The 48,943-nt window shown below is 57.6% G+C and carries 55 protein-coding genes, 5 tRNA genes and 1 rRNA gene; 9 read left to right on the top strand and 52 right to left on the bottom strand.

All coding sequences use genetic code 11. The annotated features are described in order from the left end of the window. Positions 1-488: 488 nt before the first annotated feature. Genes BUC04_RS23110 through BUC04_RS23095 form a run of 4 tightly spaced genes read right to left on the bottom strand, consistent with a single transcriptional unit; the run spans position 489 to position 4,049 of the window. Positions 489-1,037: a TlpA family protein disulfide reductase gene (locus BUC04_RS23110; RefSeq protein ID WP_067665696.1), complete on the bottom strand. Its 549-nt coding sequence runs from the start codon at positions 1,035-1,037 to the stop codon at positions 489-491. Continuing rightward, a complete protein-coding gene (locus tag BUC04_RS23105; RefSeq protein WP_067665699.1) occupies positions 1,037-1,510 on the bottom strand; it encodes a cytochrome c-type biogenesis protein in 474 nt (157 codons plus the stop codon). The genes BUC04_RS23110 and BUC04_RS23105 overlap by 1 nt, the downstream gene beginning before the upstream one ends. Continuing rightward, a complete protein-coding gene (locus tag BUC04_RS23100) occupies positions 1,510-2,064 on the bottom strand; it encodes a DsbE family thiol:disulfide interchange protein (protein ID WP_067665702.1) in 555 nt (184 codons plus the stop codon). Before BUC04_RS23100 ends, BUC04_RS23105 begins: the two co-directional genes overlap by 1 nt. Before the next feature lie 14 nt (positions 2,065-2,078). After that, a complete protein-coding gene (locus BUC04_RS23095; RefSeq protein WP_067665705.1) occupies positions 2,079-4,049 on the bottom strand; it encodes a heme lyase CcmF/NrfE family subunit in 1,971 nt (656 codons plus the stop codon). Positions 4,050-4,475: 426 nt separating this feature from the next. Here BUC04_RS23095 and ccmI point away from each other — a divergent pair, with 426 nt between their 5' ends. Then, positions 4,476-5,735, top strand: coding sequence for a c-type cytochrome biogenesis protein CcmI (ccmI, locus tag BUC04_RS23090; protein WP_073326191.1), 1,260 nt, complete (start codon positions 4,476-4,478; stop codon positions 5,733-5,735). 67 nt (positions 5,736-5,802) lie between these two features. Here the strand turns inward: ccmI and BUC04_RS23085 are convergent, their stop codons facing one another. Beyond that, complete coding sequence (locus BUC04_RS23085; protein WP_067665713.1) at positions 5,803-6,099, bottom strand: c-type cytochrome; 297 nt, start codon at positions 6,097-6,099, stop codon at positions 5,803-5,805. Between the two features lie 331 nt (positions 6,100-6,430). Here BUC04_RS23085 and ccmA point away from each other — a divergent pair, with 331 nt between their 5' ends. Genes ccmA through ccmE form a run of 5 tightly spaced genes read left to right on the top strand, consistent with a single transcriptional unit; the run spans position 6,431 to position 9,209 of the window. Beyond that, positions 6,431-7,087 (top strand): cytochrome c biogenesis heme-transporting ATPase CcmA, encoded by a 657-nt coding sequence (gene ccmA / locus BUC04_RS23080; RefSeq protein WP_373277989.1) that lies wholly within the window; start codon positions 6,431-6,433, stop codon positions 7,085-7,087. A gap of 2 nt (positions 7,088-7,089) precedes the next feature. Continuing rightward, positions 7,090-7,773 (top strand): heme exporter protein CcmB, encoded by a 684-nt coding sequence (gene ccmB / locus BUC04_RS23075; RefSeq protein WP_373277988.1) that lies wholly within the window; start codon positions 7,090-7,092, stop codon positions 7,771-7,773. Between the two features lies 1 nt (position 7,774). After that, complete coding sequence (locus BUC04_RS23070) at positions 7,775-8,524, top strand: heme ABC transporter permease (protein ID WP_067665719.1); 750 nt, start codon at positions 7,775-7,777, stop codon at positions 8,522-8,524. After that, the gene (gene ccmD / locus BUC04_RS23065) at positions 8,521-8,733 is read left to right on the top strand and encodes a heme exporter protein CcmD (protein ID WP_067665722.1); all 213 of its coding nucleotides are present in this window, start codon (positions 8,521-8,523) and stop codon (positions 8,731-8,733) included. Before BUC04_RS23070 ends, ccmD begins: the two co-directional genes overlap by 4 nt. Then, entirely contained in the window at positions 8,730-9,209 is a 480-nt protein-coding gene (gene ccmE, locus BUC04_RS23060) for a cytochrome c maturation protein CcmE (protein ID WP_067665725.1), read from the top strand. Before ccmD ends, ccmE begins: the two co-directional genes overlap by 4 nt. A gap of 802 nt (positions 9,210-10,011) precedes the next feature. Here the strand turns inward: ccmE and rplQ are convergent. The 36 genes from rplQ to BUC04_RS22880 form a co-directional block, all read right to left on the bottom strand. Further along, positions 10,012-10,404 (bottom strand): 50S ribosomal protein L17, encoded by a 393-nt coding sequence (gene rplQ / locus BUC04_RS23055; protein WP_067665728.1) that lies wholly within the window; start codon positions 10,402-10,404, stop codon positions 10,012-10,014. 38 nt (positions 10,405-10,442) lie between these two features. After that, on the bottom strand, positions 10,443-11,435 hold the full coding sequence (locus tag BUC04_RS23050; RefSeq protein ID WP_067665731.1) for a DNA-directed RNA polymerase subunit alpha: 993 nt from the start codon (positions 11,433-11,435) through the stop codon (positions 10,443-10,445). A 25-nt stretch (positions 11,436-11,460) separates the two neighbouring features. Continuing rightward, positions 11,461-12,081 carry a 30S ribosomal protein S4 gene (gene rpsD / locus BUC04_RS23045; protein WP_067665734.1) on the bottom strand — a complete coding sequence of 207 codons (621 nt, stop codon included), beginning with the start codon at positions 12,079-12,081 and terminating at the stop codon, positions 11,461-11,463. A 24-nt stretch (positions 12,082-12,105) separates the two neighbouring features. Beyond that, a complete protein-coding gene (gene rpsK / locus BUC04_RS23040; RefSeq protein WP_067665737.1) occupies positions 12,106-12,495 on the bottom strand; it encodes a 30S ribosomal protein S11 in 390 nt (129 codons plus the stop codon). Positions 12,496-12,508: 13 nt separating this feature from the next. Then, positions 12,509-12,865, bottom strand: a complete 357-nt coding sequence (gene rpsM / locus BUC04_RS23035) for a 30S ribosomal protein S13 (RefSeq protein WP_067665740.1) — start codon at positions 12,863-12,865, stop codon at positions 12,509-12,511. Positions 12,866-13,002: 137 nt separating this feature from the next. Beyond that, positions 13,003-13,116, bottom strand: a complete 114-nt coding sequence (gene rpmJ / locus BUC04_RS23030; RefSeq protein ID WP_073326189.1) for a 50S ribosomal protein L36 — start codon at positions 13,114-13,116, stop codon at positions 13,003-13,005. Between the two features lie 24 nt (positions 13,117-13,140). After that, positions 13,141-14,460 (bottom strand): preprotein translocase subunit SecY, encoded by a 1,320-nt coding sequence (gene secY / locus BUC04_RS23025; protein WP_067665743.1) that lies wholly within the window; start codon positions 14,458-14,460, stop codon positions 13,141-13,143. A gap of 14 nt (positions 14,461-14,474) precedes the next feature. Then, on the bottom strand, positions 14,475-14,909 hold the full coding sequence (gene rplO, locus BUC04_RS23020) for a 50S ribosomal protein L15 (RefSeq protein WP_067665746.1): 435 nt from the start codon (positions 14,907-14,909) through the stop codon (positions 14,475-14,477). 3 nt (positions 14,910-14,912) lie between these two features. Further along, positions 14,913-15,092, bottom strand: a complete 180-nt coding sequence (gene rpmD / locus BUC04_RS23015) for a 50S ribosomal protein L30 (protein WP_067665749.1) — start codon at positions 15,090-15,092, stop codon at positions 14,913-14,915. A gap of 6 nt (positions 15,093-15,098) precedes the next feature. Further along, positions 15,099-15,599, bottom strand: coding sequence for a 30S ribosomal protein S5 (gene rpsE / locus BUC04_RS23010; protein WP_067665752.1), 501 nt, complete (start codon positions 15,597-15,599; stop codon positions 15,099-15,101). A 14-nt stretch (positions 15,600-15,613) separates the two neighbouring features. Continuing rightward, complete coding sequence (gene rplR, locus BUC04_RS23005; RefSeq protein WP_067665755.1) at positions 15,614-15,964, bottom strand: 50S ribosomal protein L18; 351 nt, start codon at positions 15,962-15,964, stop codon at positions 15,614-15,616. Positions 15,965-15,973: 9 nt separating this feature from the next. Next, positions 15,974-16,507, bottom strand: coding sequence for a 50S ribosomal protein L6 (rplF, locus tag BUC04_RS23000; protein ID WP_067665758.1), 534 nt, complete (start codon positions 16,505-16,507; stop codon positions 15,974-15,976). Between the two features lie 12 nt (positions 16,508-16,519). Next, positions 16,520-16,912: a 30S ribosomal protein S8 gene (rpsH, locus tag BUC04_RS22995; protein ID WP_067665760.1), complete on the bottom strand. Its 393-nt coding sequence runs from the start codon at positions 16,910-16,912 to the stop codon at positions 16,520-16,522. 20 nt (positions 16,913-16,932) lie between these two features. After that, positions 16,933-17,238 (bottom strand): 30S ribosomal protein S14, encoded by a 306-nt coding sequence (rpsN, locus tag BUC04_RS22990; RefSeq protein WP_067665763.1) that lies wholly within the window; start codon positions 17,236-17,238, stop codon positions 16,933-16,935. Positions 17,239-17,249: 11 nt separating this feature from the next. Then, positions 17,250-17,789 (bottom strand): 50S ribosomal protein L5, encoded by a 540-nt coding sequence (gene rplE / locus BUC04_RS22985; RefSeq protein WP_067665766.1) that lies wholly within the window; start codon positions 17,787-17,789, stop codon positions 17,250-17,252. A gap of 12 nt (positions 17,790-17,801) precedes the next feature. After that, entirely contained in the window at positions 17,802-18,116 is a 315-nt protein-coding gene (rplX, locus tag BUC04_RS22980; RefSeq protein ID WP_067665769.1) for a 50S ribosomal protein L24, read from the bottom strand. Between the two features lie 10 nt (positions 18,117-18,126). Next, a complete protein-coding gene (rplN, locus tag BUC04_RS22975; protein ID WP_067665772.1) occupies positions 18,127-18,495 on the bottom strand; it encodes a 50S ribosomal protein L14 in 369 nt (122 codons plus the stop codon). A 165-nt stretch (positions 18,496-18,660) separates the two neighbouring features. Beyond that, positions 18,661-18,909, bottom strand: a complete 249-nt coding sequence (gene rpsQ / locus BUC04_RS22970; protein WP_067665775.1) for a 30S ribosomal protein S17 — start codon at positions 18,907-18,909, stop codon at positions 18,661-18,663. Further along, positions 18,909-19,100 (bottom strand): 50S ribosomal protein L29, encoded by a 192-nt coding sequence (rpmC, locus tag BUC04_RS22965; RefSeq protein ID WP_067665778.1) that lies wholly within the window; start codon positions 19,098-19,100, stop codon positions 18,909-18,911. The genes rpsQ and rpmC overlap by 1 nt, the downstream gene beginning before the upstream one ends. After that, positions 19,100-19,513 (bottom strand): 50S ribosomal protein L16, encoded by a 414-nt coding sequence (gene rplP / locus BUC04_RS22960; RefSeq protein ID WP_067665781.1) that lies wholly within the window; start codon positions 19,511-19,513, stop codon positions 19,100-19,102. The genes rpmC and rplP overlap by 1 nt, the downstream gene beginning before the upstream one ends. 11 nt (positions 19,514-19,524) lie before the next feature. Then, entirely contained in the window at positions 19,525-20,214 is a 690-nt protein-coding gene (gene rpsC / locus BUC04_RS22955) for a 30S ribosomal protein S3 (protein ID WP_067665784.1), read from the bottom strand. Positions 20,215-20,225: 11 nt separating this feature from the next. Then, positions 20,226-20,558, bottom strand: coding sequence for a 50S ribosomal protein L22 (rplV, locus tag BUC04_RS22950; RefSeq protein WP_067665787.1), 333 nt, complete (start codon positions 20,556-20,558; stop codon positions 20,226-20,228). Positions 20,559-20,568: 10 nt separating this feature from the next. After that, on the bottom strand, positions 20,569-20,847 hold the full coding sequence (gene rpsS / locus BUC04_RS22945; RefSeq protein ID WP_013343793.1) for a 30S ribosomal protein S19: 279 nt from the start codon (positions 20,845-20,847) through the stop codon (positions 20,569-20,571). A 15-nt stretch (positions 20,848-20,862) separates the two neighbouring features. Next, positions 20,863-21,687, bottom strand: a complete 825-nt coding sequence (gene rplB, locus BUC04_RS22940) for a 50S ribosomal protein L2 (protein WP_067665790.1) — start codon at positions 21,685-21,687, stop codon at positions 20,863-20,865. Positions 21,688-21,705: 18 nt separating this feature from the next. After that, entirely contained in the window at positions 21,706-22,008 is a 303-nt protein-coding gene (gene rplW, locus BUC04_RS22935) for a 50S ribosomal protein L23 (protein ID WP_067665793.1), read from the bottom strand. Beyond that, positions 22,005-22,610, bottom strand: coding sequence for a 50S ribosomal protein L4 (gene rplD / locus BUC04_RS22930; RefSeq protein ID WP_067665796.1), 606 nt, complete (start codon positions 22,608-22,610; stop codon positions 22,005-22,007). The genes rplW and rplD overlap by 4 nt, the downstream gene beginning before the upstream one ends. Positions 22,611-22,627: 17 nt before the next feature. Beyond that, complete coding sequence (gene rplC, locus BUC04_RS22925; protein WP_067665799.1) at positions 22,628-23,266, bottom strand: 50S ribosomal protein L3; 639 nt, start codon at positions 23,264-23,266, stop codon at positions 22,628-22,630. A gap of 29 nt (positions 23,267-23,295) precedes the next feature. After that, positions 23,296-23,607 carry a 30S ribosomal protein S10 gene (gene rpsJ, locus BUC04_RS22920; RefSeq protein ID WP_013343788.1) on the bottom strand — a complete coding sequence of 104 codons (312 nt, stop codon included), beginning with the start codon at positions 23,605-23,607 and terminating at the stop codon, positions 23,296-23,298. Positions 23,608-23,893: 286 nt separating this feature from the next. Further along, complete coding sequence (locus tag BUC04_RS22915) at positions 23,894-26,083, bottom strand: GumC family protein (RefSeq protein ID WP_073326193.1); 2,190 nt, start codon at positions 26,081-26,083, stop codon at positions 23,894-23,896. A gap of 62 nt (positions 26,084-26,145) precedes the next feature. Next, entirely contained in the window at positions 26,146-26,676 is a 531-nt protein-coding gene (locus tag BUC04_RS22910) for a polysaccharide biosynthesis/export family protein (RefSeq protein WP_082766815.1), read from the bottom strand. A gap of 9 nt (positions 26,677-26,685) precedes the next feature. Further along, positions 26,686-27,795 (bottom strand): outer membrane beta-barrel protein, encoded by a 1,110-nt coding sequence (locus tag BUC04_RS22905; protein WP_067665804.1) that lies wholly within the window; start codon positions 27,793-27,795, stop codon positions 26,686-26,688. Positions 27,796-27,887: 92 nt separating this feature from the next. Then, a complete protein-coding gene (locus tag BUC04_RS22900; RefSeq protein WP_067665807.1) occupies positions 27,888-29,291 on the bottom strand; it encodes an undecaprenyl-phosphate glucose phosphotransferase in 1,404 nt (467 codons plus the stop codon). Positions 29,292-29,392: 101 nt separating this feature from the next. Continuing rightward, a complete protein-coding gene (locus BUC04_RS22895) occupies positions 29,393-33,973 on the bottom strand; it encodes a Kelch repeat-containing protein (protein WP_067665810.1) in 4,581 nt (1,526 codons plus the stop codon). Positions 33,974-34,169: 196 nt separating this feature from the next. Next, positions 34,170-35,594 carry a lipopolysaccharide biosynthesis protein gene (locus BUC04_RS22890; RefSeq protein WP_073326185.1) on the bottom strand — a complete coding sequence of 475 codons (1,425 nt, stop codon included), beginning with the start codon at positions 35,592-35,594 and terminating at the stop codon, positions 34,170-34,172. A gap of 12 nt (positions 35,595-35,606) precedes the next feature. Beyond that, positions 35,607-36,734, bottom strand: a complete 1,128-nt coding sequence (locus BUC04_RS22885) for a glycosyltransferase family 4 protein (RefSeq protein ID WP_159437717.1) — start codon at positions 36,732-36,734, stop codon at positions 35,607-35,609. Between the two features lie 10 nt (positions 36,735-36,744). Continuing rightward, a complete protein-coding gene (locus BUC04_RS22880) occupies positions 36,745-37,896 on the bottom strand; it encodes a glycosyltransferase family 4 protein (protein ID WP_067665817.1) in 1,152 nt (383 codons plus the stop codon). 191 nt (positions 37,897-38,087) lie between these two features. On the opposite strand from BUC04_RS22880, the gene BUC04_RS22875 reads away from it, so the two are divergent. Both BUC04_RS22875 and BUC04_RS22870 read left to right on the top strand, forming a co-directional pair. Then, on the top strand, positions 38,088-39,425 hold the full coding sequence (locus BUC04_RS22875; protein WP_067665818.1) for an O-antigen ligase family protein: 1,338 nt from the start codon (positions 38,088-38,090) through the stop codon (positions 39,423-39,425). After that, positions 39,422-40,495, top strand: a complete 1,074-nt coding sequence (locus BUC04_RS22870; RefSeq protein WP_067665823.1) for a glycosyltransferase — start codon at positions 39,422-39,424, stop codon at positions 40,493-40,495. The genes BUC04_RS22875 and BUC04_RS22870 overlap by 4 nt, the downstream gene beginning before the upstream one ends. Here the strand turns inward: BUC04_RS22870 and BUC04_RS22865 are convergent. From BUC04_RS22865 to BUC04_RS22835, 7 genes are all read right to left on the bottom strand, one after another. Beyond that, a complete protein-coding gene (locus tag BUC04_RS22865; RefSeq protein WP_067665826.1) occupies positions 40,492-41,916 on the bottom strand; it encodes an oligosaccharide flippase family protein in 1,425 nt (474 codons plus the stop codon). The two genes, BUC04_RS22870 and BUC04_RS22865, sit on opposite strands and share 4 nt — an antisense overlap. A gap of 8 nt (positions 41,917-41,924) precedes the next feature. Then, positions 41,925-42,836, bottom strand: a complete 912-nt coding sequence (locus BUC04_RS22860) for a glycosyltransferase family 2 protein (RefSeq protein ID WP_067665829.1) — start codon at positions 42,834-42,836, stop codon at positions 41,925-41,927. A 159-nt stretch (positions 42,837-42,995) separates the two neighbouring features. Further along, the gene (gene tuf / locus BUC04_RS22855) at positions 42,996-44,180 is read right to left on the bottom strand and encodes an elongation factor Tu (RefSeq protein WP_073326183.1); all 1,185 of its coding nucleotides are present in this window, start codon (positions 44,178-44,180) and stop codon (positions 42,996-42,998) included. Positions 44,181-44,281: 101 nt separating this feature from the next. Beyond that, positions 44,282-44,357 (bottom strand) — tRNA-Thr (locus BUC04_RS22850). Between the two features lie 9 nt (positions 44,358-44,366). After that, positions 44,367-44,441: transfer RNA gene (locus tag BUC04_RS22845), tRNA-Gly, on the bottom strand. A 31-nt stretch (positions 44,442-44,472) separates the two neighbouring features. Next, positions 44,473-44,557, bottom strand: a tRNA-Tyr gene (locus BUC04_RS22840). A 6-nt stretch (positions 44,558-44,563) separates the two neighbouring features. Beyond that, positions 44,564-44,639 (bottom strand) — tRNA-Thr (locus tag BUC04_RS22835). A 236-nt stretch (positions 44,640-44,875) separates the two neighbouring features. Between BUC04_RS22835 and coaA the strand changes: the two genes are divergently transcribed. After that, positions 44,876-45,817, top strand: a complete 942-nt coding sequence (gene coaA / locus BUC04_RS22830; RefSeq protein WP_082766826.1) for a type I pantothenate kinase — start codon at positions 44,876-44,878, stop codon at positions 45,815-45,817. Here coaA and birA read toward each other — a convergent pair. From birA to rrf, 4 genes are all read right to left on the bottom strand, one after another. Continuing rightward, entirely contained in the window at positions 45,814-46,770 is a 957-nt protein-coding gene (birA, locus tag BUC04_RS22825; RefSeq protein ID WP_067666202.1) for a bifunctional biotin--[acetyl-CoA-carboxylase] ligase/biotin operon repressor BirA, read from the bottom strand. The two genes, coaA and birA, sit on opposite strands and share 4 nt — an antisense overlap. Further along, positions 46,770-47,804, bottom strand: coding sequence for a UDP-N-acetylmuramate dehydrogenase (murB, locus tag BUC04_RS22820; RefSeq protein ID WP_067666199.1), 1,035 nt, complete (start codon positions 47,802-47,804; stop codon positions 46,770-46,772). Before murB ends, birA begins: the two co-directional genes overlap by 1 nt. Positions 47,805-48,697: 893 nt before the next feature. Beyond that, positions 48,698-48,774 (bottom strand) — tRNA-Asp (locus BUC04_RS22815). Between the two features lie 46 nt (positions 48,775-48,820). Continuing rightward, positions 48,821-48,935 (bottom strand): 5S ribosomal RNA (gene rrf, locus BUC04_RS22810). Between the last annotated feature and the right edge of the window lie 8 nt (positions 48,936-48,943).

The following is a 48,943-nucleotide window of genomic DNA, read 5'->3' as shown; positions in this document are numbered from 1 at the left end:
AATTTAGTCCGAAGACCAAATTACTCTGCATGTTGTGCAGTCACTCAGTAGCATCGAGAAAATGATGATTTCTCAATCCTGCGTGAGTGCCCACACAGATTGTCTGACAAATTGTTAAAGAGCGTTGCTTCGTTGCCGAAGCAGGATGCGTATCTTACGCTTCCCGTTGCTGAAGTCAAGCAGAAAATCGCGTTTTCTTTTTGACCTCAAACTTCGTGTTTTGAGCCGTTGGCTCTTCATCTCGAAGTGGAGCGCCATTTTATTCAGTTAACTTAGTGAGTCAAGGACTTTTTTACCGAGTTACCTGAGTGGCTGACGCCATGTTGACCGGTCGCTTCAGCGCGCTGCGCCGTTGTCCCTGCCAACGAGGAGCGCATTATAGGGCGGCTTTTAGAAGGTGCAAGGGCCAAAATGAAAAAAGCGATCCAATTGACCAGTTATTGGTCGGATCGCTTTTCAATGCAGAGCTTAGGCTATTGCCAGTGTGTCTACTGGGCCGCTGCCTCGGGCAGGTACTGCTCCATGGTGGCGCGCACCGCGGGGCTGTCCCAATCGATAAAGCTGCGAACAAAACCCACCAGGTTGCCTTCGGCGTCCAGGATAAAGGAGGCCGGGATCAGATCCGTTGGCAGGATCTTACCGATCTGGTTGCTGGTGTCGTACCAGGTTTCCAGATCTGCAATGCCCAGCTCCTCCAGAAACGGCTTTACCACGGTGATGTCGCGATCAATGGAGACCGGCGCCACCTGAAGGCCACGGGGCTCAAAGTCCTGACGGAAGCGCTCCAGTGAGGGCAGCTCGCGGATACAGGGCGGACACCAGGTCGCCCACAGATTGATCATCACCGGCTGACCCTTGAACTGGGACAGATCGAACGGCGCACCGTCCGGCGCAATGATCTGAACACTCTCCAGACTCTGGGGGCGAGACAGATGAATGAATCGCTCCAGGGCAGGATCGGTTTCGTTACTGCTTGCCCCCGGGTAGGCCATTGCCGACCCGGAGACCAGTGCCAGCACCAGTAGCCACAACTTCATCACTTTGCGCTTTCGTCCTGGTTGAGCAGCTTAGCCAGCTTCTCTTTATCCACTGCGGTCACTTCGACCTCACCGGCGCTTTGGGCACGCTGACGACGAACAAACATCACCGCGATCGCACCACCCATCAGCAGGAAGGCCACCGGGCCGAGCCACAGCACGTAGGTGCGCGGATCGAACGCCGGCTTATAGCGAACAAAATCACCATAGCGGTCAGTGAAGTAGGTGACGATCTCTTCGTTGGTCTTGCCCTCTTCCACCATCTCGTAGACCTGCAGGCGCATGTCCAGGGCGATGGGGGAGTTGGAGTCGTGCAGGTTCTGGTTCTGACACTGCGGACAACGCAGCTCGGCAGCCAGGGCCACACCACGCTGGCGCGACGCATCGTCTTTGAACTCGTAAGTGTCAATCGGCGCGGCCTGCACCAGGCCAGCCATCAGCAGGCCGGTCAGCGCAACAAACAACTTCTTCATTAGGAGTTACCCTCTGCAGCGGCTTCAGCACGGATCTGTTGGATCAGCGGCATAAAGTCCTTAGCCCAAACCTGCGGCTCGAGAACACCGGCGAAGCGATGACGAACGATGCCATTGTGGTCAACCACGTAGGTTTCCGGAGCACCGTAAACCCCCATATCGAACGCCAGAGACCCTTCCGGATCGAAGATGTTCTTGGTGTACGGGTCGCCGGTCTGCTTCAGGTAGCGGATCGCTGCCGGGCGTTCATCCCGGTAGTTGATGCCGTAGATCTTGATCTCGCCACGACGCTTCAGCTGGTTGAGGAAGGGGTGCTCATACTTGCAGGACGGACACCAGGTCGCCCAGATGTTGATGAGATAGACATCCCCTTTGAGGTCTTCCTGGGTCCAGCTCTTGTTTTCGTCTTCCAGGGACTCCAGCACGAAGGCCGGGACCGGTTTCCCTACCAGCACCGATTCCAGTTTAGAGGGGTCGAGGAACAACCCCTTAAACAGGAAAATGCTGAGCAGGGCGAAGATCGCGAGCGGAATAAACAGTACTGCGCGCTTCATTTCTGCTCCTTAGATTAGGCGTTAGCCAACTTCGCGGTGTCGGTGGCTTTGGCCTTCTTACGTGCCTTAGCACGCTTGTCAGAGGCCGCCACACCGGCGCCGAACATCATGAAGATGGAACCGATCCAGATCCAGCGAACGCCCGGCTTGTAGTTCAGACGCACGGCGTAGTGAGTGTCGTCCAGCGGATCACCCATGGTGACGTACAGGTCACGGATGAAGCCCCAGTCGATGCCCGCTTCGGTCATGTCCATGGTGCGAACGTTGTACTGACGGCGGTCCGGGTACAGGGTAGTGACGTACTTGCCTTCTTTGGCCACGGTCACAACGCCTTGCTCAGCGGTGTAGTTCGGACCCTGCACCATCTGAGTACGCTCGTAGGTGAAGGTGTAGCCAGCCAGGTCGTGGCTGATGCCCGGGCCCATGCGTACGGAGCGCTCATCATCGTAGTTGGACACCACGGTGGCACCGATGATGGACATGACGATACCGGCGTGGGCCAGCTGCATACCCAGGTAGCTGCGGGTCAGGCGGCGACCGGTGAAGGAGCCATCGGTATCACGGGTCTGGCGCAGCAGGTCGATGATCAGGCAGCCACCCACCCAGAAAGCGGTGAACAGGCCGAAGAACACCCAGGCGTTGTAGCGAGCGGAGTCACCCAGCAGCAGCGGCAGAGCAATGGCAGCAATCAGGGCCACCACGGCAGACGGCAGCAGCTTCTTCAGTTCCCCATCCTTCGCCTTCTTCCAGCGAATGAACGGCCCTATCCCCATAAATATGAACATCACAAGGACAATGGGGTTGAACACCATATTGAAGTACGGAGGTCCAACAGAAATCTGACCCAGGCCCAGGGCATCACCCAGCAGCGGGTACAGGGTGCCCAGCAGTACTGAACCGGTGGCAACCACCAGCAGCACGTTACAGGCCATCAGCATGGTCTCTTTCGACAGCAGGTCGAAGCGCGCCGGTGAGGTCAGCTCCGTCGCCCGCAAGGCGAACAGGGTGAGCGAGCCACCAATCGTTAGACCAAGCAATATCAAGATGAACAGACCACGGGACGGGTCCGCCGCGAAGGAGTGCACGGAGGTCAGTACCCCGGAACGCACCAGGAAGGTACCCAGCAGGCTCAAGGAGAAGGTGAAGATCGCCAGCAGGATGGTCCAGTTACGGAAGGTACCGCGCTTCTCGGTCACGATCAGCGAGTGCAGCAGCGCCGTGCCAACCAGCCAAGGCATGAAGGAGGCGTTCTCTACCGGATCCCAGAACCACCAGCCGCCCCAGCCCAGCTCGTAGTAAGCCCACCAGGAGCCCAGTGCGATACCGGCAGTCAGGAAGGCCCAAGCGGCCAGAGTCCAGGGGCGAGACCAGCGCGCCCAGGCAGAATCCAGGCGACCACTCATCAGCGCCGCAATAGCGAAGGCGAAGGAGACGGAGAAGCCCACGTAGCCGAGGTACAGCAGCGGCGGGTGGAAGATCAGACCGATGTCTTGCAGCATCGGGTTCAGATCGCGGCCTTCCGCCGGCATCGGGAAGATGCGCTCGAACGGGCTCGAGGTAAACAGCATGAACAGGGCAAAGCCCACGATCACCATACCCAGTACCGCCAGAACTCGGGCGGTGAAGGCTTCTTCCAGACCGCGGCTGAAGAACGCCACGGCGGCAGCCCACACAGAGATGGAGAAGGTCCAGAACAGCAGCGAGCCCTCATGACCACCCCAGATCGCGGCGATCTTAAAGTAGATGGGGAGCAGACTGTTTGAGTTGTTTGCTACATAAGCGACGGAGAAGTCGTCCGTGGCAAAAGCGTACCCCAGGCAGACTACGGCGATGGCCATAAACAGGCACATGCCATAGGCAAGGGGGCGAGCGAAGCTCACCAGGTAGGCGTCTTTGCGCGCCACGCCGAGCAGGGGTACTACGGCGATCAGGGCTGCGAAGGCCAGACCGATGATGAGCGAGTAATGTCCTAGTTCCGGAACCATTGCTTACCTCGAAGGAATTGATGTTCACCGACTCCATATCATATGTTGCCGCGGTGTGAACGGGTGTCATTGCCGCCATTTTAGGCTTTGCTGCGGCTATTGTCTGCCGTCTTGTGAGCGTTTTTCCAATACAGATCTCAGCATCGGGTCAGCGGTCACAAAAGCGACGTCCCACGCCAGGGCTGGGACGTACCTCGCCGGTTGGATTACAGCTTGCCGCAAAAGTTTCCATAGAAAGTGGCAAGAAACAGCGAACTGTGACTTTTCCCGCAAACCTCCCCTTAGCCGGCATGAACCGGTTTGTTAACACTGTTCATGCCTTGCGCTTGCCGTATAATCCTTCTCCAACTGGAACAATCCGCGTTGCACAAGCTGGCGTAAAAGGTCAGTAAGTGTCGCACCGCGACCCACCATCACGAGACTGCTATGACAATTTTCTGGATCGGTATCGCCCTATTGACTGCGCTTGCACTGGCGATGATTTGGTTGCCCTTTTGGCGCCGCAACCGCGTTGCCCGTGCCGCCAGTGACGCTCAACTGCGTAAGGAAACTAACCTCAACCTGTTCAACGAACGTATTCAGGAACTGGATACCGAACTGGCCGAGCAACGGATCAACGAGGAAGAGTACGAGGCACTCAAGCAGGAGCTGCAGGTCAACCTGCTGCAGAACGTTGAGCAGGAAGAGGACGTACTGGCCGCCCGCACCCCGAGCCTGGCGTGGCCGGTGGTAATGAGTGCCATCCTGGTGGTGGTCTCTGGCTACACCTACTGGGACCTGGGTCGTCACGCTGACTGGAACGCCCCGCACGCCGCGGCTCAGCAGGCGGATCCCCACTCCGGCATGAACCCGGAGCAGCTGCAGCGCATGCGTCTGATGCAGATGGAACAGCATGTTGAGGCCAACCCCACCGACAGCCAGGCCTGGTTCTCTCTGGGTCACGCCTACATCTCTGCCAGCGAGTACCAAAAAGCGGTCACCGCCTTTGATCAGGTGATGGCGCTGGTGGGCGAGCACGCCGAGCTGCTGGGTCCGAAAGCCACTGCCATGTACTACCTGGCAGACCAGAACATCACCCCGCAGATCCAGGCCATCGTAGATAAAGCCCTGGCCGACGACGAAAAGGATCCTTCCACTCGCCTGCTGCTGGGTATGGACGCTTTCTTTAACGCCAACTTCGAAGACGCCATTGGTCACTGGGAGATGATCCTGACCAGCCCGCGTACCGACGTTGACCGTCAGGCTATCCAGAACGCCATCTCCCAGGCTCGCGGTATGCTGGAGAGCGGCAGCGCCATGCCGCAAGACTCTGTGCATCAGCAGGTTCAGCCGGGCCCAAGCAGCGATGCCGGTGTCGTGGTACGCGTCGAGCTGGCCGGTCAACTGGCCCAGCACGCTCAGCCCAATGACACCGTGTTCATCTACGCCCGCCCGGTGGCTGGCCCGTCCATGCCGCTGGCTGTTGCCCGCGTTCAGGTTGGTGACTTGCCGGCCACCATCGTGCTGGATGACAGCAAGGCGATGTCACCTGAGATGGTGATCAGCTCCCAGCAACAGGTGATGCTGATTGCCACCGTTAACCAGGACAACAGCCCGGCCCCCACCGCTGGCGACCTGGTTGGCCAGATCGACAGCGTTAACCTGGGCAGCAACGTGACCCTGGAGATCGACACCTTGGTGAAGTAAGCCGGGATGCGACACAAAAAAAGCCTGGCAGATGCCAGGCTTTTTTTATGCTCACTTGTCAGCGGGCTTACTTGCCAGCCATGAACTCGATGGCGGCCTTCAGGTCTTCATCGGTGCAATCCATGCACATGCCACCCGGGGGCATGGCGTTCATGCCGTTCTTCACGCTGGCAACCAGGGCGTCCAGGCCTTTACCCAGGCGCGGTTCCCATGCCGCGGCATCCAGATGCTTGGGTGCACCGGCGATGCCCATCTCGTGACAGGTCTTGCACGCCTTCTGGTAAACCGCTTCACCATCTTGCGCCATAACGTTTGAAGCCAGGGTCAGGCTGGCTACCGCAGCCAAAGTTACAAATTTTTTCATTTTCTCATTCCAATCCATAGAGATACATACGCTGGGAACGGAATATATCGCTACGCCAGCAGCCCGTGAACTCTACCACACGCATCACAATTTTACACCTTTAAGGCCTCGCATCACATTTTTCGCGATTCCGCCAAACCTATCGGCACCACGGTGGTCAGATTCGGTGTCATGAGAGCATACGTGCACCATTGTTACATTGCTCACATACTGAGAACTTTTCTTTCCTGCCCCATTACCAAAGGGTGGAAATGGGAGGTACTGCGATGACCCGTTACATCGCTGTGTTAATATCCGCCCTATCCAGAACGAAGATGTGCGTCAAGAGGACTTGGTGACTGAACAACGCCCCCAGCCATTGCTGGCCGCCGAAGCACTGACTTGCATCCGCGAAGAGCGGATCCTGTTTGATGAATTGAGCTTTGAGGTGCGCCCCGGCGACATTTTGCAGATCGAAGGCCCCAACGGTGCGGGTAAGACCAGCCTGTTGCGGATCCTGGCGGGTCTGTCACGTCCCTACAGCGGTCGCGTCTGCTTCGCCGGTAAGCCGATCGAAGCGGTGCGCGATGAGTTTCACCAGGCCCTGCTCTATATGGGCCACCTGCCTGGGGTGAAGTCCGAACTGACCGCCGAAGAGAATCTTAACTTCAGCATGCGGGTAACCGGCTTTAACGACGCACCGATCCACGACATCCTCAAGAAGGTCAACCTGGCCGGTTTTGAAGACCACCCGGCTGGCCACCTGTCCGCCGGACAGCATCGTCGTATCGCCCTGGCCCGCCTGTGGCACACCGACGCCAAGATCTGGATCGTGGACGAGCCGCTGACCGCCATCGATAAGCGCGGTGTGGCCGAGCTGGAACAACTGTTCCTTGACCATGCCGATCGCGGTGGCTGCGTGATCCTGACCACCCACCAAGACCTCCAGCTGGTGGGCGATCGCCTGCAAAAGCTGAAGCTGCAATACCATTTCCACGAGGAGCTTTGAACGTGCGGGAAGTCAGCTACTCTCAAGCCTTTAAAACCGTTCTGCGCCGGGACCTGCAGATCGCGTTTCGCCACCGCGGGGACATCTTTAACCCGCTAATGTTCTTCGTCATGGTGGTGACCCTGTTCCCTCTGGGTATCGGCCCCGAGCCAAACACCCTGACTCGCATCGCCCCTGGCATCATCTGGGTGGCCGCCCTGCTCTCTGCCATGCTGTCACTAGAGCGACTGTTCAAGTCTGACTACGCGGACGGCACCCTGGAGCAGATGATGCTGAGCCCGCAGCCGCTGGCGCTGATGGCGTTGGCCAAGGTGCTGGCCCACTGGCTGGTGACCGGCGTACCCCTGATCCTGATCGCCCCTCTACTGGCCGTCATGCTGCACCTGGACGAAAGTGCCTACGGTGCGCTAATGGCGACCCTGGTGGTTGGCACCCCGACCCTGTCGCTGATCGGCGCCATCGGTGTGGCACTGACCGTGGGGCTGCCCAAGGGCGGCGTTCTGCTCAGCTTGCTGATCCTGCCGCTCTACATCCCGGTACTGATCTTTGCCACCGGAGCCATTGACGCTGCTTCAATGGGACTGGAATATGGGGGTCAGATGGCTATTCTGGCCGCAATCTTAATCGGCGCCCTGGTCGTTGCCCCGGTCGCCATCAGCGCATCCTTACGAGTGAGTACTAACTAAAATGTGGAAGTGGTTACACCCTTACGCTCAGCCTGAGCGGGCATACAATCTGGCCGGCAGCCTGTTCCCATGGTTTGCCGTGCTGGCCACCGTCCTGATCACTGTCGGCACCGTGTGGGGCCTGGGCTTTGCCCCGGTCGACTACCAGCAGGGCCATTCCTACCGGATCATCTTCCTGCACGTACCGGCTGCCTCCATGTCCATGTCCGCCTACATGGCGATGGCCATCTGTGCCTTCATCGGCCTGGTATGGCAGATTAAGCTGGCCGACATGGCTGCTGCCGCCATCGCTCCCATCGGTGCGGTGCTGACCGCCATCGCGCTGATCACCGGCGCTGCCTGGGGTAAGCCTATGTGGGGCACCTGGTGGGTTTGGGATGCGCGCCTGACCTCCGAGCTGGTGCTGCTGTTCCTCTACCTGGGTGTGATTGCCCTGTACGCCTCGTTCGAAGACAAGGTGATGGCGGCCAAGGCTGCCGGGATCCTGGCCATCGTTGGCGTTATCAACCTGCCGATCATCAAGTATTCCGTTGACTGGTGGAACACCCTGCACCAGCCCAACGCCATTACCGTGGGCAAGAGCAACAACATGCCACCGGAGATGCTGATCCCGCTGCTGTGTAACATCTTCGGCTTTGCCATGATGATTGCCGCACTGAGCATCCTGCGCTTCCGCGCTGAGGTTCTGGCCCGCAACAGCATGCGCCCCTGGGTTCGTGCCATGGTTAATGCACAGGAGTCCAAAGCATGAACCTGAGTTTCCAATTTGCGTCCCTAGCTGAGTTCCTGGACATGGGCGGTTACGCCTTCTACGTCTGGCTTTCTTACGGCAGTGCTGCTGTCGCACTGGGACTTTTGATATACAATTCCGCTTGTAAGCGTAAATCCGTTCTGGCCGAGATCGCCAAGAAACAAGCGCGTGAAACGCGCCTGCGTCAACATAGGAGTCAAACGCAATGAACCCTCGTCGTAAAAAACGCCTGCTTTTTGCATCCGTCTTGATCGGTGGTGTCGCCGCGATTGCCTCGCTGTTGCTGTATGCCCTGAACTCGAACCTGGACCTGTTCTTCACCCCCACCGAGGTGGTGCACGGCCGTGATGACACCGGCCTGATGCCGGAAGTTGGCCAGCGTATCCGTGTTGGCGGCATGGTCGTGGAAGGCACCGTAGAACGTGATTCCAACAGCCTGAAGATCGCCTTCGACATCGCCGATAACGGCCCGGCCATCACCGTACTGTACGACGGCATGCTGCCGGACCTGTTCCGTGAAGGCCAAGGCATCGTTGCCCAGGGTACCCTGGTTGAGCCAACCGTTCTGGAAGCCTCCGAGGTTCTGGCCAAGCACGATGAAAACTACATGCCGCCGGAAGTGGCGGAAGCCATGGGTCAGTCTCACTCCGCCCTGGAGTACAGCGAAACCCAATCTGGCTACTAAGCCAGCCGGTTTAGAAAAAGCCCCCGACAGGGGGCTTTTTTGTGCCTGCACGCCAGTGCATTCTACCTCCCACCACCAACTCTCGGTGGCTATATTGCGTGGACTTCTCTGTTGTGGCCAGTCAGGCCCATGGCACAGACTAGAGAGCTGTCAGCCATGGCAAAGACAACGCCACTACGTTTCTGTGCTCGGTCCCTGTACTCAGCCCCTCTACTCAATCTCTACACTCAAACCCTATACACAGACCCATGCCCCTCCTCTGCTGCTATTGAGGCAACAAGGCAAACCTCACGACGTGGAGGTCAGCGATACACTCTCCCTTGGGCCAGAACAGTGGCTTCGCCCATCAGTACCTCTAAGGGGCTGATCGAGCTCGCACCCAGTCACCACGAAGCGCCACAAGGAACACAACAAAGAGCGCCAGACAAACGAGCTGACCCTTCGTACTAACGAACCCATGGCCCTCGGGTGCTGCCAAAGCTCGGAACGTTCCCATGCCGAAGGGGGCTATTTACCCAAGGCTTTTTATGTTCGCTTACGAGCTGTACCTGGTTAGCGAGTAGCGCAAAGCGAAAGCAGAGGGGCTCCTGACCGTGCGAGGCAGGTTTTGCAATGGGAGGGCGGTAGAGAGCCCGAAAAAGCATATGAGGCGTTTAAGAAAGCCTCAGGGCATAGGCTGACGATGAGGAGAAGCCAGCAGCAACCTCGAGCGCTAGGGGCTTGGCATTGCAAGGCTTAAGAAAGGGGTACAACAGGTACAAAAAAGGCCCCCCGAAGGGAGCCTTTTTCAATGACGAATCAATTACTCAGCAGCAGCTTCAGCAACTTCTTCGCCGGCCGGACGACCAACCAGCTCGATGAAAGCCATCGGCGCGTTGTCACCAGCACGGAAACCACATTTCAGGATGCGGGTGTAACCACCCGGGCGCTCCTGGTAACGCGGACCCAGTTCATTAAACAGTTTGCCCACAACCTCTTGGTCGCGAGTACGGGCGAATGCCAGACGGCGGTTCGCTACGCTGTCAGTTTTAGCCAGCGTGATCAGCGGCTCTACTACACGGCGCAGTTCTTTGGCCTTAGGCAGGGTCGTCTTGATAACTTCGTGGCGAACCAGGGAGCCAGCCATGTTACGGAACATGGCCTGACGGTGGCTGCTGTTACGGTTAAGTTGACGACCACTCTTACGATGGCGCATGACCTTATCCTTCTAACCTAAATCTCAAACAGATCTGGTTACATGTTGTCGACTAGGGAGGCCGGCGGCCAGTTCTCAAGGCGCATGCCCAGAGACAGACCACGGGAGGCCAGAACGTCTTTAATCTCAGTCAGAGATTTCTTACCCAGGTTCGGAGTCTTCAACAGCTCCACCTCGGTACGCTGAACCAGGTCACCAATGTAGTGAATGGCTTCAGCTTTCAGACAGTTAGCCGAACGAACAGTAAGTTCCAGATCGTCGACAGGACGCAGCAGAATCGGATCGAATTCCGGCTTCTCTTCTTTCTCTTCCGGCTCACTAACGTCACGCAGATCGACGAAGGCTTCCAGTTGCTCAGCCAGGATAGTGGCGGAGCGACGGATGGCTTCTTCAGGATCCAGAGTGCCGTCGGTGTGCATATCGATGATCAGCTTGTCCAGGTCGGTACGCTGTTCAACACGGGCGGCTTCAACATTGTAAGCAATGCGAACCACCGGGCTGAAAGACGCATCAACCAGCAGGCGGCCGATAGGACGCTCGTCATCTTCAACTTGCGCGCGAGCAGATGCCGGGATGTAACCACGGCCCAGCTCGACCTTGATGCGCATGCTGATGTCGGCGTCGGCACCGGTCAGAGTGCAGATCAGGTGATCGGGGTTAACGATCTCCACATCACCATCATGGGTGATGTCTGCTGCAGTGACAGGGCCCGCACCGGACTTGCTTAGAGTCAGAGTCGCTTCATCTTTGCCTTCCAGCTTGACCGCCAAACCCTTGAGGTTCAGCAAGATCTCGAGGACGTCCTCTTGAACGCCTTCTTTGCTGCTGTACTCGTGCAGTACACCGTCGATTTCAACTTCGGTGACAGCACAACCCGGCATGGAAGAGAGCAGGATGCGACGAAGAGCGTTACCCAGAGTGTGGCCGAAACCACGCTCAAGAGGCTCAAGAGTCACCTTAGCTCGGTTAGAGCTAATCTGATCAATATCAACAAGTCGTGGCTTTAGAAATTCGGTAACAGAACCCTGCATTGTGTCCTCTCTTAACGGTTAAGCTTTACTTGGAGTAAAGCTCTACGATCAGCTGTTCGTTGATGTCAGCAGACAGATCGCTACGCTCAGGCAGGCGCTTGAAAGTGCCTTCCATCTTAGTAGCATCTACTTCCATCCAAGTCGGCTTCTCGCGCTGCTCAGCAACTTCCAGCGCGCCCTTGATACGGGCTTGCTTCTGAGACTTCTCACGAACGGCGATAACGTCGTCCGGAGTTACGCGGAAAGACGGGATGTTAACAACACGACCGTTAACCTTGATGGCCTTGTGGCTCACCAGCTGACGTGCTTCGGCGCGGGTCGCACCAAAGCCCATGCGGTAAACCACGTTGTCCAGACGGCTCTCCAGCAACTGCAGCAGGTTCTCACCAGTGTTGCCTTTGATGCGAGCAGCGTCTTTGTAGTAGTTACGGAACTGCTTTTCCAGTACGCCGTAGATACGACGAACCTTCTGCTTTTCACGCAGCTGAACACCGTAGTCGGACAGACGAGCGCGACGGGCGCCGTGCTGACCAGGTACGGTATCAATCTTACATTTAGAATCGATCGCTCGAACGCCGCTTTTCAGGAACAGGTCAGTCCCTTCGCGACGGCTCAGTTTGAGCTTCGGACCCAAATATCTTGCCATGTTTCTTCTCCAACTAACCTAGGGTTATACGCGACGCTTTTTCGGCGGGCGACAACCGTTGTGCGGGATCGGAGTCACATCGGTGATGTTGGTGATGCGGAAGCCCGCAGCATTCAACGCACGGATGGAAGATTCACGACCCGGACCAGGACCTTTCACTTCAACTTCCAGGTTCTTCAGGCCGTACTCTTTTGCGACTTCAGCGCAACGCTCAGCAGCCACCTGGGCAGCGAACGGAGTAGACTTACGAGAACCACGGAAACCGGAACCACCTGCGGTGGCCCAAGCCAGGGCGTTACCCTGACGATCGGTGATGGTCACAATGGTGTTGTTGAAGGAAGCATGAACGTGTGCAATACCGTCTGCGACCTGCTTGCGTACCTTTTTACGAGTACGAGAAGGAGCTTTAGCCATTGGTTAATTCCCCTTACTTCTTGATCGGCTTACGCGGGCCCTTACGGGTACGCGCATTGGTTTTGGTGCGTTGACCGCGAACCGGCAGGTTACGACGGTGACGCAGACCACGGAAACAACCAAGGTCCATCAGACGTTTGATGTTCATGGAGACCTCACGGCGCAGATCACCTTCTACGGTGAACTCAGCAACAGCCTCACGCACCTTATCGATGGTGGACTCGTCGAGATCCTTAAATTTTACATCTTCAGCAATGCCAGCGTTCACGCAAATAGCTTTTGCGCGAGTTTGGCCGATGCCGAAAATGGCGGTCAGAGCAACTACCGCATGTTTATGCTCGGGAATGTTAATGCCAGCGATACGGGCCACTATAGCACTCCTCAATTTCCGAAGGTTTACTGGGAAAAGCCCGGTAGGATACTCAACAGCAAACCAGATTGCAACAACACATGGGCTGACCTGAGGGCCAGCCCTGTGCACTTAGTCGGATTTATCGACTTAGTCGATTAACCCTGACGCTGCTTGTGCTTCGGCTCGGAGCAGATAACACGAACAACGCCATTACGTTTAATCACCTTACAGTTGCGGCACATGGCCTTAACTGATGCACGAACTTTCATTTTGATACTCCGTGAATGGCGCCCTTAACGGCCATAGCCCTTAAGGTTGGCCTTCTTCAGGACAGAGTCATATTGAGAAGACATCATATGAGTCTGTACCTGGGCCATAAAGTCCATAATAACCACTACCATAATGAGCAGAGAGGTCCCACCGAAGTAGAACGGCACATTGGTAGTGAGCATCATAAACTCAGGAACCAGACAGATAAAGGTGATGTAAGCCGCGCCAGCCAGAGTCAGGCGGGTCATCACTTTATCAATGTAACGGGCAGTTTGCTCGCCCGGACGAATTCCGGGAATGAACGCGCCACTCTTCTTAAGATTGTCTGCTGTTTCCCGCGGGTTAAACACCAACGCAGTATAGAAGAAACAGAAGAAAACAATCGCTACAGCGTAGATCATCACGTACAGCGGCTGACCCGGAGACAGTGCCAGAGAAATGTCTGACAAAATGCCGCCCTTGCTCTGGTCGAACCATTGAGCCAGGGTACCCGGGAACAGAATGATGCTTGACGCGAAGATCGGCGGAATTACGCCGGCCATGTTTACTTTCAGAGGCAAATGAGTGCTTTGGGCAGCAAACACCTTACGGCCTTGTTGGCGTTTGGCGTAGTTTACCACAATGCGGCGTTGGCCGCGCTCCATAAATACCACGAAAGCTGTAATCAGACCGACAATCACCACCAGACCGAGCAGCAAGAGCAGGTGCAATTCACCTTGACGCGCTTGTTCTGCCGTTTGGCCGATCGCGGAAGGCAGGCCAGCTACAATCCCGGTAAAGATCAGGATTGAGATGCCGTTGCCAATACCACGCTCGGTGATCTGCTCACCCAGCCACATCAGGAACATGGTGCCAGTTACCAGGGACACGACCGCTACAAAGTAGAAGCCCATGCCCGGGTTCACCACCAGGCCCGGGATCATGCTGGGCAGGCCAGTCGCGATCCCGATGGATTGGAAGAACGCCAGCACCAGGGTGCCGTAACGGGTCCACTGGTTGATCTTACGACGACCAGATTCCCCTTCCTTCTTCCACTCCGCCAGAGTGGGGTGCACCACGGTCAGCAGCTGCATGATGATCGACGCCGAGATGTACGGCATGATCCCCAACGCAAATACTGACGCGCGTTCCAAGGCACCACCGGAGAACATGTTGAACATTTCAACGATGGTACCTTGTTGCTGTTTGAACAGTTCGGCAAGTACAGCGGCGTCAATACCAGGAATCGGTACGAAAGAACCCGCCCGGAACACAATAATGGCTCCGAGAACAAACAACAGGCGAGCTTTCAGTTCTGAAAGGCCCCCTTTCGCACTTTTCAATTCAAGTCCTGGCTTAGCCATTGCGTACTTTCCCGTTACTCTTCGATTTTGCCGCCCGCGGCCTCGATGGCTTCACGAGCACCCTTGGTCACTTTCAGACCAGAGATGGTGACTGGGCGCTCGATTTTACCTGAAAGGACCACTTTCGCAAACTGAATGTTTGCAGAAATCAGGCCAGCATCTTTCAGGGTAGCCAGGCTTACCACGTCGCCTTCAACCTTGGCCACTTCGTGCAGACGCACTTCAGCGGAAACCAGGGCCTTGCGAGAGGTAAAACCAAACTTAGGCAGACGTTGCTTCAGAGGCATTTGACCGCCTTCGAAGCCCGGACGTACGGAACCGCCGGAACGGGACTTCTGACCCTTGTGGCCACGGCCACCGGTCTTACCCAGACCAGAACCGATACCACGACCTACACGCTTAGCGGCAGTTTTGGAGCCAGCAGCCGGAGACAAAGTATTCAGACGCATAGCTTAGTCCTCCACCTTAACCATGTAGTAGACCTTGTTGATCATACCGCGTACCGCCGGAGTGTCTTCCAGCTCAACGGTGTGACCAATCTTGCGCAGGCCCAGGCCAGTCAGAGTGGCACGGTGCTTCGGCAGACGGCCGATTGCGCTTTTGGTCTGAGTAACCTTAATAGTTTTAGCCATGTCAGATTACCCCCGGATCTCTTCTACAGCCAGACCACGCTTAGCAGCGATTTGCTCCGGAGACTTCATGGAAGTCAGCGCGTCGACGGTAGAACGAACAACGTTGATCGGGTTGGTAGAGCCGTAGGCCTTACACAGTACGTTGTGTACGCCAGCAACTTCCAATACGGCGCGCATTGCACCGCCCGCGATAATACCGGTACCTTCAGAGGCCGGCTGCATGTACACCTTGGAGCCGGAGTGACGGCCCTTAACCGGGTGATGCAGGGTGCCGTTCTTCAGGTTAACGGTTTGCATGTTGCGACGAGCCTTTTCCATCGCTTTCTGGATAGCGGCAGGCACTTCGCGGGCCTTGCCGTAACCGAAACCGATGCGGCCGTTACCGTCACCAACAACAGTCAGTGCGGTGAAGCTAAAGATGCGACCACCTTTAACCACTTTAGAAACACGGTTTACTGCAATCAGCTTTTCTTGCAGGTCACCGGCTTGATTCTCATGATTCGCCATGATCCACTCCCAACTTAGAACTGGAGGCCAGCTTCACGAGCAGCGTCTGCCAGGGCAGCAACGCGACCGTGATACTTAAAGCCACTGCGATCGAAGGCCAAAGACTTAACGCCTTTTTCCAGAGCGCGCTCAGCAACCGCTTTACCAACAGCCTTGGCGGCGTCGATGTTACCGGTGCCTTTTACTTGCTCGGCAATTGCCTTCTCAACGGTAGAGGCAGCAGCCACTACGATAGCGTCGGCAGTGATAACCTGGGCGTAGATGTGGCGCGGAGTACGGTGCACGACCAGACGAGTCGCGCCCATTTCCTGAATGTTCTTGCGTGCGCGAGTAGCGCGACGCGTACGAGCTGCTTTCTTGTCCATCGTATTACCTTACTTCTTCTTGGCCTCTTTACGACGCACGTGCTCATCAGCGTAACGTACACCTTTGCCCTTGTAGGGCTCCGGAGCACGGTAAGCGCGGATGTTCGCGGCCGCCTGACCAACAGACTGCTTGTCTGCGCCAGTGAGGACGATTTCAGTTTGGCTGGGGCACTCGGCCTTCACACCTTCCGGCAGGGTGTATTCTACCGGGTGAGAGAAGCCCAGGGTCAGGTTCACAACGCTACCTTTAACAGCGGCACGGTAACCAACACCGTTCAGCTGCAGCTTCTTAGTGAAGCCATCGGTCACGCCAACAACCATGTTGTTAACCAGAGCGCGAGCAGTACCGGCTTGAGCCCAAGCGTTGGCAGCGCCATCGCGAGGACCAAAGGTCACTTTGTCGTCTTCTTTGGCTACAACTACGGCGTTGTTCAGAACGCGAGTCAGAGTACCCTTACCACCTTTAACGGTGACTTCCTGGCCGTTGATGGAAACTTCAACGCCGGCCGGGATAGCAACAGGAGCCTTAGCTACACGAGACATAGTTAATACTCCTTATGCTACGTAGCAGATGATCTCACCACCCATACCCTGAGAACGGGCTGCGCGGTCAGTCATCACACCTTTAGAGGTGGATACGATAGCAATGCCCAGACCACCCATAACTTTCGGCAGCTCATCTTTCTTTTTGTAGATGCGCAGACCAGGGCGGCTGGCACGCTCGATGGATTCAACCACCGGCTTACCTTGGAAGTACTTCAGAGTCACTTCCAGAGTCGGTTTAACGTCACCGGAGACGGCGAAATCGGCGATGTAACCTTCTGATTTCAGAACGTTAGCAATTGCCACTTTCAGCTTAGAGGACGGCATGGTCACTGCAACTTTGCTAGCAGCCTGGCCGTTGCGGATGCGCGTCAGCATATCCGCGATCGGATCTTGCATGCTCATATTCGCTTACTCCCGAATGCTTACCAAGAGGCCTTTTTCAGGCCAGGAACTTCACCGCGCATGGTGGCTTCACGCAGCTTGATACGGCTCAGGCCGAACTTGCGCAGGTAGCCGTGCGGGCGACCAGTGATCGCACAGCGGTTACGCTGACGAGAGGCACTGGAATCACGCGGAAGTTGTTGCAGTTTCAGAACAGCAGCCCAACGATCTTCTTCAGAAACGTTGGTGTCCTTGATGATAGCTTTCAGCTCAGCGCGCTTTTCAGCGTACTTGGCAACCAGCTTGGCACGCTTTGCGTCACGCGCCTTCATGGATTGTTTAGCCATTACCCTACACCTTACTTGCGGAACGGGAAGTTGAAGGCAGCCAGCAGAGCACGACCTTCTTCATCGGAGTTCGCAGTAGTGGTAATGGTGATATCCATACCGCGAATCTTATCGATCTTGTCGTAATCGATTTCCGGGAAGATGATTTGCTCACGAACGCCCATGGAGTAGTTACCACGGCCATCGAACGCTTTCGGGTTCAGGCCACGGAAGTCACGGATACGAGGAACCGCGATAGATACCAGACGTTCGAAGAACTCCCACATACGCTCGCCGCGCAGGGTGACTTTACAACCAATCGGGTAACCTTCACGGATCTTAAAGCCAGCAACAGACTTGCGAGCTTTAGTGATCAGGGGTTTTTGACCGGAAACAGCTGCCATATCAGCTACGGCATGTTCCAGCACCTTTTTGTCCGCTACGGCTTCACCGACACCCATGTTCAGGGTGATCTTTTCAATCCGAGGGACTTGCATGATGCTGGTGTAGCCGAACTGTTTCATCAGTTCTTTTACTACAGCTTCTTTGTAGTAATCATGCAGTTTCGCCATCGTAAACTCCAATTACTTAACAATTTCGTCGTTGGACTTGAAGAAACGGACTTTCTTGCCGTCTTCAATGCGGAAACCCACACGGTCAGCCTTGCCAGTGGCAGGGTTGAACAGTGCCACGTTGGAGGCGTGGATCGGGGCTTCTTTCTCAACGATGCCACCTTGAACACCCAGCTGGGGGTTCGGCTTCTGGTGCTTCTTCACCAGGTTGACGCCTTCGACGATAACCTTACCAGTGGTCAGAACTTGGGAAACCTTACCGCGCTTACCCTTGTCTTTACCTGCCAGTACGATTACTTCGTCATTGCGACGGATTTTTGCTGCCATGGTTCGCTCCTTACAGTACTTCCGGCGCCAGGGACACAATCTTCATGAACTGGTCATTACGCAGTTCACGGGTCACCGGGCCAAAGATACGAGTGCCGATCGGCTGGTTGCTGGCGTTCAGCAATACTGCAGCGTTACGATCGAAGCGAATGACAGAACCGTCGGGACGACGTACGCCCTTCTTGGTGCGAACTACCACCGCGTTGAATACATCACCTTTCTTCGCTTTACCGCGAGGAATGGCTTCCTTAACGGAAACCTTGATGATGTCGCCGATGCCGGCGTAACGACGGTGGGAGCCACCCAAGACCTTAATACACTGCACGCTACGTGCGCCGGAATTATCGGCAACGTCCAGCACAGATTGCATTTGGATCATTTCAGTGCTCCGCTTTTTTACTTCAAATGCCCTTACGGGCTAGTTGGCTGCCTCAAAAAGGCGCGCAATTATAACCCACCCTTTTTGCAAAAGGGAAGACAAAAAATAACCGGCCCGGGCAAGCCCGAGCCGGTTACTCTTAATCGTAGTCGAACTGCCTAGTGATTAGGCTTTTTCAACTACGTTAACCAGGGTCCAAGACTTGGTCTTGGACAGTGGACGACACTCGCGGATCTCAACGAGATCGCCAATGCCACACTGGTTAGTTTCGTCATGAACGTGCAGCTTGGTAGTGCGCTTCATGAACTTACCGTAGATCGGGTGCTTAACTTTGCGCTCGATGGCTACGGTGATGGACTTGTCCATCTTGTCGCTGATAACACGACCCTGAAGAGTACGGATTTTATCAGACATTACGCACCTGCCTTCTCAGTCAGAACGGTCTTAACGCGCGCGATGTTGCGGCGTACCTTCTTCATTTCGTGAGTCGCTTTCAGCTGACCGGTTGCGTTCTGCATACGCAGGTTGAACTGTTCGCGCAGCAGGTTCAGCAGCTCGGCGTTCAGTTCTTCAACGCTTTTTTCACGCAGATCTTGTGCTTTCATCACATCACCTTACGAGTTACAAAGGTGGTCTGAACAGGCAGCTTGGCGGCGGCCAGAGAGAAAGCTTCGCGAGCCAGCTCTTCCGGAACACCTTCCATTTCGTACAGGACACGACCCGGTTGGATCTGTGCTACCCAGTACTCAACGTTACCCTTACCTTTACCCTGACGAACCTCAAGCGGCTTGGCAGTGATCGGCTTGTCCGGGAAAACACGGATCCAGATCTTGCCCTGACGCTTAATGTGACGGGTCATGGCACGACGAGCAGCTTCGATCTGACGAGCAGTCATGCGGCCACGAGTAGTAGCTTTCAGACCGAAAGAACCGAAGGAAACCTTATCACCGGTGGTGGCGACACCACGGTTACGGCCCTTCATCATCTTACGGAACTTCATACGTTTAGGTTGCAGCATCTCGGTTCCCCTTACTTACCACGACCTTTGCGCTTCGGCTGCTGCTTCGGCTGCTCTTCAACAACCGGCATGCCGCCCAGAACTTCACCTTTGAAGATCCAAACTTTAATGCCGATTACACCGTAGGTGGTGTGAGCTTCGGAAGTAGCGTAGTCGATGTCAGCGCGCAGAGTGTGCAGCGGCACGCGACCTTCACGGTACCATTCGGTACGTGCGATCTCAGCGCCACCCAGACGACCAGAAACCTCGATCTTGATGCCCTTGGCACCCAGACGCATGGCGTTTTGTACGGCACGCTTCATAGCGCGACGGAACATAACGCGACGCTCCAGCTGAGAGGCAACGGAGTCACCTACCAGTTGAGCATCCAGTTCAGGCTTGCGAACTTCGGAGATGTTGATCTGAGCAGGAACGCCAGCCAGCTTGGCTACCTTCTTGCGCAGCTTCTCGACATCTTCACCCTTCTTACCAATCACGACGCCAGGACGAGCAGTGTGAATAGTCACACGGATGCTCTTGGCCGGACGCTCGATGGTGATCCGGGATACGGAAGCGTTGGCCAGTTCCTTTTTCAGGAATTGACGTACTTCGTGGTCGCTGAAAATGTTGTCAGCGTAGTCTTTCTTCTCCGCGTACCAGGTCGAGGACCAGGGCTTGGTGATACCAAGGCGGATACCATTCGGATGTACTTTCTGTCCCATTGCAGCTCCCCTTACTTATCGGCCACAACCACAGTGATGTGGCTGGAGCGCTTCAGGATGCGGTCAGCACGGCCTTTGGCACGCGGCATGATGCGCTTCATGGTCGGACCTTCATCAACGAAGACCTTGGCAACCTTCAGGTTGTCGATGTCCAGACCTTCATTGTGTTCCGCGTTTGCAATGGCAGACTCCAGAACTTTTTTAACCAGGCTAGCAGCTTTCTTCGGGCTGAAGGCCAGGATGTCCAGAGCGCGATCTACCGGCAGACCACGGATTTGATCGGCAACCAGGCGAGCCTTCTGCGGAGAAGTGCGGGCGAAACGGTGTTTAGCTAAAACTTCCATCTTCTACCCCTTAGCGTTTCTTCGCTTTCTTATCCGCAGCATGGCCGCGGTAAGTGCGAGTCGGCGCGAATTCGCCCAGTTTGTGGCCAATCATGTCTTCGGTAACGAATACCGGCACGTGCTGGCGACCATTATGGACAGCGATGGTGAGACCAATCATATCAGGAATGATCATCGAACGACGGGACCAAGTCTTAACAGGCTTTTTGTCTCCGCTTTCCACCGCTTTCTCTACCTTCTTCAGCAAGTGCAGGTCGATAAACGGACCTTTCTTGAGAGAACGTGGCATGGTGAATCCTCTAAATTACTTGGTACGACGACGTACGATGTACTTATCGGTACGCTTGTTGGAGCGGGTTTTCTTACCCTTGGTCGGAACGCCCCACGGGGATACCGGGTGACGACCACCAGAGGTTTTACCCTCACCACCACCGTGCGGGTGATCCACCGGGTTCATGGCTACACCACGAACGGTCGGACGGATACCGCGCCAGCGGTTGGCACCAGCTTTACCCAGCTGACGCAGCATGTGCTCGGCGTTGCCCACTTCACCCAGGGTGGCGCGGCAATCAGCCAGAACTTTGCGCATCTCGCCGGAACGCAGACGCAGGGTTACGTATTGACCGTCGCGAGCAACGATCTGAACGTAAGCACCAGCGGAACGTGCGATCTGACCGCCTTTAGCAGGCTTCAGCTCAACGTTGTGAACGGTGGAACCTACCGGGATGTTGCGCATCGGCAGGGTGTTACCCACTTTGATCTCAGCTTCAACGCCGGACATGATGGCGTCGCCAGCCTTCAGGCCTTTGGGGGCCAGGATGTAACGACGCTCACCGTCTGCGTACAGAACCAGAGCGATGTTCGCGCTGCGGTTCGGATCGTACTCCAGACGCTCAACCTTGGCCGGAACACCGTCCTTGTTGCGTTTGAAGTCAACGATACGGTAGTGCTGCTTATGACCACCGCCGATGTGGCGAGTGGTGATGCGACCAGCGTTGTTACGGCCACCAGACTTGGACTTCTTGTCCAGCAGAGCGGCGTGAGGCTTACCTTTGTGCAGCTCGTTGTTCACGATCTTAGTGACGTGACGACGACCGGCAGAGGTAGGCTTACACTTAACAATAGCCATTATCTAAACTCCTACTGCTTACTCAGCGCCGCCGACAAAGTCGATGTCAGCGCCTTCGGCCAGGGTTACGTAGGCTTTCTTCCAGTCGCTGCGGCGACCGAAACGAGCGCCGTGACGCTTAACCTTGCCCTTGACTACGCTGGTGCGTACGCCAGTGACCTGCACTTCGAACAGCTTCTCAACAGCGGCTTTTACTTCCGCCTTGGTAGCGTCGATGGCAACCTTGAACACGATGGTGTTGTTCAGTTCGGCCGCCATGGTGCTCTTTTCAGAGATGTGCGGAGCCAGCAGCACTTTCAGCAAACGTTCTTCACGGATCATGCCAGCTTCTCCTCAATCTGCTTAACTGCGTCAGCGGTCATCAGCACTTTGTCGAAGGCGATCAGGCTTACCGGATCGATACCGTCTACGTCACGAACGTCAACCTTGTACAGGTTGCGAGAAGCCAGGAACAGGTTCTCGTCAACTTCACCGGTTACGATCAGTACGTCGGACAGATCCATCTCTTTCAGCTTGGAAACCAGCTCTTTGGTTTTCGGCGCTTCAACAGAGAAGTTTTCTACTACTACCAGACGCTCTTGACGTACCAGCTCAGACAGAATGCTGCGCAGAGCGGCGCGGTACATCTTCTTGTTAACTTTCTGGCCGTGATCTTGCGGCTTAGCAGCGAAAGTTACGCCACCAGAACGCCAGATCGGGCTCTTAACAGTACCGGCACGTGCACGGCCAGTACCTTTCTGGCGCCACGGCTTTTTGCCGGTGCCAGTAACTTCAGAGCGGCTTTTCTGAGCGCGGGTACCTTGACGGGCGTTAGCAGCGAAAGCTACTACCACCTGGTGTACCAGGGCTTCGTTAAACTCACGCCCGAAGGTAGTCTCGGAAACTTCAAGAGCGCTCTGGGCGTCTTTCATTACCAATTCCATTACTATCTCCTCAGACGTTACGCTTTAACGGCGGGTTTAACGATAACGTCACCACCGTTGGCACCAGGGACAGCGCCCTTGATCAACAGCAGGTTACGCTCAGCGTCAACACGGACCAGTTCCAGGTTCTGAGTAGTTACCTGCTCAGCGCCCATGTGGCCAGCCATTTTCTTGCCCTTGAATACCTTACCCGGGGATTGGTTTTGACCAATGGAACCCGGAGCACGGTGGCTCAAGGAGTTACCGTGGGTCATGTCCTGGGTGCGGAAGTTCCAACGCTTAACAGCGCCCTGGAAACCTTTACCCTTGGATTGACCGGTAACGTCTACTTTTGCAACATCAGCAAAGATGTCGACTTTCAGCTCAGCACCCAGTTCGATGCCTTCACCTTCACCTTCACCCAGGCGGTGCTCCCACAGGCCACGGCCGGCTTCTACACCAGCTTTGGCAAAGTGGCCAGCTTCAGGCTTGTTCACGTGGGAAGCTTTTTTGCCGCCTACGGTAACCTGAATCGCACGGTAGCCGTCGCTTTCCAGCGCTTTTACCTGAGTGACACGGTTCGGTTCTACTTCGATAACAGTCACAGGGGTAGACGCACCATCTTCAGTGAAGATGCGAGTCATACCAACTTTGCGACCTACAAGACCGATAGCCATTCTTCTAAACCTCTATTCCGAATCTGGAATTAACCCAGACTGATCTGCACGTCTACGCCGGCAGCCAGATCCAGACGCATCAGCGCGTCGACAGTCTTGTCGGTAGGCTCAACAATGTCCACCAGACGCTTGTGAGTACGGATTTCGTATTGGTCACGCGCGTCTTTGTTGACGTGCGGAGAAATCAGTACGGTGTAGCGTTCTTTACGGGTGGGCAGCGGGATAGGACCGCGAACTTGAGCACCTGTACGCTTAGCAGTCTCAACGATTTCCGCGGTGGACTGATCGATCAGGCGATGATCGAACGCCTTCAGGCGGATACGGATTCTTTGGTTCTGCATTGACCAGAGCTCCAACTCTAAGAAACACATAAACCAATCCCTTCACCACCATCTTTATTGATGCGGGAAGAGACGATTCACCATTCATTCAACTCCAAATCGGAGTCGCTGTCTGCGACGCTAATTGCGCCACTAATGTTGCCACCTGATTGGTGGCGGGCTTGGGCCAATTGCTCAAGCCGGACGAATTATACGCAAATCCCAGAAAGACGCAAGGCCAATTTCCAGGGAAATTGGCCTGCGCTGGGGCCCACCGCTTAGCGGGGGTCGCGCAAAAGTGGGTGCATTATGCCGCACTTTCGCATTTTTCGGTAGTGCTTATTTGTTGTCTGTAGCCATGGCCATAGTAGCTGTCGTAGCCCGAGCCATACTGGGCCTGCATCGCGTCCTTGTTGACCCGGTTAAGCACCACGCCCGCCAGCAGGATGCGATTCTCCAACACCTGCTCCAAGGCACGCTTGGCCAGCTTGACCCGGGTATAGTCCGCTCGCACCACAAACACCATGGAGCCAGCCAGTCGCCCTACCATCAGGCTGTCGGACACCGCATTGACCGGCGGCGTATCCATCACCACCACATCGTACATATTGCGGACCTTGTCGATCAGCTGCTCGAACGGTTCGCCAGAGAGGGTCTCCAACGGGCTCGACAAGGCGGTACCGGCGCTGAGGATATCCAGCCCGGTCTCTGCATCGTGGTAGATGCACTGCTCCAGTGAGTGGGTACCATTGACCGCATTGGTCAGCCCAGGCTCGTACTCGGGGATCTTAAACGCCTTGCCCACCGAGGGGCGGCGCAGATCGCAGTCCACCAAGAGCACCTTCTTCACCTGCTGCAGTGACAGCGCCAGGCTGATGGCCGAGGTGGTTTTGCCCTCTTCCGGGGTGGCCGAGCTCACCGCCAGGGTCATGGGCCGACGGTTGTTGCCTTGGAGGCTCAAGGCGGTACGGATGCTGCGCCAGGACTCACCAAACTCCGGCCGCTCGGTATCAAAGTAGCCGGTGGTGGCCAGATCGGACGAGGGACGGCGCACCTCGGGCACGATACCCAGCAGCTTGGCCTTGAGTTCGTACTCCACCTCATCGGCGCGACTCACCACATCGACCAGGCGGGCATACAGCAGGGCTCCCAGGGATGCCAGCGCCAGGGCGATGGAGAACACCGCGATCAGCAGCAGGGGCTTCTTCGGCTCCGCCGGCACCAAGGGTGGCAGCGCCGGATCGGTAAAGCGGGCGATCGCCTCGTTGAAGTCGCCGGCCACGCCGGTCTCCTTGATCCGGGTCAGGAAGGTGTCGTAGAGCTGACGATTGGTTTCCACCTCCCGCAGCAGCTCGCGGTATTCCGACTCGTTCTTGCTCAGTCCCTGGTAGTTTTGCTTGGCCGTCGCCAGCTCCGCCAGCAGGCTCGACTCCTCCCGACTGGCCGCCTGGTACTCCTGTTCAATGCCATCCACCAGTTGACGGATCTGACGACGTAAGGAGGCTCGGATCTCCACCAGTTCTGCCCGGGCTCCGATCATCGCTTTGTGCTTGGGCCCATAGCGGTTGGCTAACTGCGCCACCTTCTGTTCGGCCTGGGACTCGGCCCGTCGCAGCTGCTGGATACTGGGGTGACGGTTGATGGCAGGCAGTGAGGCGAGCTGATCGATGTTGCCACCGGCCACACCGGCGACGCTGCGCGCCACGCTCTCTGCGGCACTGCGTCGAGACTTGGCCTCGGTCAGACGCGCCTGGATGTCACCCAGCTGCTTGCCCTCCAGTGACAGCAAGCCTTCGACATCGACCAGACCCGCCTCTTCCCGGAACTGCTGCAGTTGCAACTCGGAAACCCGCAGGTTGTCCTTCAGGGTCTCGAGCCGGCCCCGCATCCAACCGGTGGCCTCTTGCGTTGCCACCAGCTTGTCTTCCATGTACGACTCGATGTAAACCCGACCGATGGCATTGGCGACAGCCGCCGCCAGCTGGGGATCCTCAGACAGAAACTGGATCTTCACCAATTGAGTGCTGCGCACCGGGATAATGGTGAGGCGCTCGAAGTAACGACCCAGAACGCGCTGTCGGGTGCGATAGCGTTTCTCTTCCTCGGTCAGCTGCCTGGCAGGCTCGCTCCAGGGCATCTGGTTGCGCAGCCAGGTCCTCATCATTCCCAGACCCAGGCCACTGTCCGCGGTAAATTCCGGCACCATCATCAGGCCCGTGCGATCGACCACCTCCTCTGCCACCTTGCGTGACTGCAGGATCTGATACTGCGTCTGGTAGTATTCGGCCGTGGTGGAGTCGACCCCGTAGATCTCCTCGATAGAGACCACCTGATTCTGCCGGTTCTCCAACAGCAATGAGGCCTCGGCGTAGTAACCCGGTGGTAGCCGGCTGATCACCGCATAGCCCACCAAGGTCACGAGTACGGTAAAGGCGACAATCCACCAGCGATAGCGCATCAGGACGGCCCAGCGAGCACTGAGTCCGATCCATTCCATCGACAGAAATTGATCTTTCTGAGCTTCCAGTTCCCTGCTCATAGGTTCCCCCAGGCTCCGATTTAGAAGAACGAGTCTTCAATGAAAATTGAGTCGCCGGGCTGAACCTGTGTGGCCATCTCGACCCGGATGGTGCGTTCCTGATCTGGCCCGGTGCGGGTTAAGGTCATGCCACTGCGAGAGGCACGCTCGGTCAGGCCGCCAGCAATGGCGATGGCCTGTCGAACCGTCAACCCCGGCTGAAAGGGATAGCCTCCAGGCTCGCGTACCTGACCGTTAATAAAGAAGGGGCGGTACTCGACGATGCTGACGGAGACCGAGGGATTGATAAGGTAATCGCCTTTCAAGCCCTTATAGAGCAGGCTCTCCACCTCACTGGTGGTCAGGCCGGCAATCCGTACTGTGCCCAAGTAGGGGTAGGAGATGTTGCCAGACTCACTGAGGCGAATACTCTTGATGGTCAGGTCGTCCTCACCAAATACCTGGATGCGGATCTGGTCCCCTGCCCCGAGGCGGTAGCCTGCGGTTTGTGCCCACACCGTCGGTGCCCCAAGCAGCCCAATCAACAACAACACTAAGAATCGTAATTTCATGGCAACCTCTTACAGGGAGACAGTCACGCTGAGCCCGTACAGTGTCTTGTCATAGTTAATGGCAAGATCCGGTCGGGTCGAGCTGTGGTCGATGAACTGGTAGTAAGGCTCAAACTTCAGCCAACGACGAAATTCGTACACCACCCCCAGGTAGAGTCGATCGATGTCATCTTCCCGGTCATCGCCGGTGTAATCGTCGTTCTCAAAGCGGTAGCCCAGCACCGTGGCAAAACGGCTGCGCCAGTAGTGGGTCCAGGTGGCGTCGTAGATCGATTCGTTGACGTAGTCACCGTCAGAGAAGGGGTCGGTGGCGGCCCGGGAGCTCTCGAACTCGATGGTGGAGTAGGTTCTCGGGTTCCAGGTCAGACCGATATCCCAAGAAAAGCCGGAGAAATCTTCCCGGGAAGAATCATCAAAGTCTTTGTCTTCGATACCGAACTTGGCACGGCCCTGGGTTTTGTCGGTGACATCCCAGGTCACACCTGCCAGCGCCCGTAAGGTGGTGCTGTCCCGCAACGCCCGATCCGGCTCAGGATTGGGATAGTCGCGATCGGTGTATTTGGCCTCCACGACCAGGGCACTGCGGTTGCCTACCCGCCACTTGATGTCGCCACCGTAATAGAGGTCTTCATAATCGCGGGCTTCGGTCAGGTCTCGGAAGTTGTCATAGGTGTGGTCAAGGTAACCGGCCATCACTCCCAGCTGCATCCGGGCAGAGTCTGCACCGAACTCGTACTTCCCTTCCAGCCGGTTTCGGGTGTACTCCAGCGGCGCGTTGAGCTCCTCGAATTCCGCCACACCGGTACCCCGGGCTTCATGACCCTTTTTGAAGCGGTATTCCGCGTCAATCCGATGCTGGGCGGTGAACTCGTGGTGACCCATGAGCTCAGCGACGTGGTCGGTGTAGTTATCGTCGGAGGAATCGAAGTAGGTACCGGAACCCAGCCGGTAGTGGGCTTTGATGTGGCTTATGCGCCCCCCCACGGCAAACCAGAGATCGGGCTCGACCCGCAGGAAGGTGGAGCTCACTGAGTCCCCACCTCGGTTGAGAAGGTTGTCGTCGTGGCCAAGATCCACGAGCAGGGTTGGCCGGAAATACAGTCCTTCGGTCAGTTCCATTTGGGCTGGCTCAAATTCCGCCCACGCCCCCATACTGGCCATGGCCAGTGCTATTGCCCCTAAAAAACGCTGCACAATCGACTCCCTGATTATCAATAGGCGTTTTCATGCGAAAACCCCTTTGTGAGTGTCATTGCCACGATTTGGATATCAAACAGCACAGACCAGTGGGTGATGTAATGGAGATCGAATTCCACCCTTTTGGCCATTTTATCCAGAGTATCTGTCTCGCCGCGCCAGCCGTTGACCTGGGCCCAACCGGTTATCCCCGGTTTGACTTTATGCCTTAGCATGTAGCCCTGGATCAGCGCCCGGTATTGTTCATTATGTGCGACGGCGTGGGGCCTGGGCCCAACCACCGACATCGATCCTTGCAACACATTTATGAACTGCGGCAACTCGTCAAGGGAGGTTCTTCGAAGCACCTTTCCGAGCCTTGTAATCCGACAATCATCTCTAGTGGCTTGTTTTATAGTAGTTCCATTATCGGAAGTCGTCATGGAACGGAACTTCCAAACCTCTATTTTCTTTCCATCTATTCCATATCTGCTCTGTTTAAAGATGGCTGGCCCCTTGGATTCCAAACGGATGGCCAGGGCAATTAACAGCATGGGAATGGCGAAGACCAACAACGCCACAGTGGCAATGGTGAGGTCTTCCGCCCGCTTCAGTGCCCCCCATGGCCCGCGAATGGGTGACTCATAGACGCTGAGGGTCTTGAGCTTACCGACGTTGTGCCAGGCGGCATTAAACAGGTTGTAGATAAAGAAGTTGGGTACCAGGTGGATCTCACTGATGGAGTCGGTACAGCGCTCCAGGATCTGGGCTATGCGCGCCTCTGCCTTCATAGGCAGGGCCACAAAGAGCTTATCGACTCCCCCCTGTGCCGCCCGGGTGAGGGCGTACTCGATGTTACCTATGAGCTGATCCTGCAGATCGGCGTGGACCCGGTCTGGCTCGCGGTCATCACAGATCCCCAGCACCTGGATACCCAATCCCGGCTTGCTCTTGATCTCATTCACCAACAGAGAGGCCATTGGGGTTGCACCAATCACCAACGCCTTCTTAAGGTGCTGACCGGACGCAGACTGGGCCTGCAGGTAACGGCGGTACAGCCAGCGCCAGGCCACTAACATCACCGCCACCAGGGAGACCCAGGCAACGAAGGCGGTTCGGCCAAAATTGGCATCCAACTTGAGGAAATAGAGACAAAACAGCAGACCGACTGAGACCAGGCCCCAGGTAAGGATGGTGGCCACGGCCACGTCGGCGAAGGGGATAAGGCGCCACGAGCGGTATAGTGAGAACACCTCTGAGCAGTACAGCATGAGCAGCCCCGCCACAATGGCCCACACTGCCAGTGCATTGGGGGCCAGTCCCTGAGGTAGCGGGGTCAGATTGACCAGCCCCAAGCCGAGGATAATGACAATAAAATCTGTGATGCGCAGCCAAATTGCATTTGGTTGACTGCCGTCACTCCAGTCCACTGTACCCATGCTCAACGTCCCTGAGATGAGAGAAAGGAGGCGCCACCTAACCCTGTGTCGCCTCCAACCTTATGTGGCCCCAATCCCGGTGGGGCCACCCCTGCTACTACTTATTCGAATGAGATAAGGTGCGTGTTATTGGTGAAGGAGGAGCCGGACTCTTCGCCCCCCACCGTAATAACCAACTGCCCCTGGTAGGTACCAAAGCCGCTGCCGTGGGTCGGGTTGGATGCCACCCCGATCACAGACCAGCTGTTGCTACCGGTGTCGTAAACCTCAACTTCCTCGAACACACCGGAAGAGGAGCTGTTGTCTACCTCGCCACCTACCACCTGAATGTTTCCATCTACCGTGCCAACCGCGAAGGTACGGCGACCGACGTTCATGCTGGCACCACTGCTCCAGCCACTACCCGGCGTGTAGATCTCCATGCTGTTCAGAGTGCCGTCCACGGTAGTGCCATTGGACTGGCGCTCACGACCACCCATGACATAGAGCTTGCCATCGATGACTGCCGTGCCCGGGTTATCCCGTACTTGGCTCATGGAGGGCCCGGTCTGCCAGCTGTCCCCATCCGGATCATAGATGAGGAGCGAGTTGACCGACGCACCACTGCCGTTCATACCACCGGCGATATAGATCTTGTCGCCAATGACCTCAGCACGGATACCACCCAACGCCGTGGGCATGCTGGTCAACGTCTCCCAGCTGTCATTGCCCGGGTTGTAGCGGTAGCTGTTGCTCACGGCGCCACTGAAGGGTGCGGTAGACCCACCAAAAACATAGAGCATGCCGTCGAATGCGGCCACTGCAGGATTTTCCACTGCCGGCCCTGGCTTATCGTTTAATGTCTGCCATGTATCTGTATCAATGTCATAAGCATAGTGGTTGTTGGTATGCCCTGCGCTGGTCTTACCGCCTACAAGGTAGAGCTGACCATCCATGATGGTGCTGCCAGGGTCCAACAGAGCGGCAGGTGCATCCTCGGCCGCCAGCCAGCAACCAGAAGCAATAAGCTCCAGCACACTGACCTTGCCATTACCAAACTCGCCGATGTAGAGGTTGCCGTCCCGCTCGCTCAGCACCAGCGGATCGTCTAGGTCAGCAAAGATCTTCTCCGAGCTTTCCACTGCGGTGCCACTCTCGTTGAGGACCACGCGGACAACGCCATCGTCCTTGGAGTAGTTGGTGTACATCAGGTTGCCGGTCAGGGCGCCGCAGGCGCGGGACGAGCGGTACTCGATGATGCCGTTCGCGGACCGATTGTCACCCAGGTCGAAGATCTCCTCTTCATAGTTGGACAGCGCACTGACGCCCTGGAAACTGCCGTCCTTGAACACACACTCGTCACGTGACGGGTTGGGGTGGCCGTAATACTTGCCCTCGAGCAGGCGCAGCAGCAGGTCCGGCTGGGCCCCCGGGTTGTCACCGCCCTCGTCATAGGGATCCGGGTCACCGAAGCCAGAGCAATCCGGAGTGGGCTTGGGCGGGAAGGCGCCAGTCACACCCAGACCGTTATCCGTGGCGTAGGCTTCGCCGTTGCTATGGAACACGAAGTCGTAGGTGTTACGCAGACCCGTTACCCAGTTATCCACATCACAGGGCGGCAGGCCAAAGATGTCGCTGTTGTTGGCACAGGTGCCATCGAAGCCATCCTCGAACACGTCTGCCACCAGGATGGAGGCTGACAGGTACTGCTCAGCCCGATCGCCAAACTCCGAGGGCGCGATGTTGGGGTCAACCGCAGCACCCGCCCCGGTGATCCCGCCAATGGCGATGTAGAGTTTGCCGTCGGGGCCAAAGTGGAGGCTGTTGGGACCGTGATTGGCCTTGGCCCGCGGCAGCCCCTCGATAACGTGCTCGACGTCCTGGAAGTTGTTGCCGGAGAGCCGGGTTACCATGCCCGAGTTGATATCACCGTTATTAGCCGACGCACTGGAGTGGTTGAGCCACAGGGAGAAATCATCGGGATCGCTGGGGTTGTCATGGTACACCTCGATGCCCAGGGTCAAGCGATTGCCCAAGCTATCCTGGAGCGAGTCAATGGCGTTGTCCTGGATGACGTTAAAGTCGTCATCGTAGGTCAGTTCTCGGACCTCACCCTGCAGTGTCGCCACGTAGAGCTTGCCATTGGGGCCCCAGACCATGGAGGTGGGGAAGGAAACGTTGTGGCTGCCGGATTTCACGAACTGCCAATCGCCACTGCCCGGCAGCGGACCGCCACCCCCCTCATCCACCTCTTCAATGAGGAAGTTCTCGAACTGATAGTTGAGGGCGGAGCCATTGCGGTTACTGGCCATCAGACCGGTGAAGGTGCGGGTACCAATGATAGGGTCAATCCCCGCGGCGTCGAAGCTGAAGAACTCCGAAGGCAGATTAATGACACCCATCTGCAGCTCCGCGCCACCGTTAACGGAGTAGCGACCGGTCAGGGTCTTATTCTCAGGATTAGCCACCAGAATAAGCTTGATGGTGCTGCCGTTGAGATCACCCACGGTGGAGTTGAACTGGGTGGTGAAGCTGCCACCGTCCTCAAAGCCAAACTGTACCCGACCGCCGCTGGGCCCGGACAGGAACACCAGCTTGACGTAGTTGTCCTCGTCGTAACCAAACCACAGGCCGGCTTGCTCATAGCTGCCGGTGCCGGTGGGCGGATCGACCAGTACGGTGGAGATTCGGGCGATGTAGTTGGGCCCGGCGTAGCCGACACCGATGGCGTTATCCAGGCTGTTGGTAGAGGTGTACTGCAAACCGCTGGTGGTGGTGATCACCAGGCGCTCGGTGCTGGTGTTCACGTCCAGCAGGTTGGGCTTGTAGCCGCCCTTGGTGGAGGGCTGCAGGTAGGTCATCCCGGTGCCGGTACCAGCGCCGTCCTCCAGTCCACCCTGTTCCTGGTCAAACTCCACACTGAAGGGGATAGAGACCTTGATCAGCTCGCAGCTGACCGGGAAGCAATCGCCACCGCCGCCACCGGCGTTGCCATCGTTGTCGCTGACTTGCAGGTTGACGTTGACGCTGACCGAGCCGTAACCCACGGCGGAGAACACCACGGTATCCTGGTAGCTGCCTTCACTCAGGCCCGATGGGTCCGCCATGAAAGTGACCGTGCTCGGCGTGGAGTTGCTATCCAGTGACACATCCAGCCAGCTGGCACCATGGGATTCTGACAGGCTGGCAGTGCTGCCATCTGAGGTGGAGATCACCGTGGTACCGGTCACCGCCGGGTCGCTGACATCGGCGGACCAGTTGAAGGTCCCAACCGTGCTTTGCAACTGGGGCAGACCGCTGCCGGTAACAAAGCTGCCGGTGACCGTCTTGGTGCCATCCGAGGTCACCACCAGTGCCGTGACGGAATGGGTGCCCGCCGACAGGCCGTCGGAGTTGAATGACTTCGCAGTATCGTCAGCTTCGGTGCCGGCAAAGTCGTAAGGTGCCTTGCGTTCGGTCTGCACCGGGCTGGTCAGTTGCGGATCATCCAGGTACCAGCGTACCTCGCTGATGTCCGTTTCCGGCGAGATGAAGACGTAGATATCGCCACTGACGCCTTGACCGGCAAGGGCCGTTGCGCCACTTCGGTTGGCGTTGCCGCTGATCAGCATCTGATAGTCACCGCTGCCACCACCACCGGAGGCAGGCAGGATCAGCATCTGTACCGAGACCGACACACTGCCGTGCCCGGTGGCGCTGAAGGTCACCGTGTCTTCATAGCTGCCGGGCGACAGGCCCGAAGGGTTGCCGGTGAGTGTTACGGTGGAAGGCGTGCTGCCGCTGATGGCCACAGACAACCAGGCATCGTTATGGTTTTCTTGCAGGGTGTAGGCGGCGCCGGTGCTGGAGCTGATGGTCAACTGGCTCGATTGGGCAGGACCGCCCTCCTCCACGCTCCAGTTCACGTCAGTGGTGGTTGCCTGCAGTAGCGGCGAGCCGGCACCAACGCTGAAGGACGCTGAGATCACCTCGATGCCGGTTCCAGTAAAGATCTCGGCGGTAACGAAATGGTTACCCTGACCCAGGGTGTCGAAATTGAAGGGCCGGGCATCGTCGTTGCTCTCAGTGCCACCCAGATCATAGGGGGCGGAGCGCTCAATCTGCTGGGCCGTGCCGTTCTCGTCGCTGTTGACGTAGAAGCGAACCTCGTTAACGTCGGTCTCGGGAGCGATAAAGACGTAGCCATCGCCCTCCAGGGTCTGCCCTGCCAGTGCCGAGGCCCCGGTTCGACCGGGGTTGTCACTGAACTGCAGGGTGTAACTGCTGGGTGTTCCGCCACCACCACCGCCGCCACCACTGCCACCATCGCTGTTATCCACGGTGAAGCTGGCTTGCTCAGTAAACACCGCGCCCGTCGTGGGCGTCACCGAGACGGTGATGAAGTGCTGGCCGTCCGACAGGGTCTCAGTGGCAAAGGCAAAGCCATCGCCGTTACTGGCGGTACCCGCAAAGTCATAGGGCGCCTTGTTCTCGGTCTGGAAAATCGTGCCGCTGTCGGACTGATCCAGGTAGAAACGTACCTGGCTAGCCGCGACCGGCGCATCGTAGTAGATGTAAACACGATCTGAGAGTGTGGCTTGAGACAGTGCAGTGGAGTTACTTCGGTCCGCGTTGGAGCTTACGCGTAATTCGGCAACGGAAATTGCACTGAAAAGGAGGCAGCAGACACCGACTAGGATGTCCCTATTGAGGAACCGGAACATAGATTTACTCCCTGTCCGACAAAGACAAGACTTCGCCATTAACAACCGCAAAGGGCATACGTCCTAGCTGTACCGAAGGGGTACAGCCCCAATGAAGTGAATTAAGCGTAGTTGAATTGTCTAAGCCGCCAGGGCTGTGAAGGCCATCCTTTTTTTAAGGTTATTATTATCAGCATCTTCCACCTGGTATGACCAGTCAAAGCCAGTTGATTCGGTGCAGACGACACCAGCGCCAATAGCCGCCGACGCACAACAGGTAGACCACCACACCGCTGCCTATCAGCAAAGCGAGCTGCCAGCGAATCGGTTGAGTGAGCAGGTTGGGCTGGATCCACAGCAGCAGCGCCACCATGCTACTGACACAGAGCACCGGGGCGACAGTCGACTGCAACCAGCGAGCGGGGGAGAGCGCCAGCATGCGCAACACCACCCACTGCTGCAGCAATGCGAACGCCAGAGCCAGGGACAGACGAACCCAGGAGAACGGCTCCAGGCCATACTCCACCGCCGGTAGCAACAGCAACGCCATCACCACCAACCGGCCGAGATTCAACCACAGCTCAAGATCCAGCCGGTCCAGCGCCCGAAAGACCACGCTGGAGACGGTGATCAACTGCTGACAGATCCCCACCCAGCAAAGCACCTTGAGGATGGGGATCGCCGCCAGCCAGGCATCACCGAAGAACAGGGTTACCAGGGGATCCGCCACCACCCAGATCCCCAGCAGCATTGGCAACACCAGGAATGCCGTGGCCTTCATCGATCTCAGGTAGTGCTGGCGCAGTGCTGCAGGCTCGCCCTGGAGCTTGGAAAGCGCGGGGAAGAGCACCTTGGCGATCTCCAGGCAGACGCTGCGGATAGGCACCAGCATCAGCTTCTGAGCCAGGTTATAGAAGCCCAGTGCCGTTGCTCCAAGGAACTGACCCACCAGCAGCTGGTCCAGGTTGTAGATGCCGTATTGCAGGTACTGTACGCCCACCATCCTGGCGGAGAATTGGAACACCTGCCGTACCGAGGCCAGGGAGAACCTCAACTGCGGCCGCCAGCCAGACACCAGACAGATCAGGCCTGAACGGATACCGTGGAATGCCAGCGGCTGGCTGACCAGGCTCCAAAGCCCAAAACCGAGCCAGGCCAGCAGCAAGGCGGTCGCACCGGCTCCGGCGTGGGCTACCGTCTCCACCAATGTGAGTGCCTTGAAGCGCATCTGCCGCCGCATCAGGGCCTGAGGAACCGCACAGAGCGCGGCTAAAGGAAACAGCCAGGCCATTACCTGGACCACGGGGATCAACTCGGTGCGGCGGTAGAACGCAGCAATGGGCTCTGCGGCAAGATAAAAGGCGATGCCCACGACGGAGGCAATCAGCAGGCTAAGCCAGAACAGGCTATGGCAATGGAGGGGGGTGAGATCCTGACGCTGGATAATGGCGGCGGCGATGCCGGAGTCGGCCAGGATGCGGGCGAGCCCAGCAAAGACCATCACCATGCTCATCAGGCCAAAGGCCTCGGGCCCCAGCCAGTTGGCCAGGGTCATGGTGACCAGCAGCCCGACGATCTGCTGGACCTGCTTGCCGCCGACCACCCAGCCTACTCCCTGGAGGAACCTGTGCCAAAGCGTCATGGGTTACTGCCGTCAGCCGGAAGAGAGGGATCCCAATCGCGCTTCTCCACCACGCTGGGCCAGGATCAGGAACCGGCTTGCCGATTCGGCCCAATCGAACTGGCGACTGCGCCGCTTCAATGCCTCGCCAACCTCGGCGCGGGCAAGCGGGTCTTGCCACAGCTGCTCGAGTCGCTCGGTCAACACCGACCGGTTGTCGGCAGGAAACAGCGCCTCAGGTACCCCTTCCACCACGTCGGCATTCTCGGGTACATCAGCGCACAGCACACATCGCCCCTGCCCCATGGCACTGAGCAGACTGTTGGACATCCCCTCCAGCACCGAGGGCAAGACAAAGATCCCACACCCTTGCATCAAGGTGGCCATCTTGGCCTGGTCTACATGGCCAAGGAACAGCACCTTGTCATGGGCTAACTGGCGCAATCGCGCCTCATAGGCCGGGGATTTGCAGTTGCCACCCGCCACCACCAGCAAAGGCGGCGCGGCCATGGCCGAGTGAGCCTGGAGTAACAGATCCAGCCGCTTGACCGGATCCAGCCGGGCGGCATAGAGCAGATAGTGATCGGCGGTCAGCGCCAAACTCTCCAGGTAGCCCGGCTCGAATCGCTCCGGGGTGGTAATGCCATTGGCAATGAACACCGTCTCAATCCCTTTGGCCTGGAAATGGCGCTGCATCGCCAGGCTATTTACGGTGCAACAGTGAGCCCAGTGCGTGGCGGCGTACTCACCCGCCTGCAGAATCCACTTGTTCAGACCGCGCCAGCCATCCCGTTGGCTATCGATGGCGCGCAGGCAGGCCACGGCTCGCGCGCCAAACAGACGCACCAGCGGGCTGAGCAACGACGGTCCCGAAGCAAACAGGAACACCACCTGGGGCCGCACCCAGATAAGCAGGTAGAGCAGCACCACCAAGGTGGTGGCGCTGTGGCCCAGCGCGGTCACCCATTTGGGGGCCGACAACAGGTGCACCCCATGAGACTGGCTGCGTTGAAAACCACGCCCCTCACCATGACCTGCGACCCAGATGGGCTGGGTGCCCTGACGGGCCATCTCGCGGCTGAGCTGATGGACGGCATTCTCCACCCCTCCGTAGGCGGAGTGAAATCCTCGCCCGCCGACCAGGGCAACGGCTGTTCGCATCCTTGCCCCCTCAGGTCTGTGCCGACACGATCGGCGGCTGGTCAAACAGGGCCTGCTGATGCAACTCCACCACCCGCTCCAGCGAGTAATGGGAGTGGATCTTGGCGACGGCCTGCTCCCCCAGTCGCTGGCCATCCGCCGTTTTGGCTTTTTCAAACAGCGCCACCAGGCTGTCGACATCCTCACCGCCAGCCACCAGGCCATTGATGCCATCATCAATGATCTCGGTACAGCCGAAGATCGGGGTGACCAGGCAGAGTGAGCCGGCTGCCATCCCCTCCAGCAGCGCCTTGGGCATGCCTTCAAAGTTGCTGACCAGCAGGTGGTACTTGAAGCTGGGCAGGTGCTCACGGATCACCTCGTTGGGTTGGATGCCGTGGAAGATCACCTCCGCCCCGACCTTCTCAGCATGGGCCATCATCTCTTGCCGCAGCGGACCGTCACCAAACACCTCCAGCGGCCACCCCACCCGGGCGCAGGCCTCCACCATATTGAACACATTCTTGAATGACATCAGCCGGCCAACGTAGACCGCCCGCTCCTGTCGCTCGGCCCAGGGGGGGAGATCATTGATGGAGCGGGTGTCGATAAAGTTAGGGCAGAGGGTGACAGTGCGGATATGGCGGTTGTTGTGGTAATCCAGGTGGGTGCAAACCAGGGTGTGATCAGAGAAGCGGGTCAGGATCCGATCCAGCGGCCAGGAGAACGCCAGGCGCAGCCACTGCTTGCGATCCCAATGACGACGCCAGAGTGAGTGGCCGTAACGGTAGACAAAGCGGGTACCGAACAGCAGCTTGCCAATGAAACCGGTCCAGCTGCCGCTGGTCTGCTGGCAGATACAGGCTTCCGCGGCCCGAAACTGTTGGCGGTGGATCCAGGGCGCAGCCACCGAGTACCACAGCTTACCCAGGCCGCGGTTGGCCCAACTGGGCGGGGTGAGTAGCTCAATCCCCTGGGCGATCTTGCCCTCCGCCTTGAGCTGCGCCAACACCTCGGCGTCGTTGGCGTCGTAGGTCAACCAATAGACGGTGTCGAACAGCCCCTTCTCCAGATAGGCGGCGGCCAAGGTGGCATCAATATTTAGAAACCCACTTTGGGTCAGTCGCGTCGCGGACTCGCCCAGCATAAAGGCGACGATCACGCTTTTCCCAGCGTCCTGCATCCTGCTTCTCCCTGAATAAGTGACAGCCATTTGTTCCTTTCTAATTGAAAAGCATAGTCAATGAACCGCACATCCGGGTTGAATCCTGAATTGCCTCCGCCTTGGCATTGGCGCGCCGAACAGACCTCGACTAGTTTTAGTTTGTATTAGAACAATCAGCGAATTAGGGACTTCCAGGGACAGGATTAAAGATGGATAACAATCTGCAATTTGCCCGCCCATTCTTTGCCTTGGGCGCCGGCCTGTTTGTCGCGCTGTCGATCTACCTGGTCAAGCTCAGTGTCGGGCTGCCGGTGCGTACCTTGGTGTTACTGTCACTGTTCTCCGCTTTCGCCACCCTGTTTCGAGTGCACTGGCCTACCCTGCTCGACAATTTTCATCTGCGCGCCCTCGCCGCCATGGGCCTGTTTGGCCTGGTGGCGTCGCTGATCTTCGAGTTTGAACTGGCCGGCCCCGGCTACCAGATGTTTCGCTTTATCATCCAGCCCGGAGTAGTGCTGATCACCGGCCTGATGTTGTGCCAGCTGTTAGGGGTGCGCTTCCTTTCCCAACTGTTTCTGGCGGCGATCCTGGTATCCGCCACCGTCGCGGTGCTACAGGGACTCAACCTGCAGCCCGCCTGGGACCTGGCCAACAAATTGGCCGTGCTGCAGGGGATGGAGCGCTCCGACATCTTTGTCTCGGAAAACACCTCCGGTGGTGGAGTCTATATCGACCGCTTCCGCCCCCGCGGACTGTCCTATTCCAATATCCACCTGGGTTACCAGGCGTGTCTCTGCTTTATGATGTTCTACCTGTCGCGGATGCTGCCGACTCGGTTCGCCGATCTCTTTCCCCGTAACAACCTGCTGGCGTTTGCCATCCTCGCCTGGCTGCTGGTGGCGGTCTTCATGACCGGCACCCGCTCCAGCCTCTACGGCTTGCTGCTGCTTTGGCCTGCCCACCTGTTTTTCACCAGCCGCCAGAAGATCCCCATCGTGCTGCTGGGGCTGGCAATACTGATGATGGTGCCCGTGATCCAGCCCATCCTTTATGAGGTGCTGGATGTGCGGGTGCTGAGCATAGAAGACAGCTCCTTTGCTGCCCGTAAGCCCCTGGCCATGGTCGGCCTGCTGCTGTTTCTCGATATGCCCATAGGCCACGGTTGGTTGGCAGATACTACCGAGCTGCAGGCGGAATACTGGCACATGCTCTACCAGATGGAGAATGCCCGGGCGGTGGCGGGACGGGACCTGCACAACAACCCCATTCGTCTGCTCTTTGTCTACGGCATCGGTGCCATCGTGACCCTCACCTGGTACTTCCTCAAGCTCAAGGCCCACTACAGCAAGTACCTGCTGATTGGCCTGGTGCCCTACCTGGCCCACTCGACCTTCCACAACGACGGACTCTTTCTCGGCGGCAACTATATCTGGCTGGTGTTTGCCATGATCCACGCCTGCTACCTGCTGGATAACCAGCGCAGCCCGGCACCGGCGCCCACGGCGCAGACGGTACGCCCCATCCCCTACCTGGCGGTGAAATCATGACCATCCACTTTATCAGTTACAGCAAGTCCACCAGCAGCGGCGGGGTGCAAACCACCATTCGCGGATTGCAACGTTTCTTGCTGGCCAAAGGGGTGCCCTGCCAGGAGCTGTATGTCTACGATTATCCGGATAACGGCAACCTGCTGCCGGAGCTGGTGGGCAGCACCTCAGTACGCTGGGGCAATACCCCCTACATCGGCCAACGCAAGCTCCACCTGCTGATGGCCGCCGCCACCGGCTACCAACAGATCCAGCGTACCGTGTCTGACGGCGATACCCTGGTGCTGTTCAATCCCTTCTACCTTATCTGCCTGCCCCGCAAGATCCTTAAGCGGACCCGGGTGGTACTGGTGCAAACCAATCGATTCGACTATTTCCTCGGTGGCATTCAGCGCTGGGCCTTTCAGGCGCGCAAGCAGTACATCGACATCATGACGGTGTACACCGATGCCGATAAGGCCACCCTGCAGCAGCTGGTACCGGACGCCCCCTTCCCCATCGAGGTGATCCCCAGGGCCTGCCGGCTGGATCGCGCCAACAGCACATTGAACCGCAGCACCGAGCTTATCTACATCGGCCGCATCCACGAGCAGCACAAGAACCTGTCTGGGCTGTTCCAGGTAATGGATACCCTGGGCGCACCTTACCGCCTCAGTATCTACGGTGGCGGCAGCAAGGAGGAGCTGGCCCGGCTTCAGCGCCAGATCGATCTTCGCGACAACGTCCGCTACTGCGGTGAATCCCAGGACGTGGCACCGGCTCTGCGGGCCCATGGGGTGTTCCTGATGACCAGCCACTTCGAGGGGTTTGGCAATACCCTGATCGAGGCCCGCAGCCAGGGCTTGCCCATCGTCGCCTACGACACCTTTGAAGCGCTGCACTGGATCGTCCGGGAGGGGCAAAACGGTCACGTTATCCCACCCTACGATCATCGTGCCTTCGCCGATGCCATCTTGGCGATCACCGCCGACGATGCCACCTATCAGCGCTACTCCGAGGCGGCACTGGCACTGGCGGACGACACCGATCAGGAGCGGATCCTGGCACGATGGCACCGATTACTGGTTTAGGCTGAGCGCAACAACTGAGGGCGGACAAAGGGCAGGAACACCAGCATCGCCAGCAGCATCAGCAGCAATGGCGGCCAGACCAGGCCCAGTTGTGGGAAGGATTCAAACAGCAGCAAGGCCAGGGCAAAGGGGACCATGGAGCCCACCATCTGCCTCAGCACCGGTAGGAAGCCCGAACCATAGAGGATCCGAAACAGCCGACTGACGGCATAGGCAAAGATCCCGTGAAAGACCACCACCAACGCCATGCACAGGCCCTGCAGGCTCGGCCAGAGCAGCAGGCAGCTCACCACCGTCAGCAGGATCAGCGCCGCCCCCACCATGCCGTTATAAAACATATTCTTGGTATCCCCCATCCCCTGCCAGAAGCCGCCATTGCAGGCAGTGATGGTCTGCACCGGGATGGAGAAGGCGAGGATCTGCAGCAGGGGAACCACCTCGTGCCATTGCCCTCCCAGCATCAAGGAAACGATCAGCTCCGCCTGGGTGTAGATGACAAAGGCGATCATCGAGGCGAGAAAGCCCAGCTTGCGGATCAGCATCAGGTGAACCTCGCACACCTTCTCCGGCTGGTCCTGGTAGCGATTGATGGTGGGCTGGATGGCCGGGTTGATGGCAAAGCTTAACAGCACCAACGGGTACTTCATCAAGGCGTAGGATTTCTCATAGACCCCCAGGGCGCCAGCGCCCAGCACTTTACCCACCAGGATGTTGTCGGCATTGCGGGAGAAGTAGTTGACCAGATTAAAGGCCAGCAGGAAGCCGGAGAATTGGGAGATCGCCCGTATGGCTCCCAGTTGATCACCAAAGGCTGGCCGCCCCAGGGGCAAGCGGGCACTGCGCCACCAGTGCAGCGAAAACATCACGGCCGCCAGAAAGAAGGGACGGGCAGCAATGGCCAGCAACCGTTCACCCTGGTACCAGATGGTCAACACCGCCACCAGGGCTACCAGCTCGCCGGCGATGGTGTGCAGCGCAACCCAGTCAAACCGTTTCTCACGCAGGTAGGCCGCCAGTGGCACCGCACTGAGCACGTTAAAGAAGATCCCGGCGGCGGCAAACAGCCCCAGGATCTGGTAGTCACTGCGCTCATAGAGCCAGTTAAGCAGAAACAGGAAGCCGACAAACAGCACCGCGATGGCTAGGCCCAGCAACGCCGAGAAACTGAAGATCCCATCCCGCTCCTCGGCAGTAATCTCGGCTCGATTGACGATGCCGGCACTCAGCCCCGCCTCGCCAAACACCATGAAAAACATCACGAAGACGTTGATGATCGCCACCACCCCGAACTCCTCAGGGGTAAACAGCCGGGCATACACCATCAGTAGGATAAGGTTGACCAGGTAGGTGGAGTAACGGGCCAACACACTGACCCGGATGGCCGAGAGCAGGGAGCGGTAAAGGCTAGTGGATTCACTCATTGGTGCCGTCACATCCGCGACAGGTAGCGGATCCGGGCCAGGTAATGGGGGATCTGAGAGAGGTAAGCCCAGGGGCTTTTTACCAGGAAGCGGTTGTCGCTGCGGGCGATGATCTGTACCGCCTGCAAGCCCTTACGCCACCCCAGCTTACGGGCGCGCACCACGAAGCCCAACAGGCTGTGCTGCTGCTCGGCCAGGCCATGCTGACGCAGCAGGTCGTTATAACGGATAGTGGCACCCAGCCGGCTCTCCAGCCGCGGCCAGTCGGTTTGGGTAGTGAGAGAGCCGCCATTGCGAGTGACGCAATAGAGGCTGCGCTCGGTGGCGCTGATCTGTTTGGCGTACAGACCCACCTGGAGGGAAAACAGCAGGTCGTTGCCGGCAATCACCTCATCGAAACGGATCTGATGACGCTGGATCAGGCTGTGGCGGATCAGTTTGCTCCAGGGTACGAAGAAGCGCAGCCGGATTGCCAACTCCTCCCCGGACTGGCAAAAGTTATGGACGATACGCCGGTAGTTCTGGGTACGGTCACGCAGGTGCTCAAACTGGCCGTCGCTTTCATCTTGTGAGCAGGGGGAGAAGAACACCACCTCGGCCGGATGGTCTCGATACTCGGCCAACAGCTCAAAGGCACCGGGGAGAAAATAGTCGTCGGAGTCGGCAAACAGCAGCCAGTCGCCACTGGCCTGTTCCAACCCGGTATTGCGCGCGGCACCGGCACCGGGCTTGCCACGATCGTTGCTGAGGAAGCGTACCTGGGGAAAGGATTGCGTCAGCGCTGCGGGGTCGTAGTCCCGGGTGCTATGGTCATCCACCACGATCACCTCGATGCCGTCCTGTTCCAGTGGAATAGACTTCAACAGGCGCCGCAGCCGCGGCTCGTCATTATGGTGGGGGATCACGATCGATAAGCGCAAACCGTCGCTCCTTGCTACGCACTCGGGGATCGGAGGTGCCTTCCTGGCGCCAGACTCTGGGCAAACGAAGTATAGCAAAGGGGTGCTAGCCTGCTGACTAAACACAAAAAGGGCGCCTTTCGGCGCCCTTTTTTAGAAGCAGTGTGTGCTTATCGTTGATTACTCAACGATGGTAGCTACAACACCAGCACCTACGGTACGGCCACCCTCACGGATAGCGAAACGCAGGCCTTCTTCCATCGCGATCGGAGCGATCAGGGTAACTTCCATCTGGATGTTGTCACCCGGCATTACCATTTCAACACCTTCCGGCAGCTCGATGGTGCCAGTGATGTCGGTGGTACGGAAGTAGAACTGAGGACGGTAGCCTTTGAAGAACGGGGTGTGACGACCACCTTCTTCTTTGGACAGTACGTATACCTCGGAGGTGAACTTGGTGTGCGGGGTGATGGAACCCGGCTGAGCCAGAACCTGACCACGCTCAACTTCTTCACGCTTGGTACCACGCAGCAGAACACCACAGTTCTCACCAGCACGGCCTTCGTCCAGCAGCTTGCGGAACATTTCAACGCCAGTACAGGTGGTCTTCTGGGTTTCTTTGATGCCGATGATTTCTACTTCGTCACCAACCTTGATGATACCGCGCTCTACACGACCGGTAACAACGGTACCACGACCCTGGATGGAGAATACGTCTTCGATCGGCAGGATGAAGGCACCGTCGATGGCACGCTCCGGCTCCGGGATGTAGGTATCCAGAGCTTCAGCCAGTTCGATGATCTTCTTCTCCCACTCGGCGTCGCCTTCCAGCGCCTTCAGAGCAGAACCCTGGATTACCGGAGTGTCGTCGCCCGGGAAGTCGTACTCGGACAGCAGCTCACGAACTTCCATCTCTACCAGTTCCAGCAGCTCTTCGTCGTCAACCATGTCACACTTGTTCAGGAACACGATGATGTACGGTACGCCAACCTGACGAGACAGCAGGATGTGCTCACGGGTCTGCGGCATCGGGCCGTCAGTCGCAGCACAAACCAGGATAGCGCCGTCCATCTGGGCAGCACCGGTGATCATGTTCTTGACGTAGTCAGCGTGACCAGGGCAGTCAACGTGAGCGTAGTGACGAGTTTCGGTGTCGTACTCAACGTGAGAAGCGGCGATGGTGATACCACGCTCGCGCTCTTCCGGAGCGTTATCGATCTGATCGAACGCCTTCGCTTCGCCGCCCATGTGCTTAGCCAGCACGTTGGTGATCGCAGCGGTCAGAGTGGTCTTACCGTGGTCAACGTGGCCGATGGTACCAACGTTAACGTGCGGTTTTGTACGTTCAAATTTTTCTTTGGACATGATTAGCCTCGATCAAAACTCAGCGGAAAATCCACTTACGCTTGGGGAAACTCGAAATTGAGTATAACAAGGATATTTGCGACGTGGCGCGGGGGGGAGAGTGGTGCTGATACCCAGATTTGAACTGGGGACCTCACCCTTACCAAGGGTGCGCTCTACCAACTGAGCTATATCAGCACTGGATATTGGAGCGGGCAGCGGGAATCGAACCCGCATCTCTAGCTTGGAAGGCTAGGGTAATAGCCATTATACGATGCCCGCTTTGTTTCCACAGCGCACGCCACGGAAAAGATGGTGGAGGGGGTAGGATTCGAACCTACGAAGGCGGAGCCGTCAGATTTACAGTCTGATCCCTTTGGCCACTCGGGAACCCCTCCAAATTGTGGTGCCGCCACCAAGAGTCGAACTCGGGACCTACTGATTACAAGTCAGTTGCTCTACCAACTGAGCTATAGCGGCACAGCATCTTTGCAGATGCGGAGCGCATGATAGAAAAAGCGCCGATTCAGCGCAATAGGTCCGGGTAAAAAATTCGTTTCCAAGGCCACGATCGAGCAGCTTTTGACCAACCACAAAGCCGTGCTGGTTATGCCCTCAGCGGCCGGTTCAGCCCCCTGCCCTGGCGGGTTAAGTTGCTGTACCTTTTGCCATGTGAATTGTATAGTCCCGCTCGCAACCTTGGAGAATCAAGACCTTTGAGTGCCATTGAACGGGATCATGCCTACCAGAGCTTCAGCCGCGCCCAATGGGCGGAGCTGCGTGCGGCTGTGCCACTGCCGCTGACCGAGCCTGAGCTCGAGCGGCTGCGTGGTATCAATGAGAGCATCTCTTTGGAGGAGGTGGAGGCGATCTACCTGCCGCTGTCTCGGCTGCTCAACCTCTATGTCTACGCCAAGCAGCGTCGTGGCGACGTATTGGAGCAGTTCCTCGGGCGCAAACCGTCCCTGGGCCCCTACATTATTAGTGTGGCGGGCTCAGTAGCGGTGGGCAAAAGCACCACCGCCCGTATCCTTCAAGCGCTGCTGCAGCGCTGGCCTGAGCATCCCCAGGTTGAGCTGATCACCACCGATGGTTTTCTTCATCCGCTGGACGAGCTGCAACGCCGTGGCCTGATGGGCCGCAAGGGCTTCCCGGAGAGCTATGATATCCGCCGGCTGCTGGAGTTTGTCCGTGACGTGAAGTCTGGCAAGGGGGCGGAAGCGCCGCTCTACTCACACCTGACCTACGATCGCATCCCCAATGCGGTGCAGCGTATCCATCAGCCGGACATCCTGATCCTGGAAGGGCTCAACGTGCTGCAATCCAGTGTCGATTACCCCGAGGAGCCCCATCGGCCCTTCGTCTCCGACTTCGTGGATTTCTCCATCTACGTGGATGCGCCCCATACTTTGCTCAAGCAGTGGTACGTGGACCGTTTCCTCAGCTTCCGTGACGGCGCCTTTAAGGATCCCAACTCCTACTTCCACCACTACGCCAAGTTGACCCACTCGGAAGCGGCCAAAACCGCGGCCAAGATCTGGGATGAGATCAACGGGCCCAATCTGATGCAGAATGTCGAGCCCACCCGTGAACGGGCCGATCTGATCCTGAGTAAGGCTGAACAACACCAAATTGAGCAGATCCGGCTGCGGGGCTAGCGTAGTCTCAGGCTAACCTCACCACCGGCGAACGCCTTCAGCTCACCATTCTCCAGTGCCAGCAACAGGTTGCCCTGGGTATCGATGCCCCGGGCCACACCGGTGATCACCCGCTCGCCCATGCTCAGCTGCACCGGCTTACCGGCGAAACAATCCCGCTGCTTCCACGCCTCGACGAAGGGGGCCAATCCCTCCTGCTCGAACCGGGGCAAAGCGCTGTCCAGGTGGCCCAGGACGGCCTGGGCCAGGGCATTCCGATCGATACGGTCCGCCTGCTGGCTTTGCAGGTCAGCCCAGGGCTGGTCCAGCTCGGTGCCTTCCGGCATCACCACATTGAGACCGCAGCCGATCACCAGCTCACAGGGTTCGCCCATCTGACCACTCATCTCCACCAGGATCCCCCCCAACTTGCGACCATCAAGGTAGAGATCGTTAGGCCATTTCAGCTCGACCTGACCCAGTCCCAGGGAAGCGATCGCTTCGGCTACCACCACGCCGACCATCAGGCTCAGCCCGGAGGCCGCCATCATTCCCTGCTCCAGACGCCAGTAGTAGGAGAGATAGAGATGACTGGCCAGCGGGGAGAACCAAACCCGTCCCCGTCGGCCGCGACCGGCACTTTGCATCTCGGCCAGGCAGGCCTCCCCCTTAACGCATTGTCCACGCCGCCCCATCAAAAAGGCGTTGGTGGAATCGATCTGCCAAAACAGGTGAATGGGGGTTTCACGTCCCTGCACCAGGCGTGCCGGGTCAAGCAGGCTCAGTCCATTGGGAATGCGATAGCCTTTGCCTTTGACCCGGTGGATCACCAGCCCCAGATCAGTCAATGCGGTGATGTGGTTGTTGATGGCAGCACGACTGACACCCACCTGCTCGGCCAGCGCCGTGCCAGAATGGAATTGACCATCGGCCAGCTGGGTTACCAGTGATTGCCGCAGCGCAGAGAGTGCCATTACCAGACGAAGCCTCCTTGGCCGTCGAGGATGCGAACCTCGGGCTCCAGTCGGATCCCATACTGAGACTCCACGGTATCCACCACCTTATGGGCCAGAGTCACCACGTCATCAGCGGTCGCCCCGCCGTGATTGACCAGTACCAGTGCCTGTTGTTCATGCACCCCTGCCCCACCCTGGCGCGTGCCCTTTAGCTGACAACGGTCGATCAACCAACCGGCAGGGACCTTGGTCCAGCCGGGCTTGTCCGGATAGCCGGGTAGGTCCGGATGAGACTGCTGCAACTGAGCAAAGCGCTCGGCCGGGATGACGGGGTTCTTGAAAAAGCTGCCCGCATTGCCCAAGCGCGCAGGGTCCGGCAGCTTACTCTGACGAATAGCCACCACCGCGTGGTACACCTGCTCGGCGGTGGGTAGTGTCTCCTCGCCCAGATCCCGAAGCGGTCCATAACTCAGCTCCGGTTGCCACTGCTTGGGCAACACCAGGCCGACGGCAACAATCACCGCCTTGCCCAAGAGTGCGCGCTTAAAGATGGAGTCCCGATAGCCAAACTGGCACTGCTCGGCATCCAGGCGGACCACCTCCAGTGTCTCGACATCGAGGTAATCCACGTAAAGGCAATGGTCAGCCAGGTCGATGCCGTAGGCGCCGATGTTCTGGATCGGGGCAGCCCCTACGGTACCGGGGATCAGCGCCAGGTTTTCCAACCCCTTGATGCCCTGCTCCAGAGTCCAGCGAACCACCTCATCCCAATCTTCTCCCGAGCCCAGGTGAAGATGGTAGGCCTCAGGACCTTCGGTCACGGTGCGCCCCGCTATTCGATTGCGGATCACCACCCCCTGGAAGGGCTCGGTGAACAGAACATTACTGCCGCCCCCCAGTACCAGCTTTGGGAGATCGCGCCATTCGGCGTTACGGTAGACCGCGCGCAGTTGATCCAGCGTCTCCACCGTCACCAGCCAATCCGCCTTGGCCGCTACAGAGAAGGTATGTTCGTCACGCAGTTCCGCGTCCCGCTGGGGGATCGAGCTCATTCGGGATGTCCTAAGTTGGCTAACCAAAGGGCGCATAGTAAGGGATCATACCCTTGTTGGCGAGTGAACCAGCGCCAGCGGCGAACAGGTTAGTGAGTACTCTCACAGCCTGGAGACCCTACCGCAACTGCAATCTTAAGTGAATTCACTTCAACACACTGGTTTGTGACTGGCGAGATCCAGACACCGCTTCCCCCAATGGTAGAGAGTGTATGGGTGAGAAAGACAGTTAAGTAACCTAGCGCTCGAACGCAAAGGCAGGACGCCGAAGGGAGGGATGCACCAGGGGCGAAGCGAAACCGAAGCGCAGCTTCGTAGTTAGCTACGTTGGAGGCAGGACGCCGACAGGGCACCGCCACATGGAGGTATTGTTAGCACGGTTGGCTGAACGAACCTATGGACGTGGCGCGCCGTAGCGGCGTCTCTACCATTTCCTTATCTATAAACGACAAAACCCTTGGGCGTTAACTCAAGGGTTTGGTGTAAATGGCGGAGTGGGCGGAGGGCACCGTTGCGTAGCGACGCAGGCCCGAAGCGGCTGCCAGGGATGGCAGCCTGGGGGATGTCACATGGAGGTGTTGTTAGCACTGTTCGCTGAACGAACCTGTGGACGTGGCGCCCCATAGCGGCGTCTCTACCATTTCCTTATCTATAAACGACAAAACCCAGCCGCTAGGCTGGGTTTTGTCGTTTATAGATGGCGGAGTGGGCGAAAGTGACCGTTGCGCAGCAAAGCAGCGCTTGAGCGCGAGGCAGGACGCCGAGCGGAGGGATGCACCAGGGATGGGTTGTTGGTGCCCAGCGCTTACGGAGCACTGAACCGTCCACTTCAACACGTAACGCTCTAAACGCAAAAAAGCCTGAGTCTTTCGACTCAGGCTTTATGCAAATAATGGCGGAGTGGACGGGACTCGAACCCGCGACCCCCGGCGTGACAGGCCGGTATTCTAACCAACTGAACTACCACTCCGCACTATTCTGTGCTGCTACCCGCTTAGGCGAATAACAAAATAGGTGCTTGGCAGTGACCTACTCTCACATGGGAACTCCCACACTACCATCGGCGCGATCGCGTTTCACTTCTGAGTTCGGCATGGGATCAGGTGGGACCACGATGCTATTGCCACCAAGCAAAAAAC

The sequence above is a fragment of the Ferrimonas marina genome, from assembly GCF_900129905.1.
In the GTDB taxonomy this organism is placed as follows: Bacteria; Pseudomonadota; Gammaproteobacteria; order Enterobacterales; family Shewanellaceae; genus Ferrimonas; species Ferrimonas marina.
Note: the sequence above shows the minus strand (reverse complement) of the source record. Positions and strands in the feature narration are given on the sequence as shown.

What these genes read in the sequence shown, in the direction of transcription:
- rpsS (WP_013343793.1), bottom strand. Translation starts at nt 20,847, where the DNA reads ATGCCACGTTCTCTCAAGAAAGGTCCGTTTATCGACCTGCACTTGCTG.
- rplP (WP_067665781.1), bottom strand. Translation starts at nt 19,513, where the DNA reads ATGCTGCAACCTAAACGTATGAAGTTCCGTAAGATGATGAAGGGCCGT.
- rpsJ (WP_013343788.1), bottom strand. Translation starts at nt 23,607, where the DNA reads ATGCAGAACCAAAGAATCCGTATCCGCCTGAAGGCGTTCGATCATCGC.
- BUC04_RS22875 (WP_067665818.1), top strand. Translation starts at nt 38,088, where the DNA reads ATGGATAACAATCTGCAATTTGCCCGCCCATTCTTTGCCTTGGGCGCC.
- BUC04_RS22910 (WP_082766815.1), bottom strand. Translation starts at nt 26,676, where the DNA reads ATGAAATTACGATTCTTAGTGTTGTTGTTGATTGGGCTGCTTGGGGCA.
- rplW (WP_067665793.1), bottom strand. Translation starts at nt 22,008, where the DNA reads ATGATCCGTGAAGAACGTTTGCTGAAAGTGCTGCTGGCTCCGCACATC.
- BUC04_RS22865 (WP_067665826.1), bottom strand. Translation starts at nt 41,916, where the DNA reads ATGAGTGAATCCACTAGCCTTTACCGCTCCCTGCTCTCGGCCATCCGG.
- BUC04_RS22885 (WP_159437717.1), bottom strand. Translation starts at nt 36,734, where the DNA reads ATGCGAACAGCCGTTGCCCTGGTCGGCGGGCGAGGATTTCACTCCGCC.
- rpsN (WP_067665763.1), bottom strand. Translation starts at nt 17,238, where the DNA reads ATGGCTAAACAATCCATGAAGGCGCGTGACGCAAAGCGTGCCAAGCTG.
- rpsH (WP_067665760.1), bottom strand. Translation starts at nt 16,912, where the DNA reads ATGAGCATGCAAGATCCGATCGCGGATATGCTGACGCGCATCCGCAAC.
- rpsC (WP_067665784.1), bottom strand. Translation starts at nt 20,214, where the DNA reads ATGGGACAGAAAGTACATCCGAATGGTATCCGCCTTGGTATCACCAAG.
- rplF (WP_067665758.1), bottom strand. Translation starts at nt 16,507, where the DNA reads ATGTCTCGTGTAGCTAAGGCTCCTGTTGCTATCCCGGCCGGCGTTGAA.
- BUC04_RS23085 (WP_067665713.1), bottom strand. Translation starts at nt 6,099, where the DNA reads ATGAAAAAATTTGTAACTTTGGCTGCGGTAGCCAGCCTGACCCTGGCT.
- BUC04_RS22915 (WP_073326193.1), bottom strand. Translation starts at nt 26,083, where the DNA reads ATGGAATGGATCGGACTCAGTGCTCGCTGGGCCGTCCTGATGCGCTAT.
- rplN (WP_067665772.1), bottom strand. Translation starts at nt 18,495, where the DNA reads ATGATCCAAATGCAATCTGTGCTGGACGTTGCCGATAATTCCGGCGCA.
- ccmD (WP_067665722.1), top strand. Translation starts at nt 8,521, where the DNA reads ATGAACCTGAGTTTCCAATTTGCGTCCCTAGCTGAGTTCCTGGACATG.
- ccmI (WP_073326191.1), top strand. Translation starts at nt 4,476, where the DNA reads ATGACAATTTTCTGGATCGGTATCGCCCTATTGACTGCGCTTGCACTG.
- rplQ (WP_067665728.1), bottom strand. Translation starts at nt 10,404, where the DNA reads ATGCGCCATCGTAAGAGTGGTCGTCAACTTAACCGTAACAGCAGCCAC.
- tuf (WP_073326183.1), bottom strand. Translation starts at nt 44,180, where the DNA reads ATGTCCAAAGAAAAATTTGAACGTACAAAACCGCACGTTAACGTTGGT.
- rplX (WP_067665769.1), bottom strand. Translation starts at nt 18,116, where the DNA reads ATGGCAGCAAAAATCCGTCGCAATGACGAAGTAATCGTACTGGCAGGT.
- murB (WP_067666199.1), bottom strand. Translation starts at nt 47,804, where the DNA reads ATGAGCTCGATCCCCCAGCGGGACGCGGAACTGCGTGACGAACATACC.
- rplC (WP_067665799.1), bottom strand. Translation starts at nt 23,266, where the DNA reads ATGGCTATCGGTCTTGTAGGTCGCAAAGTTGGTATGACTCGCATCTTC.
- BUC04_RS22895 (WP_067665810.1), bottom strand. Translation starts at nt 33,973, where the DNA reads ATGTTCCGGTTCCTCAATAGGGACATCCTAGTCGGTGTCTGCTGCCTC.
- rpsE (WP_067665752.1), bottom strand. Translation starts at nt 15,599, where the DNA reads ATGGCGAATCATGAGAATCAAGCCGGTGACCTGCAAGAAAAGCTGATT.
- rplD (WP_067665796.1), bottom strand. Translation starts at nt 22,610, where the DNA reads ATGGAATTGGTAATGAAAGACGCCCAGAGCGCTCTTGAAGTTTCCGAG.
- rplO (WP_067665746.1), bottom strand. Translation starts at nt 14,909, where the DNA reads ATGCGTCTGAATACTTTGTCTCCGGCTGCTGGCTCCAAAACTGCCGCT.
- rpmJ (WP_073326189.1), bottom strand. Translation starts at nt 13,116, where the DNA reads ATGAAAGTTCGTGCATCAGTTAAGGCCATGTGCCGCAACTGTAAGGTG.
- BUC04_RS22890 (WP_073326185.1), bottom strand. Translation starts at nt 35,594, where the DNA reads ATGACGCTTTGGCACAGGTTCCTCCAGGGAGTAGGCTGGGTGGTCGGC.
- BUC04_RS23110 (WP_067665696.1), bottom strand. Translation starts at nt 1,037, where the DNA reads ATGAAGTTGTGGCTACTGGTGCTGGCACTGGTCTCCGGGTCGGCAATG.
- rpsQ (WP_067665775.1), bottom strand. Translation starts at nt 18,909, where the DNA reads ATGTCTGATAAAATCCGTACTCTTCAGGGTCGTGTTATCAGCGACAAG.
- rplV (WP_067665787.1), bottom strand. Translation starts at nt 20,558, where the DNA reads ATGGAAGTTTTAGCTAAACACCGTTTCGCCCGCACTTCTCCGCAGAAG.
- rplB (WP_067665790.1), bottom strand. Translation starts at nt 21,687, where the DNA reads ATGGCTATTGTTAAGTGTAAGCCTACCTCTGCCGGTCGTCGTCACGTC.
- rpsK (WP_067665737.1), bottom strand. Translation starts at nt 12,495, where the DNA reads ATGGCTAAAGCTCCTTCTCGTACTCGTAAAAAGGTACGCAAGCAGGTC.
- BUC04_RS23050 (WP_067665731.1), bottom strand. Translation starts at nt 11,435, where the DNA reads ATGCAGGGTTCTGTTACCGAATTTCTAAAGCCACGACTTGTTGATATT.
- BUC04_RS22905 (WP_067665804.1), bottom strand. Translation starts at nt 27,795, where the DNA reads ATGGAACTGACCGAAGGACTGTATTTCCGGCCAACCCTGCTCGTGGAT.
- BUC04_RS22880 (WP_067665817.1), bottom strand. Translation starts at nt 37,896, where the DNA reads ATGCAGGACGCTGGGAAAAGCGTGATCGTCGCCTTTATGCTGGGCGAG.
- BUC04_RS23095 (WP_067665705.1), bottom strand. Translation starts at nt 4,049, where the DNA reads ATGGTTCCGGAACTAGGACATTACTCGCTCATCATCGGTCTGGCCTTC.
- BUC04_RS23070 (WP_067665719.1), top strand. Translation starts at nt 7,775, where the DNA reads ATGTGGAAGTGGTTACACCCTTACGCTCAGCCTGAGCGGGCATACAAT.
- rpsD (WP_067665734.1), bottom strand. Translation starts at nt 12,081, where the DNA reads ATGGCAAGATATTTGGGTCCGAAGCTCAAACTGAGCCGTCGCGAAGGG.
- BUC04_RS23100 (WP_067665702.1), bottom strand. Translation starts at nt 2,064, where the DNA reads ATGAAGCGCGCAGTACTGTTTATTCCGCTCGCGATCTTCGCCCTGCTC.
- rpmC (WP_067665778.1), bottom strand. Translation starts at nt 19,100, where the DNA reads ATGAAAGCACAAGATCTGCGTGAAAAAAGCGTTGAAGAACTGAACGCC.
- BUC04_RS23105 (WP_067665699.1), bottom strand. Translation starts at nt 1,510, where the DNA reads ATGAAGAAGTTGTTTGTTGCGCTGACCGGCCTGCTGATGGCTGGCCTG.
- rpmD (WP_067665749.1), bottom strand. Translation starts at nt 15,092, where the DNA reads ATGGCTAAAACTATTAAGGTTACTCAGACCAAAAGCGCAATCGGCCGT.
- rplE (WP_067665766.1), bottom strand. Translation starts at nt 17,789, where the DNA reads ATGGCGAAACTGCATGATTACTACAAAGAAGCTGTAGTAAAAGAACTG.
- birA (WP_067666202.1), bottom strand. Translation starts at nt 46,770, where the DNA reads ATGGCACTCTCTGCGCTGCGGCAATCACTGGTAACCCAGCTGGCCGAT.
- ccmE (WP_067665725.1), top strand. Translation starts at nt 8,730, where the DNA reads ATGAACCCTCGTCGTAAAAAACGCCTGCTTTTTGCATCCGTCTTGATC.
- BUC04_RS22900 (WP_067665807.1), bottom strand. Translation starts at nt 29,291, where the DNA reads ATGGGTACAGTGGACTGGAGTGACGGCAGTCAACCAAATGCAATTTGG.
- BUC04_RS22870 (WP_067665823.1), top strand. Translation starts at nt 39,422, where the DNA reads ATGACCATCCACTTTATCAGTTACAGCAAGTCCACCAGCAGCGGCGGG.
- secY (WP_067665743.1), bottom strand. Translation starts at nt 14,460, where the DNA reads ATGGCTAAGCCAGGACTTGAATTGAAAAGTGCGAAAGGGGGCCTTTCA.
- rplR (WP_067665755.1), bottom strand. Translation starts at nt 15,964, where the DNA reads ATGGACAAGAAAGCAGCTCGTACGCGTCGCGCTACTCGCGCACGCAAG.